Origin of the sequence: Curtobacterium sp. AG1037, assembly GCF_003349855.1 — a bacterium.
GTDB classification, from domain to species: Bacteria; Actinomycetota; Actinomycetes; order Actinomycetales; family Microbacteriaceae; genus Curtobacterium; species Curtobacterium citreum.
Genome location: NZ_QQAO01000004.1, coordinates 57,672 through 115,342 on the forward strand (window position 1 = coordinate 57,672; position 57,671 = coordinate 115,342).

Genomic DNA, 57,671 nt, shown 5'->3' on the forward strand with positions numbered 1-57,671 from the left:
CCAGGCTCTGCAGCACGAGCAGCAGCTTCCGGACGTCCTCAAAGTGGAGACCCGTGGTCGGCTCGTCGAGCACGTAGACCGTGCGGCCGTTCGAACGGCGCTGCAGCTCGGTCGCGAGCTTGACGCGCTGCGCCTCGCCCCCGGACAGGGTCGTGGCGCTCTGGCCGAGCCGGACGTAGCCCAGGCCGACGTCGACGAGGGTCGCCATGTACCGGTGGATCGCCGAGATCGGCTCGAAGAACTCGGCCGCCTCGCTGATGGGCATGTCGAGCACCTCGGAGATGTCCTTGCCCTTGTAGTGCACCTGCAGCGTCTCGCGGTTGTACCGGGCACCACCGCAGACCTCGCACGCGACGTAGACGTCGGGGAGGAAGTTCATCTCGATCTTGATCGTGCCGTCGCCGGAGCAGTTCTCGCAGCGGCCGCCCTTGACGTTGAAGCTGAAGCGCCCGGGCTGGTACCCGCGGGCCTTCGCCTCGGGCGTCTCGGCGAAGAGCTGCCGGATCCGGTCGAACACGCCGGTGTACGTCGCCGGGTTCGACCGCGGGGTGCGGCCGATCGGCGCCTGGTCGACGTGCACGACCTTGTCCAGCTGGTCGAGCCCCTTGACGCGGGTGTGCTTGCCGGCGATGTGCCGGGCGCCGTTGAGCTGGTTGGCGAGCACCTTGTACAGGATGTCGTTGACGAGCGTCGACTTGCCCGAACCGCTGACGCCGGTGACCGCGGTGAACACGCCGAGCGGGAAGTCGACGTCCACCTGCTTGAGGTTGTTCGCCCGCGCCCCCTGCACGCTGATCACGCGCTTCGGGTTGACCTTCCGGCGCTCGGCCGGGACCTCGATGGCACGACGGCCGGCGAGGTAGTCGCCCGTGATCGAGTCGCGGTTCTCGATGATGCCCTCGTAGGACCCGGAGTGCACGACGACGCCGCCGTTCACGCCCGCACCCGGTCCGATGTCGACGACCCAGTCGGCGGTGCGGATGGTGTCCTCGTCGTGCTCGACGACGATGAGCGTGTTGCCGAGGTCCTTGAGCTTGACGAGGGTGTCGATCAGCCGCCGGTTGTCGCGCTGGTGCAGCCCGATGCTCGGCTCGTCGAGCACGTAGAGCACGCCCGTCAGGCCCGAGCCGATCTGCGTCGCGAGACGGATGCGCTGCGCTTCGCCACCGGACAGCCCGCCGGCACCGCGGGCCAGCGTCAGGTAGTTCAGGCCGACCTCGAGCAGGAACTCGAGGCGCGCCCGGATCTCGCGCAGGACCGCGGCGGCGATGTGGGCCTCGCGCTCGGTGAGCGTCAGGGTCTCCATGAAGGCGTACGCGTCGTCGAGCGACATGTCGGTGACGTCCGCGATGCTCCGGCCGTCGACCGTGACCGCCAGGACCTCGGGCTTGAGCCGCGTGCCGTCGCACACCGGGCACGGGACCTCGCGCAGGTAGCCCTGGAAGCGCTGCCGCTGCGAGTCCGACTCGGCCTCGGCGAACTTGCGCTCGATGTAGGGCATGACGCCCTCGAACCCACTCGTGTACCGCATCTCGCGCCCGAAGCGGTTCTTCCACGACACCGAGACCTGGAAGTCCTTGCCGGTCAGGATCGCCGCCTGCACCGACGGGTCGAGCTGGCTCCACGGGGTGTCGAGCGAGAACCCGAGGTCCTTGCCGAGACCGGCGAGGAGCTTCTCGAAGTACGAGTACAGCCCGCTCGTCCCGGTCCACGGCAGCAGCACGCCGTCGCGGAGGGACGCCTCGGGGTCACCGAGGACGAGGTCCGGGTCGACCGACATGCGCGTGCCGAGGCCGGAGCACTCCGGGCAGGCCCCGAACGGGGCGTTGAACGAGAACGTGCGGGGCTCGATCTCGGTCAGCGCGAGCGGGTGGTTGTTCGGGCAGGAGAGGTTCTCGGAGTAGGTCCGGACCGCGCCGGGGCCCTCGTGGTCGACGAGGTCGATCGCCACCGTGCCGCTCGTCAGCCGCAGGGCGGTCTCGAGCGAGTCGGTGAGCCGACCGAGGATGTCGTCGCTCGCCACGAGCCGGTCGATGATCACCGAGATGTCGTGCTTGACCTGCTTCTTGAGCTTCGGCGGGTCGCTCAGCTGGATCCGCTCGCCGTCGACGATCGCACGGGCGTAGCCGGAGGCCGCGAGCTCCTGGAAGAGGTCGACGAACTCGCCCTTCTTCTTCGAGATGACCGGCGCGAGCACCTGGAAGCGGGTCCCCGACTCGAACTCCATGAGCTGGTCGGCGATCTGCTGCACGCTCTGCTTGCTGATCACCTCGCCGCAGACGGGGCAGTGCGGGACGCCGATGCGCGCCCAGAGCAGACGCATGTAGTCGTAGACCTCGGTGATGGTGCCGACCGTCGACCGGGGGTTGCGGTTCGTCGACTTCTGGTCGATCGACACCGCGGGCGACAGCCCCTCGATGAAGTCAACGTCGGGTCGGTCCACCTGCCCGAGGAACTGCCGCGCGTACGCGGAGAGCGACTCGACGTAGCGGCGCTGTCCCTCGGCGAAGATCGTGTCGAACGCGAGCGAGGACTTGCCCGATCCGGAGAGCCCGGTGAAGACGACGAGGGAGTCGCGCGGGATCTCGAGGTCGACGTCGCGGAGGTTGTGCACGCGAGCACCCCGGACGCTGAGCGTCGAGGTGCTGTGCGGTGCCGTGCCGCCGGGGAGGTGGAGGTCTGCGGGCTCGCCGAAGGCGTTCCGGCCCGAGGTCGAGGTACCGCGGTCAGAGGTGATGGTCATCGCAGACGATTGTACGAAGCCGCACCGACATCCGTCCGGGCGTGGCGGTCCGGATCGGATCAGACGAGTGCGTCGAGAGCGAACGCGACACCCGTGGCCCGCTCGCTCGCGGTCCACAGCCGTGCTGCGGCGGTGCGGTCGTGCGCCCGGATCCGAGCGGGCACGACGGCCGGTGCGCCGGCGAACTGCAGCGGGCCGCCGGGGCCCCAGTACTCCCCCGAGCGGACCCCGTCGCCGACGGCGGCGTGCACGAGCGGCCACGCCCCGGCGTCCTTGCCCTGGGCGACCCAGCCGGAGCCCGCCCGCATCCAAGCCGGCTCCGAACGGGTCGGCGCAACGTCGGGCCGTGGCGGGGCGGCGGCGTCGAGCGCGAGCCCGGGGTGGGCCACCACGCTCGCCACGGAGGACCCGGCGTCGGCGAGCCGCTGGGCCAGCTCGAAACCGAACAGCATCACCGCGAGCTTGCTCCGGGCGTACTGCCGGTGTCCCTCGTACCGGCCGGTCGCGAGCGGGTTCCGGGGGTCGAGGGTCGCGAAACGGTGCGCGATCGACCCGAGGTGCACGACCCGACCGGCGTGCTGGTCGAGCAGCGGCAGGGTCAGGGCGGTCCAGGCGAAGTGCCCGAGGTGGTTCGTGCCGACCTGCAGCTCGAACCCCTGCGCGGTCTCCTGCCGCTCGGCCGACCCGACGACCCCCGCGTTGTTCAGCAGCGCGTGCACCGGCCCGAGGTCAGCGAGCCGCTCGGCCGCCGCACGGACGCTCGTCAGGTCGGCGAGGTCGAGGTGCAGGATCGCGAGGTCGGCGCCGTCGACGTGCCGTCGGATGCTCCGCTCGGCAGCAGCGCCGCGCTCCGGGTTCCGCACCGCCAGGACGACCCGGTGCCCCTTCGCCGCGAGCTGCTCCGCCGCGTGGTACCCGAGCCCGGCGCTGGCGCCCGTGACGACGACCGTGCGCCGGCTCGGAGCCCGGTCGGCCACGGCGTCAGCGGACACGACCTCAGCGGACATGGCCGGCGGACTCCATCTGCCGGAGCGCCTTCTTGAGGTCCTGGACCTCGTCGCGGAGCCGCGCGGCGAGCTCGAACTTCAGCTCGGCGGCGGCCTGCAGCATCTGATCGTTGAGGTCGGCGATCGTCGCCTCGAGCTGGGTCGCACCCTCGCCCGCGATGCCCTCGCGCTTGAGGTTCGGCGTCGGCGACTTCCGGCCGTCGGCCGCCGGACGTCCCTCGAGCAGCGCCTTGGTGTCGTCGTTCTCGCGCGCCAGGATCTCGGTGATGTCGGCGATCTTCTTGCGGAGCGGCTGCGGGTCGATGCCGTGCTCGAGGTTGTACGCAACCTGCTTCTCGCGGCGACGGTCGGTCTCCTCGATGGCCTGCTGCATGGAGTCGGTCATCTTGTCGGCGTACATGAGCACCTGGCCCGAGACGTTGCGTGCCGCGCGGCCGATGGTCTGGATGAGCGAGGTCGACGAGCGGAGGAAGCCTTCCTTGTCGGCGTCCAGGATCGCGACGAGCGAGACCTCGGGCAGGTCGAGGCCCTCACGCAGCAGGTTGATGCCGACGAGGACGTCGTACACGCCCTGGCGCAGCTCGGTGAGCAGCTCGACGCGCTTGAGGGTGTCGACGTCGGAGTGCAGGTACCGCACCCGGACGCCGGCGTTCCCGAGGAAGTCGGTGAGCTCCTCGGCCATGCGCTTGGTGAGCGTCGTGACGAGCACCCGCTCGTCCTTCTCGACGCGCTGCTTGATCTCCTCGAGCAGGTCGTCGATCTGCCCGTCGCTCGGCTTCACGACGATCTCCGGGTCGACGAGGCCGGTCGGGCGGATGATCTGCTCGACGACGCTGTCGGTGATGCCGAGCTCGTACTTGCCCGGGGTGGCCGACAGGTAGACCTTCTGCCCGACGCGGTCGAGGAACTCCTCGAACGTCAGCGGACGGTTGTCCAGCGCGCTCGGCAGGCGGAAGCCGTGCTCGACGAGCGTCCGCTTGCGCGAGGCGTCGCCCTCGTACATCGCGCCGATCTGCGGCACGGTGACGTGCGACTCGTCGATGACGATGAGGAAGTCGTCCGGGAAGTAGTCGAGCAGGCAGTGGGGGGCTTCGCCGGCGTCACGACCGTCCATGTGCCGCGAGTAGTTCTCGATGCCCGAGCAGAAGCCGATCTGCTCCATCATCTCGATGTCGAACGTCGTGCGCATCCGCAGACGCTGGGCCTCGAGCAGCTTGCCCTGTCCCTCGAGCTCGGCAAGCCGCTCGGCCAGTTCGTCCTTGATCCGCTCGATCGCGCGGTGCATGACGTCGGTGTCCGCGACGTAGTGGGACGCCGGGAAGATCGACACGGCGGGCAGGTCGTCGATCACGCTGCCGGTGAGCGGGTGCAGGGACGACAGCGCCTCGACCTCGTCCCCGAACATCTCGATGCGGATCGCGTGCTCTTCGTACATCGGGATGATCTCGATCGTGTCCCCGCGCACGCGGAAGGTGCCACGCGCGAAGTCCACGTCGTTCCGCTGGTACTGCATCCCGACGAACTTCCGGACGAGCTGGTCGCGCGAGATGGTCTGTCCCACGTGCAGCGCGACCGAGGCGTTCATGTACTGCTCCGGCGTGCCGAGGCCGTAGATGCACGAGACGGTGGAGACGACCACGACGTCACGGCGGCTGAGGAGCGAGTTCGTGGTGGAGTGCCGGAGCCGCTCGACCTCGGCGTTGACGGAGGAGTCCTTCTCGATGAAGGTGTCCGTCTGCGGGACGTAGGCCTCGGGCTGGTAGTAGTCGTAGTACGAGACGAAGTACTCGACGGCGTTGTTCGGCAGCAGCCCGCGGAACTCGTTCGCGAGCTGGGCGGCGAGGGTCTTGTTGTGCGCGAGCACGAGCGTCGGCCGCTGCACCTGCTCGATGAGCCAGGCGGTCGTCGCCGACTTGCCGGTACCCGTCGCGCCGAGCAGCACGACGTCGGTCTCACCGGCGTTGATGCGTCCGGCGAGCTCCGCGATCGCGGCGGGCTGGTCACCGCTCGGCGAGTACTCGCTGATGACCTCGAACGGACGGATCGCCCGGGTGGGCTCGATCGACACTGCCATGGCGTCTACGGTAGTAGGGACCGCTGACACCGACCGCGCTGCTCGCCACGGGCGGAACCGAGCGAGACCGGCGCGGACGCGAGCGGTCAGTGGGTGAGCTGCTCCCAGACCGCGTCGGCGGACCGGATCGTCGCCTCGAGCGTCCCCGTGGCGTCGACGACGTGGTCGGCCAGGGCCAGGCGCTCCGCATCGCTGGCCTGCGACGCCACCCGTCGCTCGGCCTCGTCCCTGGCCATCCCCCGGTGAGCCACGAGCCGCTCGATGCGCTGTGCAGCGGGCGCGTCCACGACGACCACGGCGTCGAACCGCAGCGGGCGCCTCCCCCGCGCCTCGGCGAGGAGCGGCACGTCGTACACCACCACTGTGTCCGGGTCCGCCGCCTCGGCCGCGTCGAACGCCCGCTGCGCGAGGCGCCAGACCTCCGGGTGGGTGATCGCCTCGAGGTCCCGCCGTGCCACCGGGTCGGCGAACACCACGGCCCCGAGTGCCGGGCGGTCGAGCGACCCGTCCGCGGCGATCACGCCGGGGCCGAACCGTTCGGCGACCTGCGCCAGCCCCGGGCTCCCCGGAGCCACCGCGTCCCGCGCCAGGCGGTCCGCATCGACCACGACGGCGCCGTGCTCCGCCCATCGACGGGAGACGGTGGACTTGCCCGCGGCGATGCCGCCCGTGAGACCGATGATGCGCACCCGACCAGGCTAGCGACGCGCGGCCCCGGAACGCCGGAAGCCCGGAACGCCGGAAGCCCGGCACCCCCGTGGGGGTGCCGGGCTTCCGGGACGGTGTGACCCGCTCGATCAGTTGCTCGAGCTGAGCTTCTCGCGGAGCGCCGCGAGCGAGGCGTCGTCGGCCAGGGTGCCCTGACCGTTCGACTCGCTCGTGAAGGACGACGAGGTCGACGCGCTGGCCGGCAGGTCGAAGTTGCCCTGCGCCTCGTCGGCGATGGTCTTCGCGACCTGCGCCTTGTGGGCCTCCCAGCGCGACTGGGCGGCCGCGTACTGGCCCTCCCACTCGGTGCGCTGGGCGTCGTAGCCCTCGAGCCACTCGTTCGTCTCCGGGTCGAAGCCGTCCGGGTACTTGTAGTTGCCCTGGTCGTCGTACTCGGTCGGCATGCCGTAGAGCGCCGGGTCGAACTCGGTGCCCTCCGGGTCCACGCCCTCGTTCGCCTGCTTGAGGCTGAGCGAGATGCGGCGACGGTCGAGGTCGATGTCGATGATCTTGACGAAGACCTCGTCACCGACGGAGACGACCTGCTCGGCGAGCTCGACGTGCTTGTTCGAGAGCTCCGAGATGTGGACGAGGCCCTCGATGCCGTCCGCGACACGGACGAAAGCACCGAACGGCACGAGCTTCGTGACCTTGCCCGGCGCGATCTGACCGATCGCGTGGGTGCGGGCGAAGACCTGCCACGGGTCCTCCTGCGTGGCCTTGAGCGAGAGCGACACGCGCTCGCGGTCCAGGTCCACCTCGAGGATCTCGACGGTGACTTCCTGACCGACCTCGACGACCTCGCTGGCGTGCTCGATGTGCTTCCAGGAGAGCTCGGAGACGTGGACGAGACCGTCGACGCCGCCCAGGTCGACGAACGCACCGAAGTTGACGATCGACGACACGATGCCCTTGCGGACCTGGCCCTTGTGGAGGTTGTTGAGGAACGTGGTGCGCGACTCGGACTGCGTCTGCTCGAGCAGGGCGCGGCGCGAGAGCACGACGTTGTTGCGGTTCTTGTCGAGCTCGAGGATCTTCGCCTCGAGCTCCTGGCCCAGGTACGGGGTCAGGTCGCGGACGCGACGCAGCTCGATGAGCGAGGCGGGGAGGAAGCCGCGGAGACCGATGTCGACGATCAGGCCGCCCTTGACGACCTCGATGACCGTGCCGGTCACGACGCCGTCGGACTCCTTGATCTTCTCGACGTCGCCCCACGCACGCTCGTACTGCGCACGCTTCTTCGACAGGATCAGGCGACCTTCCTTGTCCTCCTTCTGGAGGACCAGGGCCTCGACCTCGTCGCCGACCTCGACGACCTCGTTGGGGTCGACGTCGTGCTTGATCGAGAGTTCGCGCGAGGGGATGACACCCTCGGTCTTGTAGCCGACGTCGAGGAGGACCTCGTCGCGGTCGATCTTCACGACGGTTCCGGAGATCAGATCGCCGTCGTTGAAGAACTTGAGGGTCTTCTCGACCTCGGCCAGGAAGTCATCAGCCGAGCCGATGTCGTTGATGGCGACCTGCTTGGGAGCCTTGGTCGTGGTGGTTGTCATGTAGAGATTGCTCCGAACGGACATGAGTCGGGCCGTGACGGCGAGGGAGCGACCCCCTGGTCCGCACCGATCGTCGGTACGAGCCGTCATGGCAGTGATTGGTTGGCGCGGATTGCGCCGCCCAAGTCTAACCACTGGTCGCGGGGCCCCACAACCGGGCGTGTCGTCGCTCGGACCGGCCGAGGGGCGGACTGGAGGATCGTGGCGGCGCCGCCACGATCCTCCAGTCCGTCCGCCACCGGCGTCAGCCGAGCAGCGCGGTCCGCAGCGTGTCCAGGCCGACACCACCGAGCGCGAGCGCGCGGTGGTGGAAGGCCTTCAGGTCGAACGCGGCACCCTCGCGCGCCGCGAGCTCGTCGCGGATCGACTCCCAGACGCGCTGGCCCACCTTGTACGACGGGGCCTGCCCGGGCCAGCCGAAGTAGCGCGCGACCTCGAACTGCACGAACTCGGGCGCCATGTTGACGTTCTGCCCCATGAAGTCGAGCGCGTACTCCCAGGTCCAGCCCCCGCCGTCGGGGTTCGTCTTCTGCAGGTGCACGCCGATGTCGAGCACGACACGGGCCGCGCGCATCCGCTGGCCGTCGAGCATGCCGAGGCGGTCGCCGTCGTCGTCGAGGAAGCCGAGCTGCTCCATCAGGCGCTCGGCGTACAGCGCCCAGCCCTCGACGTGCCCGGACGGACCGGCGAGCTGCCGGCGCCAGGTGTTCAGCTCGCCGCGGTTGTAGACGGCCTGACTGATCTGCAGGTGGTGGCCGGGGACGCCCTCGTGGTAGACCGTGGTCTTCTCGCGCCAGGTCCCGAACTCGGTGACGCCCTGCGGGACGGACCACCACATGCGGCCGGCCCGCGAGAAGTCGTCGGAGGGGCCGGTGTAGTAGATGCCGCCCTCCTGCGTGGGGGCGATCCGGCACTCCAGGCGCTTGATCGGGTCGGCGATGTCGAAGTACTTCCCGTCCATCGCGGCGATCGACGCGTCGCTCGTCTCCTGCATCCAGCGCTGCAGGGCGTCCGTGCCGTGCAGGATCCGGGCCGGGTCGGCGTCGAGCACCTCGATGGCCCGCGCGACCGAGGCGCCGGACTCGATGCGGTCGGCGATGCGCTCCTGCTCGTCGCGCATGCGGGCGAGCTCCTCGATCCCCCACTCGTACGTCTCGTCGAGGTCCACGACCGCGCCGAGGAACCGACGGGAGTGCAGCGCGTAGTCCTCGCGTCCGACCGCGTCCACCGGGGTGGCGAGCGGCAGGAGCTCGTGCTCGAGGAACCCGCCGAGCGACCGGTAGGCGGCGGCCGCGACCTCGGCACCGCGGCTGAGCTCGGTGCGGAGCGCCTCGGGCAGGGGCTCCCCGCCCTCGAGCGCGGCCCCGTCGACGAGCTGCCGGAAGAAGCCGTCCTCGGCGCCGTTGCGCGCTGCCTGCTCGGCGATGAGGGCGACCTGGCGGCGTGCGGGCGTCACCTGCTCGCGGGTGCCCTGGAGCAGCGTCTCGCGGTAGCCCTCGAGGGCGTCGGGCAGCGCGTGCAGGCGCCCGGCGACGTCCTGCCAGTCGTCGGTGGTCGCGGTCGGCATGAGGTCGAGCACGTCCCGGAGCTCCTGCGCGGGGCTCGCGATGACGTTCAGGTCGCGTAGGTGGAGCTTCCGCTCGTGGGACTCGACGACGAGGTCGAGCTCGGCACCCAGGTCGGTCTTCGTCACCCGGTCGACGTCGTCGGTCGCGTCGGCGGCGTCGAGGGCACGGCGTGCGGCGCGGGCGGCGTCCGCGAGGGCGTCCGCGCCGGCGGGCGAGGTGTCGCCGTAGGCCCCGGTGCGTCCGGGGACGCCGATGTACGTGGCGACGGTGGGGTCGAGGTCGACGAGGGTGGTCACCCAGTCCTCGGCGACCCGGTCGACGGCGGAGGGCTGACGGACGGGACGGTCTTCGGTCATGCCCCGACCCTACTCAGGGCACGGTCACACGCCGGGCGCCGATCCGCGCAGGGGGTGCCGTTCCGCACGTGGCAGGTCGATCCGCGCGAGGGGTGCCGTTCCTTTCGGCCTCCTCCGCGCGGTTCACCATCCCAGGTCACGTGCGATGGGCAGGAACACTCACCACGGACGGCGCAGCACCACGGACGGACGGGAGGCACGGTGCCAGCCGGCACCGTGCCTCCCGTCCGCTCGTCGCCGCGGCAGACGGAGCAGGGCGGGCCCGACGGGCCGCGCCCGACCCGCGTCAGTGCGCCGCGGCCTCCCAGTTCGGGCCGACGCCGACGGAGACGTCCAGGGGGACGCTGAGCTCGGCTGCGCCGCCCATCCGGGTGCGCAGGATCTCCTCGACGCGCTCCTGCTCGCCGGGGGCGACCTCGAGGATGAGCTCGTCGTGCACCTGCAGCAGCAGATGCGACTCGAGCCCGCCGTCCCGCAGGTCGGCGTCGACCCCGAGCATCGCGATCTTCATGATGTCCGCCGCGGACCCCTGGATCGGCGCGTTCAGCGCGGCGCGCTCGGCGTTCTCGCGGAGGACCCGGTTCGGGCTCTTCAGGTCGGGGAACGGCCGGCGGCGGCCGAAGATCGTCTCGGTGTAGCCGTCCTCGCGGGCCTGCTCCACGACCCCGCGCAGGTAGTCGCGCACGGCGCCGAAGCGGGCGAAGTACTCGTTCATGAGCGTGCGCGCCTCGGACTGGTCGATGCGGAGCTGCTTCGACAGGCCGAACGGGCTCAGGCCGTACGCGAGGCCGTACGACATCGCCTTGACCTTCGTGCGCATCTCGGCGCTGACGTCGGCCGGCTCGACCCCGAAGACCCGCGCACCGACGAAGCGGTGCAGGTCCTCGCCTTCGTTGAAGGCCTGGATCAGTCCGGGGTCACCGGACAGGTGTGCCATGATCCGCATCTCGATCTGCGAGTAGTCGGCCGTGACCAGGGTCGTGTACGGCTCGGCGACCGCGAAGGCCGAGCGGACCCGGCGGCCGACCGCGGTCTTGACGGGGATGTTCTGCAGGTTCGGGTCGGTCGACGAGATCCGGCCGGTGCTGCTGCCGGTCTGCTCGTAGCTCGTGTGGATGCGGCCGTCGACGACCGCGGCGTCGAGCGTGTCCACGATCTGCCGGAGCTTCGTCGCGTCACGGTGCTGGAGCAGCAGCCCGAGGAACGGGTGCGGGTGCTGCTCCTGCAGGTCGGCGAGGCTCGCGGCGTCGGTCGAGAAGCCGGTCTTGGTCTTCCGCGTCTTCGGCATCGCGAGCTCGGTGAAGAGCACCTCCTGCAGCTGCTTCGGCGAGCCGAGGTTGACCTCGTGCCCGATCTCGGCGAACGCCTGCTGCGCGAGCTCCGCGGCGCGCTCCCCCAGGTCGTGCGACAGCCCGGTGAGGACGGGACGGTCGATCGCGACGCCGGTGGTCTCCATACCGGCGAGCACCGGCACGAGCGGCAGCTCGATGGTGTCGAGCACGCGGAGCGAGGACTCGTCGACGCGGGCGCGCAGAGCGGTGTCGACACGGAGGACGTACCAGGCGTGCACGCCGACGTTCACCGGGTCGGTCTCGGGGACGAGCTGGTTCGGGTCGGCGGTCGGCAGTTCCTCGCCGAGCTCCTGGTACACGAGGTCGGACAGCGGCTGGCCCTGCTTGCCCGGCTGGGCGAGCCACCCGGTCAAGCGCGCGTCGCCCGCGATCCCCCGCACCGTGAACCCGACCGTCGCGAGGGCCTTGATCGCGGCCTTGGCGTCGTGGAAGTGCTTGGGCGCGTCCGAGGCGAACCAGGCCGCGAGCTGCTCGTAGTCCTTCGTGCCGCTGCCGCCGGGGACGAGCACCGCGTCGTCGTGCGTCGCGATGCCGATGGCGCTCAGTCGGCCGTCGATGACCTCGACCGCGACGCCGAACCCGTTCTCGGCGTCGTTCGCGGCCTTGCGGTCGAGCCAGTACCCGAGTTCCTCGTCGATGACGGTCGTGACGGGCGGCGGGGTCGGTGCACCGCTGTCGACGGAGCCCGCCGACTCCGCGACGTCGGACGGCTCGCCCGTGCCGGCGACCTTGAACACCCGGTCGAGCAGCGTGCGGAACTGCAGCTTCGCGAAGAGGTCACGGACCGCCTGCTCGTCGAGCGGTCGGAGCGCCACGTCGCCGGGGCCGACCGGCAGCTCGACGTCGTTCACGAGCCGGTTCAGCTTGCGGTTCCGGATCGCCCGGTCCTTCTGCTCGCGCAGGTTGTTGCCGACGACGCCCTTGATCTCGTCCGCGTGCTCGAGCACGCCGTCGAGCGAGCCGTACGCGGTGATCCACTTGACGGCGGTCTTCTCGCCGACCTTGTCGATGCCGATCAGGTTGTCGCTGGTCTCGCCGACGAGTGCCGCGATGTCCGGGTACTGGTGCGGCTCGATGCCGTAGCGCTCGTACACTTTGTCGCGGTCGTAGCGGGTGAGTTCGGAGACCCCGCGGACGGACGGGTAGAGCAGCGTGACGTCGTCGTTCACGAGCTGGATCGAGTCGCGGTCACCGGACACGACGTAGACCTGGTACCCCTGCTCCGAGCCCTGGCGGGCGAGGGTGGCGAGGATGTCGTCGGCCTCGTAGTCCTCCTTCGTGACCGTCGTGATGCCCATCGCCTCGAGCGCCTGCTGCAGGAGCGGGATCTGGCCCTTGAACTCGGCCGGGGTCTCGGAGCGGGTGCCCTTGTAGTCCTCGTACTCGCGCGTGCGGAACGAGAAGCGGGAGATGTCGAACGCGACGGCGAGGTGCGTGGGCTTCTCGCGCTGGAGGAGCATGAGCAGCATCGAGATGAAGCCGTGGATGGCGTTCGTGTGCTGCCCCTCGCGGTTCACGAAGCTGTCGACCGGGAGCGCGTAGAAGGCCCGGAAGGCGAGCGAGTGGCCGTCGATGACCATGAGGGTAGGCTTTGCGGAGTCCGACACCCGGACAGCCTACCGACGCCATCCGACACGGGAGTCCTGCGCGCGTGACCGACGAAGCGACCACCACCGGAGCCCTCGCCGACACCGGGGTGGACCCCCGACTGGCCGACCGGGGCATGGGCGAACTCGCCGAGAAGATGGGCATGGTCATCACCGAGCTGACCGCCGAGCGTGCCGTCGGTTCCATCCCGGTCGAGGGCAACCGCCAGCCCGTCGGGCTCCTGCACGGGGGCGCGTACGTCGTCCTCGCCGAGAGCCTCGGTTCGATGGCCGCGAACGTGCACGCCGGCCCCGGCCGCTACGCCGTGGGGATCGAGCTGAGCGCGTCGCACTCACGGAGCGCCACGAGCGGCCGCGTCACCGGCACCTGCACGGCGATCCACCTCGGCGGCACGCTGACCACGCACGAGATCGTCCTGACCGACGACGAGGGCCGTCGGTGCTCGACCGTGCGCATCACGAACATGATCCGCGAGCGGCGCTAGTCCCGTCCGGCGCCGGCGGGTCAGTCCTCGGGCGGGCGCTGCAGCAGCAGCCGGGCGTCACCGAATCCGAGCCGCCGGTAGAGCGGCTCCCCCATCGCGCTCGAGTGGACCACGACCCGCTCGGCTCCGGCCTCGTCGGCGAGGTCGAGCAGCGCGGCGACGAGGGCGCCGGCGACGCCCGCACCGCGCAGGTCCGGGTGGACGTAGACGCTCTGCAGCTCCGCGGCGACTCGCCCGCGAGGCCGGTGCGGCACCGGCGGCCTGGTGTTCAGCGCCAGCCACGCCATCCCGAGCACGACGCCACCCCGTTCCGCCACGACGCACCGGTGCGACGCCGCGTGCTCGCGCGCGAACGTCGCGGTCGCCTCGCGGTACTCGCCGGGCGTCGCCGTCGGCGCCCGACCGGTCTCGTCCACGCTCCACCGCCACCGCAGGTCGGCCACCGCCGCCATGTCCTCCAGCCGGGAGGCACGGATCACCACGTCGTCCATGCCCCCACCTTGCCAGGTGGTCGGCCCGGCGGCGGGGCCGGGACGCGCCTCCGGTCCGGTGCAGTGCTGCGCTGTGCTGCGCGTCGGGTTGCGTCGTTGGAGCACTCCTCGTCGGGTCCTGCGCCTCGACTCGACCGGGACTGCTCCATCGACTGTGAGCCGGGCGTCCGCCCGGGAACGCAGGAGCGCCGCCGGACGATGTCCGGCGGCGCTCCCGCGTGAGCGAGCGGGTGCTCGTTACTTCTTGGCGCTGAGCTGCTCGATGATCGCCTTGGCGACGTCGTGCATGGTAAGGCGGCGGTCCATCGAGGCCTTCTGGATCCAGCGGAACGCCTCGGGCTCGGTGAGGCCCATCTTCTCGTTCAGCAGTCCCTTGGCGCGGTCGACGAGCTTGCGGGTCTCGAAGCGCTCGACCAGGTCGGCGACCTCGGCCTCGAGCGTGATGATCTGCTGGTGGCGTGAGAGGGCGATCTCGATCGCGGGCAGCAGGTCGTTCGGGGTGAAGGGCTTCACGACGTAGGCGAGGGCACCGGCCTCGGTCGCACGCTCGACGAGGTCCTTCTGGCTGAACGCCGTGAGGAGGACCACCGGAGCGATGTGGTTCTTGGAGAGCTTCTCGGCCGCGGAGATGCCGTCGAGCTGCGGCATCTTGACGTCCATGACGACGAGGTCCGGGCGGAGGTCGGTCGCGAGCTGGACGGCGGTCTCGCCGTCGCCGGCCTCGCCGACCACGTCGAACCCGTTGTCGCGGAGGATCTCGACGATGTCGAGACGGATGAGCGACTCGTCCTCGGCGACGACGACGCGACGCGGTGCTGCTGGGGTTGCTTCTGTGTCACTCACGTCGGAGAGCCTACTAGACGGAGCAAGACCGGTCCGTCAGGCCCTCCCGGCCCTTCGGGGCCGGGCTGTCCGTACGAGTGGCGGGACCCCCGGGTCGGCGCAGCCCGCGCGCCGTGAGCCGTCCTTGTACGAGTGGCGGGACCCCCGGGTCGGCGCAGCCCGCGCGCCGTGAGCCGTCCTTGTACGAGTGGCGGGACTCGAACCCGCACGCCGTGAGGCAGAGCATTTTGAGTGCCCCGTGTCTACCGTTCCACCACACTCGCGAGGACTTCAGGCTAGCAGCACGTGCCCCTCCGCCCGGTCCGTCGTCGGCCCGACGGCGACCGCCGGAAGGCGCAGCTCGAACACCGCGCCGCCGAGCGCTCCCGTCCCGGACGCGTGCGCGAGTGTCCCGCCGTGCGCGACGGCGATCCCGCGGGCGATCGGCAGCCCGAGTCCGGCGCCGCCGGAGCGGACGTCGCGTGCGGCCTCGAGCCGGACGAGCCGGTCGAACACCCGCTCGCGGTCGGCCTCGGGGACGCCCGGTCCGTCGTCCTCGACGCGGAGGACCGCGACGGCGTCGTCGCGGGCGAGGGTGACCGTGATCGTGCCGGATCCCCCGGTGGCACGGGCCGCGTTGTCGACCAGGTTGCCGAGCACCTGCGCGAGCCGGTCCGGGTCGACCTCGGCGTGCACCGGGTCGTCCGGCGCGCGGAGGTCCAGGGTGACGGCGGGCAGCCGGAGCCGGAGCCGCTCCACCTCTGCGCGGACCCACGGCACCAGGTCGGTGGTCCGGCGTTCGAGCGCGATGCCCCGGTCCAGCCGGGCCATCGTGAGCATGTCGTCGACGAGCCGCGCTGCCCGGTCGGCCTGGCGGACGACGTGCACGGCGAGGACCTCTCGGGTGGCGGCGTCGTCGTCCCCGCTGCGCACGAGGGTGTCGGCCGCCGCGCGCACCCCCGCGACCGGGGTCCGGAGCTCGTGCGCGGCGTCGGACAGGAACGAGCGGACCCGCTCCTCGGCTGCGAGGGCCTGTGTCTCCGCACCCTCGACGGCGTCGAGCATCTCGTCGAAGGCGACCGCGACCCGGCCGATCTCGGTGTCGGTCCGGGACGGTCGGAGTCGCCGCCCGCGGTCCCCACCGGCGATCGACCGCGCGGTGTCGGTCATCTCGTCGAGTGGTCGGAGCGATCGACGCACGACGAGCACGACGCCGACCACCGCGACGCCCAGGAACGCTGCCGAGGCGCCGCCCATCACCCAGCCGAGCTGCGTGAGGGTCTCCTGGACGTCGCGGGTGCCAGCGGTCAGCGTGATCCGGGTGCCGTCGTCCAGCGTCGACCGGAGGGTCAGCACGCCGTCGTCGTCGGACACCGAGGACGCGGTGATCCGGGCGCCCGACGTCGTGCTCGTACCGGTGCTGGTGGCCGAGCCCGAGGTCGTGCCTTCCGACCCTGCGGCCCGCTTGCCGGCGGGGCCGGGCAGCCCGGCCGGATCGGGCGGGCCGGAGCGGAGCTGCTCGGGCGTCGGTCCTGCCTCGACCGCCGCGCCGTCGGGCTGCACGATACGGACTGAGAGCCCCTGCGCGGAGAGCCGGTCGGCCAGGTCGTCGGCGTCGAGCACCCCGACGAGGGCCGCCGCCGCCGAGGCCCGGTCACGCAGGCGGTCCTCGACCTGGGCCCGGAGCCGGGCGCCGAGGACGGCCTCGACCGCGACGACGAGTCCGGTGAGCAGCACGGCCAGCAGGGCGATGATCGCGACGACGGTGCGCAGCCGCAGCGAGGTGGTCCGCAGCGGGGACGTGGGCAGCGGCCCGGTCACGCGGCGCCCCGGTCCACCGCGAGCCGGTACCCGAGTCCGCGGACCGTGTGCACCAGGCGCGGGCCGTGCGCCTCCATCTTCCGGCGGAGCGCGCTGAGGTGCACCTCGACCAGGTTCGCCGCGACCGCGTCGTAGCCCCAGACCTGGGTCGTGATCTGGCCCTTCGACACCGTCCGCCCGCGGCTCTCGGCCAGGAAGCAGAGCAACCGGAACTCGGTCGCGGTGAGGTCGAGCAGCACCCCGTCCCGTCGGACCGTGGCACCCTCGGGGTCGATCACCAGGTCGCCGACCTCGATCACCGTCGGCACACGACCACGGCGGCGGAGCACGGCCGTCACCCGGGCCACGAGCTCGGCCATCGCGAAGGGCTTCACCACGTAGTCGTCGGCACCCTCGGCGAACCCGCGGAGTCGGTCGTCGAGCTCGTCGCGCGCGGTCATCATCACGACGGCGGCGTCCGACCGGGCCCGGATGCGTGCGGCGAGGAGGATGCCGCTCGGCCCGGGCAGCATCCAGTCGAGCAGGACGAGGTCCGGGACGGCTCGGTCGAGGTCGTCGAGGATCGTCCGGCCGTCGGGGGCCGCGGCGACGAGGTGTCCCTCGGCGCGCAGGGTCGAGACGACGGCGGTGCGGAGGGCGTCGTCGTCCTCGACCACGAGGATGCGTGCGGGTGCGTTCACGGCGGACACCGTACGGTCCGTCGTTGAGCACGGAGCATGGAGCCAGCTGGAGAACCCCTGTGCTTCAGTCCTGCTTCAGATTCGAGCTCGACCGTCGTCCTCGTCGGCGGACCACCCCGGTCCGCCACGGAGAACCGGAGACACCATGAACGACGAACTGCACGACGAGACCACGACCGACCGGGCCCCGCGCCGCCACCGCCGGCTCCGCGCGATCGGCATCGGCACCGCCGCGGCCGCGGTGCTCGTCCTCGGTGGGGTGGGCGTCACCGCGGCGATGGCCGACGGTGCCGGCAGCGGCCCGACCGTCACCGCCCCCACCGGCGCACCCAGCGGGGCGCCGACCGGCGCCCCGTCCGGAGCGCCGAAGGACGGGCCCGAGGGAGCGCCGTCGCCCGGGAAGGACGCCGCCGGCAAGGACGGCAAGGACGCTCCGGCGGCCCCGGGTTGCGTCGCCCTGCCCGCGCCGGGCAAGGACGCCCCGACCCCGCCCGCGCCGGGCAAGGACGCGAAGGCACCGAAGGACGCGCCCACCCCGCCCGCGCCCGGCAAGGACGCACCCACCCCGCCCGCGCCCAGGAAGGACGGGAAGGCGCCGAAGGACGCCCCGACCGACGCACCGACCCCGCCCAGCGCCCCGGAGCAGGGCGACCAGGCGACGCCCGCACCGACCTCCGGGTCCTGACCCGGATCGCGCCCGCTGCGGGAGGCGCACCCCGTCGGCCGCGCGGTCGACGCGGGGCGCGCCTCCCGGCCGGTGTCCCGGTCCCCGTCAGCGACGGTCGAGCGCCTCGATCGCCGCGACGAGACCGGCCCGCCGCGGCGACCGCCGCGGCAGCACCCCGAGCAGGGCGCGGAGCACCTGCGGATCCGCGGCGCCGTCCGCGGTCCGCGACCACGCCTGCAACGCGTCGATCCCACCGTCGGTCAGCACCGACTCGCGGAACCGGGACCGGACCGCGTCCCGCAGGTCGTCGACCCCCGGCGACGCCGACCCCGGCAGGACCGGTCCGGCGTACCCGTCGACGGCCTGGAGGCGCGCCCCGCGGTCGAGCGCGGACAGCACTGTCTCGACGTCGGTGCGGATCCCGGTCAGGCGGTACGGCCGCGACGACAGGTGCGCGCCCGGCGCGTGGTCCGCGAGGACGCGGCGGAGGCGCACGACCTCAGCCCGGAGCGTGGGGACCGCACGGCGGTCGCCGTAGACCGCGACCGCGAGGTCGGCTGCGGCGAGACCGCCGGGCGTGGACGCCAGGACGGCGAGCACCTCGGAGTGCCGCTCGGACAGCCGGACGGCGCGGTCGCCGGTCCGGAGGGTGGCGGTGTCGGAACCGAGCAGCGTCAGTTCGGCCGAGGCGGCACCGCGGCGGCCTCGGTCTGCTCGGTCTGCTCGGTCTGCGCGCGGGACGGTCGTCGAGGTCGCCCGCGTGGCGTTCCGGAGGGCGGTGAGGGCGATCTCCGCCTCGGCCGCGGCGGCTGTCGCCGTGAGGAGCGGCAGCGTGTGGCGTTCGACCGCACGGTCGTCGCCCGTGATGTCGAGGGCGCCGACGACCGAGCCGTCCGCCGCGTGCAGCGGGACGGCCGTGCAGGAGAACGCCTTCACGGCGGTGGCGTAGTGCTCCTCGGAGCGGATCTGCACGCCGCGGCCGAGGCGGAGCGCCGTCCCGGGGGCGCTGGTGCCGGCGTGCTCCTCGGCCCAGTCGGCACCGGCCGTGAAGCCCATGTCCTCGGCGGCGCGCCGGGCCGCGCGTGCGCCGTCCACCCACACGATGCACCCGGTGGCGTCGGTCAGCGCGACGACGCACTCGGCGGCACGGACGTCGTCGAGCAGGAGCCGACGGACCACGGGGAGCGCGGTGCCGATCGGTCCCTGGCCGCGGATGGCGTCGAGCTGGGCGTCGTCGAGCGCGAGCGTCGGCAGGCCGTCCGGGTCCACCCGGGCCGAGCGACGCCAGGACTCGGCGACGAGCGGGCGGAGCCCTGCGGGAGCGGGCACGGTGCCTCCCCTCGCAGGTCTCCGCCGCGCCGTCGCGGTCGGTGCCGTCAGCCTACGTCGGCCGCACCGCCGGGACCAGGCCCAGGTCCTCGAGCTCGGCGTCGGTCAGCATCCGTGAGCGGGTGAGGAACCGCTTGCCCTCGGGGACCTCGACCGAGAACCCGCTACCCCGCCCGTCGACGACGTCGATCGTGAGGTGGGTGTACTTCCAGTACTCGAACTGCGCTCGGGACATGTACACCTCGATGGGCGCTGTGACCTCCACGGGGTCGAGCTCGGGGACGTCGAGCGTGCCGAGCAGGACGTCGCCGGGACCGGTGCGGAACATCCCGACGGGGTAGCACATCGGGCTCGAGCCGTCGCAGCAGCCGCCGGACTGGTGGAACATCAGCGGGCCGTGCCGGGCCGTGAGCGCGCGGAGGAGCTCGGCCGCCTCCGGCGTGACGGCGACGCGGGCGGTGGTCCCGGGGTGCGTCATCAGGAGGATCCCCCTCCCGGCGCTGCTCCCTCGCCGTGAAGATGCGTCATCAGAAGAACCCCATCGGTCCCTCGGCGTACGAGACGAGCAGGTTTTTCGTCTGCTGGTAGTGGTCGAGCATCATCTTGTGGTTCTCGCGGCCGACACCAGACTGCTTGTAGCCGCCGAACGCCGCACCGGCCGGGTACTGGTGGTAGGTGTTCGACCAGACACGTCCGGCCTGGATGTCGCGGCCCGCCCGGTAGAGCGTCGTCGCCTCGCGGCTCCAGACACCCGCGCCGAGTCCGTACAGGGTGTCGTTGGCGATCCGGATCGCGTCGTCGTACCCGCTGAAGCGCGTGAGGGAGAGGACCGGTCCGAAGATCTCCTCCTGGAAGATGCGCATGCTGTTGTCGCCCTCGAACACCGTCGGGGTGACGTAGTACCCGCCGCTCAGCTCACCACCGAGATCCGCGCGCTCACCGCCCGTGAGGAGCTTCGCGCCTTCCTGCTTGCCGATGTCGATGTAGCTCAGGATCTTCTCGAGCTGGTCGTTCGACGCCTGGGCACCGATCATCGTCGACACGTCCAGCGGGTGGCCCTGCTTGACCGCGCGCACCCGGTCCAGACCGTCGGCCACGAACCCGTCGTAGATCTCCTTCGCGACCAAGGCACGCGACGGGCACGTGCAGACCTCGCCCTGGTTGAGGTTGAAGAAGGCGAAGCCCTCGAGCGCCTTGTCGTAGAAGGCGTCCTTCTCCTGGGCGACGTCGGCGAAGAACACGTTCGGGCTCTTGCCGCCGAGCTCGAGCGTCACCGGGATCAGGTTCTGCGACGCGTACTGCATGATCAGGCGCCCGGTCGTGGTCTCGCCCGTGAAGGCGACCTTGCGGACGTCCGGATGCTGCGCGAGTGGAGCCCCGACCTCGAACCCGAAGCCGTTCACGACGTTGACCACCCCGGCGGGCAGCAGGTCCTCGATCAGACCGAGGAGCACGTGGATCGACGCGGGCGTCTGCTCGGCGGGCTTCAGCACGACGCAGTTGCCGGCGGCGAGTGCCGGTGCGAGCTTCCACACCGCCATCAGGATCGGGAAGTTCCACGGGATGATCTGCGCGACCACCCCGAGCGGCTCGTGGAAGTGGTACGCGACGGTGTCGTGGTCGATCTCCCCCGTCGAGCCCTCCTGCGCGCGGATCGCGCCGGCGAAGTAGCGGAAGTGGTCGATCGCGAGCGGGATGTCCGCGCCGAGCGTCTCGCGGATCGGCTTGCCGTTCTCCCACGTCTCGGCGACGGCGAGCATCTCGAGGTTCTGCTCCATCCGGTCCGCGATGCGGTTCAGGATGTTCGCGCGCTCGGTGACGCTCGTCCTGCCCCAGGCGGGGAAGGCCTTCCACGCGGCGGCGACGGCCTTGTCGACGTCCGTGGAGTCGCCCCGCGCGACCTCGGTGAAGGTCTTCCCGGTGACCGGGGTCGGGTTCTCGAAGTACTGCCCACCCGTCGGCGGGACGTACTCGCCACCGATGTAGTGGTCGTACCGGGAGCGGAAGGCGACGAGCGCTCCGTCCTCGCCCGGTGCGGCGTAGGTGGTCGGCGATGCTGCGATGGTCATGGTGGTGCCCTCTCGACGACGGTGTCGACGGCGCACGGTCTGCGCGCCTCGGGCGGGACGCTACGGCGGCGGGGGTTGCAGCGGGTTGCGAGGCGGCCCCGCCCCGGCGCTGCGCGCCGCCGTCCCGGTATGGTCGGTTGCATGGGGATCGAGCACCCGCTGGTGGACGGGACCGGCGACGGCTACGTCGTCAGCGAGACCGTCGGGCGGCTCGTGGCGCTCACCCCGATGCGCGCGGACCTCGTCGTCCAGGCCTCGGCTGCCGGACTCCGGGTGGTGTTCCTGACCCCGGAGACCTCCCGCCTGACCGAACCGTTCCGGCAGGTCCTCGACGCGGCCGACGGACGCTGGGTCGTCCGGTCCGGTAACGGCGCGCTGCGCGACGGGTCGACCGGCACGTCGCTGCTCGGACTCGCCGACGCCTTCCGCGCCCCGGGGACCACCGACGCCGTCGACCCGCGGTACCTCGAGGTCCCGCGACCGGAGCAGGTGCAGTTCGTGGTGTCGGCGTCGATCCGCCACCGCCCCGACGCCGGCACACGTCTGGGTCGGGCGTGGGAGACGTTCGCCGCGCTCGGGCCCGGCACGACCCCGAGTGGTTGGGGCTCGCACGAACCGGTCGAGGCCGACTGGGACAAGGACACCCTCACCGCTGCCGCACGCGCACGGATGCCGCAGGACGCCCGGTTGGTGGTCGTCGGCGACGAGCGGGCGCCGCTGGCCGGGTCGCTCACCGCGCGGCGTACCGAGCACGGCGTGGAGGAGGTCGTCTCCGGCCTGGTCGGCGTCGGGGTCCCCGGCAGCGATGCGGTCCAGCGCGCGCACGACGCCGCGACCGTGCTGCTCGGCGACCTGTGCCGCACTGCGCTCCCGCTGGTCGCGATGGTGTTCGCCCGCGTCGGCTCGGCCGACCTGACCGTGCGCCCGACGCTGGAGCAGGACCCCGAACCCGTGGCGATGCTGCTCGGCGCCCCCGCCGTCAAGGGCCTCGGACTCGACGTCGACGAGATGCGCGACCGGTTCGGAGCCGAACGGGTCGGCCGTCCGCGGGTGCCGTCGCTCGTGCTGCGGTTCCGCGACGGCCCCTCGCGCCCGGACGCCACCGGGTGGGAACGCCTGCGCCCGGTGGTCGACCACCTGGGCCGCGACGCCCTCGAACGCCTGACCGGCCGCGACCTCGGCGCCGGACGGACCCCGCAGGAGGAGCAGCACCGTGCCCCGTGAACTCACGATCCTCGGTCCGACGCTCGTCGGTGACGCCGAGTTCCGCCCCGCCGCCGCCGCGGTGGACGCCGGGATCGGCCTGCGACTCGTCCGCGGCGGACTGGTCGGACGCTTCACGGACGCGGACGGACGGGTCGTCGCCACCGTGCAGCACCCCCGCCGCGTCCGCTCGGACACCGAGGTCCGTCGCCTGCTGCCCGACCTCACCGAGCTCCCGCCCGAGGCGGAGGGTGGCGGCTGGTGGTGGACCGACGTCTTCGTCCCCCTGCACGACGACGCCGGGTCCGTCGGCACCGCACTGGCCGAGGCGATCGCGGACCACGCGCACGCCGCGCTCTCGACACAGGACGGTGGCCCGCGATGACCGACGACCCGCTCTTCGCCAGCCTCTTCGCCGCTGTGCAGGCAGCGCCCGACGACGTCGCCCTGCGCGGCCAGGTCGCGCAGCTGCTCCTGCAACGCGGCCGGGCGGCCGAGGCACTCCAGCACGCCGCCGTGGTGCTGCAGCTGGACCCCGGCAACGCGCTCGCCCTGCACGTGCTCGCGGACGCGAGCGCCGCGCTCCGGACGCACGGACCCACCGACGTCGGCGACGCGGCCACCGGCACCGAGCCTCCCGGCCGTCCCGAGGAGGCGTTCGACTGGCGACGTGCCGAGGCGGAGCTGGGACGCAGCGTCCCGCCGCCCTTCGTCGAGTCCGCCGGCCGCCCGCAGGACGGGCCGACACCGCCGAACGAGCCGTCGGACGGGCCGTCGGCCGTGCCGTCGGACGTGCCGGAGAAGATCCGGCTCGACGGCGAGGGCGAGCACGTCGTCGACGTCGAGGTCGAGCGGCCTGACGTCACCCTCGACGACGTCGGCGGACTCGCGGACGTCAAGCAGCGCATCCGCGAGTCCTTCCTGGAACCGATGCGGCACCCGGAGATCGCCGCGGCCTTCGGGCAGACGCTGCGCGGTGGGCTCCTGCTCTACGGACCACCCGGGTGCGGCAAGACCTTCATGGCGCGGGCCATCGCCGGCGAACTCGGCGCGCACTTCGTGACCGCGCGGATCGACCAGGTGCTCGACCCGTACCTCGGCAACACGGAGAAGAACCTGCACGCGGTCTTCGAAGCGGCTCGGGCGCAGACGCCGGCGGTGCTCTTCTTCGACGAGATCGACGCGCTCGGCGCCCGACGGTCGAGCATCGGCAGCGGCTGGAGCGGACTGCGGCAGATGGTGAACCAGCTGCTGCTCGAACTCGACTCCGTCGGGTCCGAGAACGACGGGTTGTTCGTGCTCGCCGCGACGAACAGCCCGTGGGACGTGGACCCGGCGTTCCTGCGCCCCGGACGACTCGACCGGATGACGCTCGTGCTGCCGCCGGACGCCCCCGCGCGCGAGGCGATCCTGCGCCACCACTTCGCACGACGCCCCATCGCCGGCATCGACCTCGGACAGGTCGTCGCGGCGACGCAGGACTTCTCCGGGGCCGACCTGGCGCACCTCGTGACCTCGGCAGCAGAACAGGCGATGGCCCGCTCCGTCGCCGCGGGTGAGATCCAGCCGCTCGTGATGGCGGACGTGCAGCACGCCCTCGGCCAGGTCCGACCGTCGACGGGCTCGTGGCTCGTGACCGCGAAGAACGTCGCCGCGTTCGCGAACGCCGACGGCCGGTACGACGACCTGGTGGTGTACCTGAAGCAGAAGCGTGTCCTCTGACGCCACCGAGTCGGTCGTCGCGCGGGCCGGGTCGCTGCGGGCCCTCGGGCAACTCGACGCCGCCGAGCGACTGCTGCAGGACGCGCTCGGTACGGCTCCGGGCGACGCTGCGCTGCTGACGGAGTGGGCCGCGCTGCTGCAGGCGCGTGGCGACCTGCTGCAGGCCGAGCAGGCCGCGCGGTCCGCGCTGCAGGCCGCTCCCGACACGCTGCCCCCGTACCTGCGGCTGGTGGCCGTGCTCATCGTGGCCGGCCGGGCCCCGGAGGCGCTGACCATCACCTCGCAGCTGGTCGGCATGGCACCCGACGTCGCCGGCGTGTGGGCACAGCACGCGCTGGCGAGCATCGACGGGCGTGGCCGCCGCATCGAGCAGGTCCGGCACGCGTACCACCGGGCGCTCGAGCTGGAGCCGGGGTCTCCGGACTGGCACACGGTCGCTGCCGTCTGCGAACGGGTGCACGGCAACACCGGACTCGCGCGGGGGTTCGTCGCTGCGGGGCTCGAGCGGGCGCCGCAGCACCCGGCACTCCTGGCGCTCCGAGCCGAGTACGCACCCGTGGCCGAGCAGCCCGGGTTGTTGCTCGACCTGCTCGTCACCAACCCGGGTGACGAGGAGTCGCGGGAACTACTCGACGCGGCTGTCACCTGGGAGCGTCGAGCAGCGTCCGCTGTCGCGCTCGTCCCGGTGGTCGTCGCGGCCGTCGCGCTGGCAGGACCCGGTCTCCCCGGAGCCGTAGCGGCGACCATCGCCGCGGCCGGGGGCGCCGCCGCGGTCTGGGCGGCGCTGCGGCGGTACCGACGGCGTCGTGATCGGCTGCCGGCGAGCTACCTCGCCACGCTGAGCCGGCGCGGATCCGTCGTCGCCCGATGGGCCGCGATGGTCGCGACCGGGTCGGTCGTGTTCGGTGTCGCCGTGCGCTGGGTGGCGGTCGGCGTCGACGGTCCCGCCTGGGAGCTGGCCAGCGCGTGGGTGCTCGGCACCGCGGTCGTCGCGGGGCTGCTGTCCGTCGCGGCGCCGCTGCCCGGGGACGACCGGGTGCTCCGTGCCGCACGGGCCCGGACCGGGCGGGTGCTGTGGGGCGTCGGGTGGCGTTTCGGCAGCCTGCGCCAGGAACTCGCGCTCTGGACCGGGCTCGGGGCCGGGGTGCTCGGGCTGGTGGTCGCCGCGACCGGATCGTCCGACGGCGCACCAGCGGGACTCGTCACCGCGTCGGCGTGGCCGATCGCCCTCGTCACGGCGACGGCGTTCGTCGAGGCCGTGCGCGCTGGACGGTTCGCGCCGCAGCGGTACCTGCGGAGTCTCGGCATCCGCTACCGGCTGCTGGCGCTCGCCGGGCTGACCATCGGGCTCGTCGCGATCGGCGCCGTGGGGCTGCAACCGCCGGGTGCGCGCGGGACGTCGGACCGCGAGCCCGCTCCGGTCAGCACGTTCACGGTCCCAGGAGCGCCAGCGCCGGGCTCCCCGGTGTCGGGAGCACCCGTGCCGGTGCCGTCGTTCTCGGTACCGAGTTTCGACTTCCCCACCATCCCACCGCTGACCGGAGGCACCTGACCATGGACGTGACCCCCCGCCCGGACGTTCCTGGACGGCGTCCGCATCCAGCACGAGCGTGGCTGGTCATCGCTCCGTGACCGCCCCGAGCAGTACGCCATCGGCACGTGGCGCTGTTGGCTCGTCGCCTCCGGGCATGGTTCCGCGGGGCGCCCACTGCGCGTCGGGCTGTACCTCGGTGCGGAGGACTGGACCATGCCGTTCCCGAACGACCCCGACCACGCGCTGACCCCGGAGCAGGTCGCCGACGGCCTCGCTCCGACGCTCGACGATCGGGCGCGCCAACTGGATCCGGACTACCCGGCGTGGTTCGCGGCGCTGCTCGAGCGCTGCGGACCCGGGACGGTGCCCGTATTCCAGGGCGAGGGACTCCTTCGAGGCGCGGAACCGGCGTGCGTCGGACCCGATGGTGCGGTGGAAGCGCTCGAACTCGGTCCGGAACCACCGGAGCCGACGCGCGATCGAGGTCAGTTCGACCTCGGGCCGTAGCCCGGCGCCCGCGTCAGCGAACGCGCGACGGCGTCGACCCCCGCAGACACCGGCGTCATCCTCCGGCGTGGCCGGGCTGGGGGCTCTGCAACGCAGGTACGCGGTCGCGGTCGCGGTCGGTCAGCGTGCCCACTCCGGGACGAACCGCGCGCCGCGCCCCTGCGCGGCGAACTCCGCGCGCCAGGCATCGAGTCCCGGCACCGGATCTGCGTCGATCCGGGGAACGCGGGGATCGGCAGCACCGAAGTCGAGCCGGTCGTCGTACACGAACGAGTACGAGAACGATCCGGCCGAGGTCAGGTGGAGCTCGGCGCCGATCCAGGTTCCCTTCTCCGGTTCGGCCGCGGAACGCCGGAGCACGCGGAACTCGTCGACCATCGGGTCCGGCACCTGCACCGGGGTGGTCTGTCCTGCGGAGACGACTGCGCCGCGCGCTGTGTGTTCGCTCCCGCAGAACCCCACGAAGAAGTCCGCCGAGTCGAAGGTGCCACCCTGTGCCAGCCACCGGTACGCGTTGCCGGCGAGCGTCGACTGAGCCTGCTGCGTGGCGACGATCGACCCTGCCGGTGCGGACTGCTCGGACTGTTCCGTGGGGGTCTTCCCTGGTGCCAGCAGTTCGGCCGGGATCTGCGGGTGCACGTGCGCCACGAGGGCGGCCGGCAGGTGCAGTTCCCGCGGACCCGGGTTGACCAGGATGCCGCTGTCGGGGACGGCGATCCCGATGACCCGTGCGCCCGTCAGGACCACCACGTCGTTGGCGGTCGGCAGGTCGATCTGCAGGCTGTGCTGCTCCCCGGTGAACACGGCCAGGGCAGGGCCGTCGTCCCGGTGCGTCACGATCGGGAAGGCCGTCTCGCCGTCGATGTGCATCGGCACCAGGAGCGGACTCGGGACGAAGCTGTCCACGAACTCACCGAGTGCTGACGGGTCGACCAGGGCACGACCGAGTCGGGCGTCGAGGTCCGGGTTCTCCATGCCGGTCACTGGTCGAACCGCCGTGCGATCTGCCAGTCCACGATGTCGGTGATCGCGTCGGTCACGTCGTCCTCGGCGCGGTCCGGGCCGTTCGGGGTGTCCAGCTCGGCTGCGAGGGCGGCACACGAAGCGGTGTCGTGGACGAACCGTCGGAGCAGCGGCCCGGTGGCAGCGGCTGCGACCTGCTCGAGTGCGCGGTCGTCGACCTCGCTGTGGAGGAGCTCCGTCGCGGGCGTGTCCGCACGGAGCGCCCGCACGATCTCCTCTGACACGGCGTCGAACACCTCGGACCAGCGTGCCGACGACGCCAGCGATGCGCGCGCCGGCGGCCAGGTGGGCGCCGCAGCGATCGCCCGCTCGACGGCAGCGCCGTCCCCGGGCTGACGCTCGGTGACCTCGCCTGCCACGAGCGCCCGCAGCCACGCAGGGACGTGCTCAGGCGACCGCGGGTGCCGGGCGAGTTCTTCCCCCCACGCCTCATCGAGTGGCAGCGCCAGGTCGACGTCCGAAGGGTCGAGGTCCGGGATCAGCCGGTCGAACCAGACGCGGCCATCCCAGTTGTACGAGAACGAAGAACTGCCGGACGCCCGGTCGACATCGAGGGAGGCGGAGAACCAAGCTCCCCGTTCAGGATCAGCCATCACCTCGCGGAGTTGTTCCCAGAGGTCCTGGAACTGCCCTCGGACGCGCATGGATCCGAGAGAACCGTCTGCCCGGGTGAATCGACTGACCATCGTGCCCATCGAGCCCACCTCGGCCACGATGAACCGAGCCGTCACCCAGTCGTCGTGGGGGCCGAGCAGCCGACCTGCTTCCGCCACGATCCGCGCTTCGAGGGTTTGTTGTTCCGCTGTCACATCTCTCCAGAGTGCAGAGCCGCAACACGGCGGCTCATGGGGTCGGGGCGTTCGAGAACCGGGCCGATCGAATCGGGCCGTCACCGATCTGGTATTCCACATCGTACCTCGACGGCCGGAATCCGTCCGGGTACGTCAGGTTCACTTCGACACGGACCGATCTGCCGGAGTCGATCGCCGCCGCCCACTGGTTCTCGAGGGCCTTGTAGGCTCCGAGGTTGACCTTGCTCCACTGTGCCGTGAGGTTGATGCCCTCACCCGGGCCACCGAAGAGCGTCGCGAAGATGTGGCCGCCGTGGTCGACGCGCAAACGGTCCGCCCCTCCCGCTGCGGTCTGCTGCCCACCGTGCCGAGACCGGTTCTCGAGCTCCTTGACCACTTGGTCGAGGTGACCCTCGGCGTGCACGACCCGTGCGTGCTCGTCGGTCTCGTAGACCCACTTGCCGCCGTCGATCTCGTAGCGCGTGTTCGCCTCGATCGCCTTGTGGTAGAGGTCGGTGTTCCACGCCCCCTTGCTGCCGGAGTCGTACTGGCGCACCGTCCGCTCGACGCCGTCGTCCCCCAGGTGCGTCGTCGGCGGTGTGTCGTGCGGGGCAGGAGCGTCCCCGTGCTGGGCTGGCGGGGTGTCGTCGCCGTGCGCGGGGCTCGGGGTGTCGTCGTGCGCGCCGGCCGGGGTGTCCCCGTGCGGTGCAACGGGCGAGTCACCGTGTGCACCGGCCGGAGTCTCGCTGTGCGCGGCAGTCGGCGTCTCGTCGTGCGCGGCAGTCGGCGTCTCGCCACGTTCGACGGACGGGTGGCCGGCGTTCGGAGGGTCGACGTGCGGAGCCGGCGCCTCAGGACGCGCCGCGGGAGTCGACGGGGCATCGGCGTGCGACGCGGAGGCGGAGGGCGCATCCGCCCGCGGAGCCTCGGCGTGCGGAGCGGGGGCGGACGGCGCGTCCGCGTGCGGCGTCGAGACGTCGACCTTGCCCGCGTCGCCGACCAGGTCGACGCCCGTCGTGGGCAGGTCTCCCTCGCGCGTCACCTTCGCGACGTCACCCGCATCGACTCCGCGGACGCCGTCGACCAGGTCACCCACAGTGAGACCGTGGCCCACGTTCACGAACTCGTCGGCCCCGCGCGCTGCCCGGGCCGCGTCGTCCACGAACCCACCGGCACGCGCGACGTCACCCGCCGCGTCGGCAGCCGCAGCGGTCGCGTGCGCGCCGGCACTGGCCTCGCCCGCGCCCGGGATGAAGAGCGTGCCGATGTTGAACGCGCTCGCGCCCGCGGTGCCGCCCGGGTCGTCGACCCACGACTGCGCGATGTTGTAGCCGTCCCACGAGGACGACTCCCACCACTGGTCGGGGAGCTTCAGCCCGACGAGTCCCCCGACGGTGTCCGCGAGGGCGGTGGTGTCGTCGTGCCCCCAGTCGGACAGGAACTGCTGGGTGTCCTTCGGCAGGAAGTCGCCGAGCGGGCTGTTGCCGAGTGTGTTGACGACGGTGCCGACCGGGGTCAGCGCCGAGGCGAGGTGCCCGAGCCCGAGCCAGGCGCCTCCGTACGTCTGGCCGGCGCGCCCGAAGGCGTCGTCGACCATGTCGGACCGTCCGGTGATGCCGCCGGCGATCGCCTCGGCGTACCAGGGGATGCCGGTGCCGTCCCAGCCGGTCAGGAGGGAGCTGAGACCCTTCGCCATGCCGCCGAGTCCGTCCACGACGACACCCTTCACCAGGTGTGCGGGGAACCCGGCGGCCTTCTCGCCGCAGGACTCCTTGCGGTCACCGGTCGACCCCCACGGGGTGTCGATGTCGCTCTCGCCCGCCCACGGCAGGGACGCCTCCGCCGCGGCCATGATCTGCGCGGGGGTGCCGGTGCTCGTGCCGGGGAGCGGTGCCAGGCAGGCGGCGGCCAGGATCGCGTTCGCGCAGGTCTGCTGCGCCGCGAGCCACTCCTCTGCCAGGTCGGCACCCCGGCGGATCAGCCGGTTGTTCTCGTCGACCATGTCCGGGTCCTGGTCCCACGACGTGATCTCGACCTTGGTGCCCGTGATCAGGCTGACACCCATCGTGCTGACCGCCTGGGACGCGATGACGTAGCCGTCGTCGGAGTCCTGCATCCGCGGCTGGAAGTTCTTCGCGCGGCGGACGAAGTCCTCGGCCTCGGTCTTCAGCGTGTCGAGTTCGGTCTTGATCGGCCCGACGGTCTCGGCGTAGGTCGACAGTGCGGACGCGACGGAACCGAGCCCGTCGCCGACACTCGTGGTCGCGGTGCCGACCGGCGTCATCACCGAGTACAGGTGCTCGGCACCGTCCGACTGGTACGACCCGGAGATCGCCTGCCAGGCCCGGACGGTGTCACCACCGCCGGTCGTGATGGTCGTGCCGAGGGTCGAGATCGTCGATGCGCCGGACGACACGGCAGCGGCGTCGATCTTGTCGCCGGGCAGCTTGCTCGGGTCGATGAGGCTCACTGCTGCACCCCCAGGATCGACAGGTCGCCGTTCGTGGCGGCGACGCCCGCGTTCGTCTCCATCGTGGCGGCGATCTCCTCGTCACCCGCGACGACCGCGTTCGTCGCGGCGACGGCACCGTCGATCGCCGCCGGCACGTGCCGCGTGATCGTGGTGACGTCGGCCGACATCGCGTCGAAGAACCGGGACAGCGCACCGTTGATCAACTCGGACTGCGCCCCCGTGGCGACGGTCTGGACCGCACCGTCGATCTTGCCGAGCGCGTCCATCACGGGCTGGCTCTTCGTCGCGACGTCCGTCAGGACGCTCTTCACCCCTGCGGGGTCCACCCTGTAGGTCATGGCTCACCTCGATCCACCCCGCCTGGACGGCGGGACGGCCCGGAATCAGGTCGTCAGCCGATGCTGTCGACGGCGCTCTTGGCCTTCTGGACGGTCTGCTGCGCGGTCTGGTCGGTCGACTGCAGCGAAGTGCGGAGGGTCGCGATGATGCTGCGGACCTCGGTCGCCGCGTTCTTCCAGCGCAGTTCCTTCGCCTGGTACTCGTCGGACACACCGTCGGCCTGGTAGTCGCTCATCGCAGCGCGGACGTCGCCGTCCCGCTGGTCGATGAGCGCCTCGAGCTGCGCGGCGAGCCGGTTGAAGTTGTCCTGCGCGCTCTGCGACGCGGCGACGTCGTAGTCGCGGCGGTCTGCCTGGTTGCCTGCCATGGTGGTCCCCCTCGTCTCAGTGACCGGCGCCGAAGCGCGCTGCGTCGAAGTTCACGGTGCCGGCAGCCTGTGTGGCGTCGTCCGCCATCTGCTGGTCGCCCTGGCCGAACGCGGTGTCCATCCCACCGATGCCGCTGAGGACCGCTGCGAGCGCGGCGTTCAGCTCGTTCGCGACCTGGTCGGACTGCGCCTTGAAGCGGTCGAACGCCGCTCGGCCGGCGCCGTTGAACTTGCCCTGGAGCGGTTCGGCCGCGGCGAGCAACGCCTTGACCTGGGCTCCGAGGTCCTGCGAGGCGCTCCCCGTCCTCTTGCCGAGCTGACCGAGCGTGTCGGCCCCCATCGCGAACTTCACGTCTTCTTCCCCTCGATCGGTCGTGCGTCCCTGCGTCAGCGAGCAATTGTCGTCGATCCGTACCCCCCGTGCAAGGGGCACGCCGGAAGCCTGGACGATGCCTCAGGAGCGCCCCGGCGTCCGACGTGGCTGCTAACCTCGGACGCCTGCGACCACGCGGATCCACGGGGAGGAACCGATGCCGAGCGCGCTCGTCGGCTCGTTGAGCTGTGCACGGTGTTCGCGCATCCTCGCGTCCGGTGAGCGGTTCTGCACGCGGTGCGGCGCACCGCAGGTCCGAGCAGCCACCGGTGCCGCGACGTCCACCGCCGCCGGCCTGCTCACGGGGGTCGTCCCCGCGAACGCGACCCGCCGCCGGACGGTGGTCGTCGTCGACCTGCTGGCCACGATCCTCCCGGCCGTCGCCGTCGCCGTCGCCGTCGCCGTCGCCACCGCGTCCACCGGCCCGACCACCTGGATCGTCGCGGCTGTCGGCGTGGCCGCCCTGGTGCTGGTGGTGCAGCTCGTCGCGACGGTCCGCTCGGGACGGACGGTCGGACTCGCGGTCTGTCGAGCGCGCCGCGTGGACGTCCTGACCGCGCTCCCCCCGTCGGTCCTGACCGCGGTCCGTGCCACCCTCGCACCTTGGTCGGGCCCCTCCACCATCACCGCCGACCTCCGGCGTGGCCGCGACCCGCTCACCCCGGCGCGTGCCCCGCTCGACCGCCAGGAGCTCGGACCCGCTGTGGTGCCGGCCGCGCCCGCGCCCACGGAGGGTCGGCGGGCCGCCCGGGCACGACCGCCCGCCGGGGGTCCCGAGATCTCGGCGCACGGCGCGACGACGACCCGACGAGGCGACCGGCGGGACGCAACCCGCCTGCTCGACGTGCGGCTCGTCCCCACCACCGGCGACACGATCGTCGTCCGCGGCACCCTCCTCGTCGGCCGGCGTCCCGAGTCCGACTCCCCCGACGTGACGGTGCTCGCGCTCCCGGACATCGCGCGCACGCTGTCCCGGAACCATGCGGTGCTCGAGTGGACGGACGAGCTCCTGTGGGTGACCGACCTGCACACCACGAACGGCACGACCATCACGTCACCCGAGGGGACGGTGCAGCCGCTCGTGCCCGGGCAGCGCACGGCGGCGGCACCGGGTTGGCGCGTCGAGCTCGGCGAGCGGAGCTACACCGTGACCGCGGGCACCCGTGCAGCGCCCCCAGCCCCACGACCGGACCACGAGGAGACGACAGCCCGTGCCTGACAACGACGACACGATCCTGCTCGAGTCCGTGCGGACCCACCGGGTCCGGCTCCGCGGTGCGTTCCTGATCGGTGGGCTGACCGAGCGACGCACCGTCAACGACAACGTCCGGCGACTGATCGGCAGCACGGTCCTGGCTGCCGTGGTGTGCGCCGGCTGCGTGGGGACGGCATTCGTCCTCGGTGCGATCCGTGACGGGCAGGTCGGGGGTTCGACCTCGACCGTGCCGTCGAGCCCCGCGACCCCCGCCGGAGGCGCCCGGTGACCGACTTCACGCGCCTCACCGTCGTGGGTGCCACGCGCCGCGCGACGCTCGTCATCCCGAGCGACGAGACCCTCGGATCACTCGTCCCCCGGCTGGTCGAGCTGCTCGACGAGCGCGTCGCCCCGGTGGCCCGGCCGCTGACGCTCCTGCGGTCGACCGGGGAACAGCTCGACCCGACCGCGACGGCAGCCGAACAAGGGGTCGCGGACGGCGAGGTGCTGCGGCTGCTCCGGCTCGACGAGGCGCCGCCGCCGCCCGAGGTGAGCGACGTCACGGACGCGGTGAGCGACGCACTCGGCTCACGCGCCGGTCTCTGGGACGCTCGCGCGCGGCTCGTCGTCGGCGCGGTCGGCGTCGGAGCGCTGACGCTCGCCGCCGGGACGACCGCGCTCGGGGCGCCCGGCCTCGCGGCGGTCCCGGCGGTGGCCTGGCTGGTCTGCGTGCTCGGCGGTCTCGGAATCGCGCTCGCCGGCGCCCGCGCGGTCGCGTGGACACTGCTCGGTGCGGCCGTCGGCCTCGCGGTGCCCACGGCTGCCGGCCTGGAGGCGCTGCTCACCTCGTCCGGTCCGTCCGGATCCGTGGACCCGGCCCTGGCGGCGCCGGTCGCGACGCTGGTCTGGCTCGCGCTGTTCCTGGTCGCCGGGCTCGGCCGCCGCTCCGCGCCGGCGTCGCTCGGCGCAGCAGTGGGGGTCGTCGGCGCCGGTGCAGCGACGCTCCTCGCCGCGACACCGATGACCGCCGCCGAGGGCGCAGGGGTCCTCGCCACGGCCGCGGTCGTCGTGGTCGGCCTCGTCCCCTGGTACGCCATGTCACTGTCCGGACTGACCGGCCTCGACGACCAGGTGATCGCGGGCAGGCTGGCGCAGCGCAGCACGGTTCTCACCACCGTCGACCGCGCCTACCGCACCCTCACGTGGTCGACCTTCTCGGTCGCGTCGACGCTCGGGATCGCACTCGTCGGCGTCGCGGCCGGCCCCGCCCCCTGGGCACCGTGGCTCGGCGTGGCCCTCGTCCTCGTCACGGCGCTGCGGACCAGGGCCTTCCCCCTCGCGACGCAGGTCGGAGCGCTCTGGGCCGCGGTCCTGCCCGGTGTCGTCGTGGGCGTCACCCGGCAGCTGCACGGATCGGACGGCGTGCTCGCCACGGCGGTGCTCGGCGGACTCGCCGTGGTCGTCGCCCTGCTCGTGCTCGTCGCACCCGCACGGCACCAGCGCGCCTCGCTCCGACGGCTCGGGAACGTGCTCGAGACACTCGCGGTCGTCTCGCTCGTCCCGCTCCTGCTCGGCGTGTTCGGGGTCTACGAGCAGCTCCTCGGGGCGTTCTGATGGGTGCGCTCGGCTCGCTCGTCCGCTCGGCGCCCGCCGCGCTGTTCGGGGCCACGGCGGCGCGGACCAGCGTGCTGCGGGATGCCGACCGCGCGGTCCGGGCACCCCTGGCGCTGAGTCGTCGGATCGGCTTCGTGCAGCTCGCCGGCGGCGTCGGTGCCTCCACGACCGCCGCCCTGGTCGCGAACCTGGTCGCGCACCGCCGCCAGGGCCCCGTGCTCGGGGTCGACGCGGCCGCCGGCGCACGGTCGATGCTGTGGCACGCCGGGCTGCCGGACGCGCCGCCAGCGGGCACGGCCGGACGTCGCCCGGACCCGGTCTCGGCCGCCGATGCGACCGCTGGCCTCGTCCGCACCGGGTCGGGGCTGTACACGCTCGACGTCCGTCCGGCGCCGGACGACGACGAGCAGGGTTCGCCACCGCGTCAGGCGACCGAGTCGACGTGGGCGGACGCCGTCGCCCCCGTGACCCGCTTCTTCGACGTCGTCTGCACCGACTGGGGTGTCCGGCTGCCGGGCGTCGACCTGACGGCGGTGGCGTACGCCAGTCACGCGGTGTGCCTGGTGGCCCGGAGCGACCGGGCGTCGCTCGAGCGTGCGGTCTCGGTCGTCGACGCCCTGCGGTCGCTCGAGCACGCCCCGGTCGTCGTGGTCGCGGCCGTCGACCTCGGTGCCGGCGGCGCGCGGGCCGTCGACGCCGTCCGGTGGCCACCCGGCACGGTGTCCACCGTCCCCACGGACCGTGCCCGCCGCAGCGACGTCCCGCGATCGAGTCGGGACCTGACCGTCGCCACACGCACCGCCCACGTCCGTCTCGCCGCCGCGCTGCTCACCCCGGGGAGGACCGCACGATGACCCGTCGACTCGTCCACCGCCCGACCCGGGTCAGCCGACCGCTCCGCGAGGAGCCGACGGAGCACCTCGCTCCCCCGCCGGCGCTCCCGGAGGGACCGGTCGGCGGCGTCCCGATCCAGACGCTGCTCCCCGTCGTCGGCTCGCTGTCCTCGATCGTGATGATCGTCGTGCTCCGGAACGCGAACCCGGTGTTCATGGTGATCGGTGCCGTCGTCCTCGTCGTCGCGCTCGTCGGCGGCATCGGCATGGCGCTGTCGCAACGCGGCAACCAGGCCAGGACGCGACGGTCCCAGCGCGAGCGCTACCTCGACTTCCTCGAACGGACCCGGACCGAGATGCGCGTGCGCGCCCGCGACGTCCGAGCGAAGGCGACCGTGCTCAACCCCGAACCCGACGCACTGGTCGAGGTCGTCCGTGACCCGGCGCGGCTCTGGGAGCGGCGCCGCGGTCACGACGACTTCCTGCGGGTCCGTGCGGGCGTCGGCGACGTGCGGTGGTTCGACCTGGTGCTGCCCGACGACGACAACCCCGTGCAGCCGTTCGACCCGATCATGCTCGACGAGGCGAAGACCGTGGTCCGGCACTACGCGAGCGTCGCGGGCATGCCGGTCACCGTCGACCTCGACCGGGCCGGGCACGTCGCCGTCATCGGCGACCGCGAACGGGTCCTCGAGACCGCCCGCGGCATGATCGCGCAGCTCGCCGCCTTCCACTCGCCCGAGGACCTGCACCTCGCGCTGGTGCACGCCGCCGGTGCCGCCGACGACTGGCGGGGCTTCGACCTGCTGCCGCACGCGGTCGACGACGAACTGCTCGACGGGGACGTCCCCGCGCGCCGCATCGCTCCGGACGTGCCGGCCCTGCTCGGTGTGGTCGGCGGCGAGCTGGCGGACCGGGCACAGTTCGCCGCGACCGCGAAGCGCAGTGCCGGTACGAGCGACCAGGCCGAGAACTCCCGGCTCGTCGTCTTCGTCGACGACCACGGCCACGTCGCCTCCGACCTGCCGGTACCCGACGCCGACCTCGGTCTCGCGGACCTGCAGGTCACGACGGTGCACCTGCTCTCCGACCGGCTGCACGAGCCGTCGGACGTCACGGTGCGGGTGCTCGTCGAGGACGACACCGCGACGGTGACCGATGCTCGACGCGAGGCCGACGGCGAGGTGGTCGAGACCCGCTTCCGGACCGACCGGGTGCCGGCGACGACGTTCGAGACGCTCGCACGCGAGCTGGCGCCGCTCCGGTTGAGCCTCACCGCGCAGGACGCCGCGGAGTCCACGGACGGCATCGGCATCGCCGAGCTGCTCGGGATCGGCGACGTCTCCGAGGTCTCCCCCGAGCAGGTCTGGCTGCCCCGGTCGCCGCGGGACTTCCTCCGCGTGCCGATCGGTCTGGACGACTTCGGCGCCCCGGTGCTGCTCGACCTGAAGGAGTCGGCGCAGCTCGGCATGGGTCCGCACGGCATCTGCATCGGCGCGACGGGCTCGGGCAAGTCCGAGATGCTCCGCACCCTCGTGCTGGGTCTGGCGATGTCGCACGCGCCGGAGGACCTCAGCATGGTGCTCGTCGACTACAAGGGTGGTGCCGCGTTCGCCCCCTTCGCCGGTCTGCCCCACGTCGCCGGCATCATCGACAACCTGGAGGACGACGCCGGCCTCATCGAACGCGCCCGGGCCTCGATCGCCGGGGAGGTCGTGCGACGACAACGCGTGCTCCGCGACGCCGACAACGCGCCGTCGATCACGCACTACCGGGAGCTCCGGACGCAGCGCCCGGACCTCCCGCCGCTCCCGCACCTGTTGCTGGTCATCGACGAGTTCGGCGAACTGCTCACGGCGGAACCCGACTTCATCGAGCTCCTCATGACCATCGGCCGGATCGGTCGATCGATCGGCGTGCACCTCCTGCTCTCGAGCCAGCGCATCGAGGCCGGTCGTCTGCGGGGGCTCGACACCTACCTGTCCTACCGGCTCGGTCTCCGCACGTTCTCGGAGGCCGAGAGCTCGACCATCCTCGACCGCCCGGACGCCTTCCACCTGCCCGCCGTGCCCGGCTACGGCTACCTGAAGGTCGACACGTCCGTCTACCGGCGGTTCCGCGCGGGTTACGTGTCCGGGCCGGTGGAGGCCACCACCGCACGCGCCGAGGCATCGACCCGACCAGAACCCGTGCTCCTGCCTGTCTTCAACACGCTCGCGGCCGAGCAGGACCCGTCCCGGTCGACCGCCGAGCCGGAGCTGCGTCGCCCGGAGACGGGTCGAGCGCTCGTCGACGAAGCCGTGGAACGCCTGCTCGACGCCGACCGGACGACGCGACCCATCTGGTTGCCGCCGTTGCCCCCGCGGTTGGCGCTGTCGCGGGTCGTGACCGAACGGGTCGACGGCGCCCACGCGCTCCGTGTCCCGCTGGGCCTGCTCGACGACCCGTCCGAGCAGTCGCAGCGCCCCTGGCACCTCGACCTGACCCGCGCGGGAGGTCACGCGGCGGTCATCGGTGCCCCGCAGTCGGGCCGGTCGACGATGCTCCGCGCCGTCGCCGCGGCGACCGCACTGACCGCGACCCCGCAGCAGGTGAGCATCTACGGACTCGACTTGACCGGCAGTGGCCTGGCACGCATCGAGGGGTTCCCGCACGTCGGCGGAGTGGCGACCCGCGCCGACCCGGTCACCATGCAGCGGTTACTCGAGGAGCTGCAGCTCATGCTCGCCGCTCGGGAGCGGGTGTTCCGCGTGCACGGTGTGGACTCGCTCGACGCGCTCCGCACCCGGCACGCGGCCGGTGAGCTGCCCGAGCTGCCGAGCGCGGAGGTCGTCCTGCTCGTCGACGGCTACGGCGCGGTCCGGGACGAGTACGAGCGGTTCGAGCCGATGCTCGCCGAGCTGCTGCAGCGAGGTTCGGGCCTCGGCGTCCACGTCGTGGTCACGCTGACGCGGTGGAACGAGCTCCGGATGGCCGTCCAGCCCCTCGTCGGCACCAGGGTGGAGCTCCGCCTGAACGACCCCGCCGACTCGGTCGTCGACCGGAAGCTCTCGCAGACGATCCGCGCCGACCAGCGCGGTCGTGCGATCACCGAGGAACGCCGGTTCGTGCAACTCGCCCTCCCGGTGATGGACGACGTGGACGACGACGACGTCGCCGACGCCCTCGAGGCGCTCGCCCGTCGCGCCGCCGCGAGCTGGACCGGGCCGGGCGCTGCGCCGATCCGGCTGCTCCCGTCGGACTACGAGCCGGCCGAGCTCCCCGACCCGTTCGCGGAGCCGGACCGCGTGCCGTTCGGCCTGCGCCAGGACACCATGCAACCGGCGTTCCTCGAGCTCGGGGACCGCGACCAGCACCTGCTCGTCTTCGGCGACTCACGCTCCGGCAAGTCGACCCTGCTGCGCGGCGTGGTCGAGGGCCTGGTGGACCGCCACGCCCCCGACGAGCTCGTGGTCGCGGTGATGGACAGTCGCGGCGGTCTCACCGACGTGTGCCCGGACGACTACCTCGGTGGTCAGGCGTCGAGCGCGCTCGAAGCCCGGTCCCTGGCCGCCGCCATCGCCGAGGAGCTCGCGAAACGTCAGGCGTCGAACGGCCGCGGCGCCGGTCCTCGGATCGTCGTCGTGGTCGACGACTTCGACATCCTCGCCAGCGGCGGCACGCAGCCGCTCGAACCGCTGCTGCCGTACCTCCCGTCCGCCCGGGACCTCCGGCTGCACGTGCTCCTGACCCGTCCGGTCGCCGGCCTGCAACGAGCACTGTTCGACCTCACGCTCCAGGCGCTCCGCGACACCGGCGGCAGCACGTTCCTCATGTCCGGTGAGCGGAGCGAGGGACAGATCGCTCCGCAGGTCTACGCCGAGCCGATGACCCCGGGGCGGGGACGCATGCTGCGGCGCGGCGAGCGGTCCTTCATCGCGCAGGTGGCACACTTCCGCCCCGACGGTGGGACGGGTGCGGACGGCCGAGCCGGCACCGACGGAGACGCACGATGACCACGACGCCGGTCCGGATCGTCGTCGCGGGCACCGCTGGGGGCGTCGGCACGACGACCGTCGCCGCGCTCCTGTTCGAGGCGCTCCGCCGGGCGTCGACCACGGGAGCGCCGGTCCTGTACGACCACTCCGGCGGCGACCTCGGTCTCCGACTCCCGAACGGTGATGACGTCTCCGCGCTCGACGACACCGTCGCGGTGCACGACGCCGGTGCCCATGCGTTGCGCGGCGGGATCGACGCCCTCGCCTCCCCCGTCGACGTCCTCGTCCTCGTCGTCCCGGCGACCCGCGGCGGGCTCGACGACGCCGACACGGTGCTCGCGACCGCCGAGCGTCGGTTCGGGACCACCGCCGTGACCCGCACGCTGGTCGTCGTGAACACCCCGTTCGACGCCGACGTCCCGCGGAGCGCGCTCGACGACCTCCGGGCACGGCACGGGCACAGCTCGGTGCTCCGTCTGCCCGGCGACGTCGCGCTCGCCGTCGGCGGCCGTGTCCCGACCGCCCGACTGTCGGCAGGGACCCGGCGGGCGCTCGCCGAGCTCGACCGACGCGTCGTCGGGGTGCTCGGGACGCAACGCCGCGGCTGAACGCCGGGTACCGTCGGAGGCCACCCGATCGATCAGGAGGTCCAGTGGATTCCCGTGCCGTCCGCACGTTCCGAGTGTTCGTCGTCGTGACGGCCGTGGTGGCCGTCGTCCTCGGGATCGTCGCGATCGTCTGGCCCCGCCCCTCGCTCGTGCTCGTCGCCCTCGTGTTCGGCGTGTACCTCGTGGTGGCCGGGGCGCTGCGGGTGTTCGCCGCCGTCCGGGGGCACGGCACCCCACCCGCGTGGCGCTGGACCTCGGGCGTCGTCGGGGTCCTCGTCGGGCTCGCCGGCCTCCTGACGCTCGTCGACCCGGCGATCCCGCTGCTCGTCTACGCCGTGCTCGCCGGGATCGCGTTCCTGGTCGAGGGCGTCGCTGCCCTCGTCGGCGCCGTGGTCGGGCACCCCGGTTCCTCGCGGGTCCCGACGGTCGTGAGCGGGGTGCTGTCGATCCTCGGCGGCGTCGTGGTCCTCGTCGCCCCCGGACTCGCCCTCACCGTCTTCACGGTCTTCTCGGGGATCGCCCTCGTCGTGGTCGGTGCCGCCGCGCTCCTGCTCCTGCCGCCCCGCGCGCCGATGCGACGCTGACCGCGCTGCGCCGCTGACCGCCACGCACCGAACCCGACCGGACGCCTCCGCGCGTACTACGCGCTCCCCGTCCCGAACAGCAGGCCGAGTCCGTACGTCACCGCGGCCGCACCGAACCCGATCGCGAGCTGCCGCAGGGCCCGACGCAGCGGCGACGCTCCGCTGAGCACCCCGACGACCGCGCCCGTCCCGAGCAGCGCGATCCCGACGAGCAGCGCCGCGAGCAGCACAGCCGCCCACCCCTCGAGCCCGAACAGGTACGGCAGCACCGGGATCACCGCACCCGACGCGAAGAACAGGAAGCTCGACACCGCCGCGCTCATGCCGTTGCCGACCGCCTCGTGTTCGTCCGGGCCGGTCGCCGACGGCACCGTCCGCCCGCCGAGGACCTCGTCCGCGTGCGCCTGCGCCTCGATCTCGGTCATCCCGCGTGCCCGGTAGACCAGCGCCAGCTCGTTCGCGTCGACGTCGAGGTCGGCGACGGCCTGCCCGGCCTCGGGGTGCGGCGCCGAGGCGTCGAGCAGCTCCCGCTGCGACCGCACGGAGACGTACTCCCCCGCGCCCATCGACAGCGCACCGGCGAGCAGACCCGCGACGCCGCTCAGCAGGACGAAGTGCCGGTCGGCGCCGGACGCACTGATGCCGATGATGAGCGCCAGGTTCGACACGAGACCGTCGTTCGCGCCGAACACCGCCGCCCGGAACGTCCCGGACAGGCGCATCCGCCCCCGGTTCGCCAGCCCGCGGACCACCTCGCCGTGGATCCGCTCGTCGGCGGCCATCCGCGCCGTGGCGTCGTCGTCGTCGGCGTACGGCGAGCGGTCCTCGGCACGCTGCATGAGCGCGAGCACGAACACCGAGCCGAACCGCTTCGCCAGCGCGGCGAGCACCCGGGTCCGCCAACTCCCCCGCAGCGGCCGCCCCGCCCGGTCGCCGAGCAGGTCGATCCAGTGCTGCTCGTGCCGGCCCTCCGCCTCGGCGAGGGCCGCGAGGATCTCGCGCTCCTCACCCGTCCGTCGCGCGGCGAGGTTCCGGTAGACGGCGGCCTCCGCCCGCTCGTCGGCCAGGTAGCGGCGCCAGCGACGCACGTCCGTCGCGGTGGGTGCGGAACGGTTCTCGTCCTGGAGGCTCACCCCACCGATCCTGCCCGCTCACGCCCGCGCGTGGACGGGTGGGTGCGCAGAGCGGGCGCGGCCGCGTCGTCGGGTGCGGCTCCGTTCCGGACGAGGGCGGGCGTGGGACGCGACAGGGCGCGGACCGGAGGCGGTGTGCGGAACCCGCACCGTGCCTCCCGTCCGCGCCCTGTGGCGTGGTGACCGGGTGTCAGTCGCGCACGTAGGCCGGGGCGGCCTCGGCGTGCGCGTCGCCGACGCGGTGCACGCGGAGGTCGTTCGTCGAGCCCTCGATGCCGGGAGGCGAACCGGCCGTCACGATGACGCGGTCGCCGGGGGCGGCCAGGCCGTTCTCGAGGAGGACGTCGTCCACCTGCGAGAAGAGCTCGTCGGTGTGGGTCTTCCGGTCGACCAGGAACGAACGGACGCCCCACGTGAGGGCCATGCGGCGACGCGTGGCCTCGTTCGGGGTGAACGCGATGATCGGCAGACCGTGGCGCAGACGCGACATGCGGCGGGCCGAGTCGCCGGACTCGGTGAAGACGCAGAGGTACGACGCCTCGGTGAACTCGGCGATCTCGACCGCGGCGAGGGTGATCGCACCACCGAGCGTGCGCGGCTTGGTGCCGAGCGGGGCGATGCGCTCGAGGCCGTGGTCCTCGGTGGACTCGACGATGCGGGCCATCGTGCGGACGGTCTGCACCGGGTACTCGCCGACGCTGGTCTCGCCCGAGAGCATGACCGCGTCCGCACCGTCGAGGACGGCGTTCGCGACGTCGGAGGTCTCGGCACGGGTGGGGATCGGCGACGAGATCATCGACTCGAGCATCTGCGTCGCGACGATGACCGGCTTCGCCATGCGGCGGCTCAGCTCGACGGCGCGCTTCTGCACGATCGGGACGGCCTCGAGCGGGAGCTCGACGCCGAGGTCACCGCGGGCGACCATGATGCTGTCGAACGCGTCGATGATCTCCTCGAGGGCGTCGACGGCCTGCGGCTTCTCGATCTTCGCGATGACGGGGAGGCGCTTGCCCTCCTCGTCCATGATCTCGTGCGCGCGGTCGACGTCGGCGGCGTTGCGCACGAACGACAGCGCGATGAGGTCGGCACCCTGGCGGATCGCCCAGCGGAGGTCGGCCTCGTCCTTCTCGCTCAGCGCCGGCACGTTGACCGCGACGCCGGGCAGGTTGATGCCCTTGTTGTTCGAGACGGTGCCGGCGACGACGACCTCGGTGCGCACGCGCACGCCGTCGGTGTCGAGCACGCGGAGCCGCACCCGGCCGTCGTCGATGAGCAGCGGGTCGCCGGGCTTCACGTCCTGGGGCAGGCCCTTGAACGTCGTGCCGCAGATCTCCTTCGAGCCGGGCACGTCCTCGGTCGTGATGGTGAAGACGTCACCGACGGCGAGCTCGTGGGGGCCGTCCGCGAACCGGGCGAGGCGGATCTTCGGGCCCTGCAGGTCGACGAGGATCGCGACCGGCTTGCCGAGCTCCTCGGCGGCGCGACGGACGTTCTCGTAGTTGGCCTCGTGGACGCTGTAGTCACCGTGGCTGAGGTTGAGGCGGGCGACGTCGACGCCCGCTTCGATGATCTCCTTGACGGTCTCGTACTCCGACGTGGCGGGTCCGAGCGTCGAAACGATCTTTGCGCGTCTCAATGGATTCCTTCGTGTGGTGGATGGTGCTGGGGTTTCCGCGCTGTGGGGCCGCGCGGAACGACAGCAGGCCACCAGCACCCTATCGAGTGCCGGTGGCCTGCTGCTCACTGGCGGTCGTGCGTTCCCGTGTCGTTCACGTCGCCCGCCCGGTCAGACCGAGATGGCACGGTCGGTGGCCTTCACCGGTGCCGGCAGGATCGTCGAGCCCTCGAGGTACTCGTCGACCTTGGCGGCCGCGGCACGGCCCTCGGCGATCGCCCAGACGATGAGCGACTGTCCGCGGCCGGCGTCCCCGGCGACGAACACGCCCGGCTCGTTGGTGGAGTAGTCGGCCTGGCGTGCCACCGCACCGGACGGCGTGGTCGGCAGACCGAGCTGCGGCTCGAGCGTCTCGGTCTCCGGGCCGGTGAAGCCCATCGCGATGAGGACGAGGTCGGCGGGGATCTCGCGCTCGGTGCCGCTCTTCGGGACGCGGCGGCCGTCGACGTACTCGGTCTCGGCGACCCGGAGCGCCCGGACCTCGCCCGCGGCGTTCCCGAGGAACTCGACGGTCGACGCCAGGTAGTGCCGCTCGCCGCCCTCCTCGTGGGCGCTGGAGACCTCGAACACGGTCGGGAACATCGGCCACGGCTGGTCGGACGGACGCTCGAGCGGCGGCTGCTTGCCGATGGCCAGGTTCGTCACGCTCAGCGCGCCCTGCCGGTGCGCCGTGCCGATGCAGTCCGCGCCGGTGTCGCCGCCGCCGATCACGACGACGTGCTTGCCCTCGGCGGTCACCTGGTTGTCGACCGTGGTGCCCGCGTTCGTCTTGTTCTGCTGGACGAGGTAGTCCATCGCGTACTGCACGCCGGCCAGGTCGCGGCCGGGGATCGGCAGGTCGCGCGGGACGGTCGCGCCGGTCGCGACGACCACCGCGTCGTACCGGGACTTCAGGTCGTCCCAGGTGATGTCGACGCCGATCTCGACGCCTGCGCGGAAGCGGGTGCCCTCGGCCTGCATCTGGGCGAGGCGCGCGTCGATCTGGCGCTTCTCCATCTTGAAGTCCGGGATGCCGTAGCGGAGCAGGCCGCCGATGCGGTCGTCGCGCTCGTACACGGCGACGGTGTGGCCGGCGCGCGTGAGCTGCTGCGCGGCGGCGAGGCCGGCGGGGCCGGACCCGACGACCGCCACGGTCTTGCCGGTCAGGCGCTCCGGCGGGTGCGGGGTGACCCAGCCCTTCTGGAACGCCTCGTCGATGATCGAGACCTCGACCTGCTTGATCGTGACCGGCGGCTGGTTGATGCCGAGCACGCAGGACGCCTCGCACGGCGCCGGGCAGAGTCGACCCGTGAACTCCGGGAAGTTGTTGGTCGCGTGCAGGCGCTCGATCGCCTGGCGGCCCTCGCCGCGCCACGTCAGGTCGTTCCACTCGGGGATGAGGTTCCCGAGCGGGCAGCCCTGGTGGCAGAACGGGACGCCGCAGTCCATGCAGCGGCCGGCCTGGCGCTTGAGCGCGCCCGACTCTTGCTGCTCGTAGACCTCTTTCCAGTCCATGAGGCGGACGGGGACGGGTCGTCGTGCGGGGAGCTCGCGCTCCTGGACCTTGAGGAAGCCCTTCGGGTCAGCCACCGGTCACCTCCGTGGTGTTGATGCACACTGCCGGTTCCGTGCCGAGGATTTCAGCCACCGGTCACCTCCGCGATGTCGATGTGAACTGCCGGTTCCGTGCCGAGGGTCTCAGCCACCGGTCACCTCCAAGATGCGGTTCCAAACGATGTCGCCGTCGGGGTCGAGCCCCTCGTCGACGGCCTGCTGGCGGGTCTCGAGCACGGCGGCGTAGTCCCGCGGCAGCACCTTCACGAAGGCGCTCAGGTCGCCGGACTCGAGCAGGTCGCCCGCCACGGTCGACCCGGTCTCGTCGTGGTGCTGCCGGAGCAGGTCCGTGACGATCTCGACGTCGGCGCTGTCGAGCTCCTCGAGCCGGAGCTCGCCGGTCGCCAGGGCGTCGGTGTTCACGTGCTCGCGACGGAGCCCGAGGACGTACGCCGTGCCACCGGACATGCCGGCGCCGAGGTTCCGGCCGGTCTCACCGAGGATGAGCGCCAGACCGCCGGTCATGTACTCGAGCGCGTGGTCGCCCACGCCCTCGACGACCGCGGTCGCCCCGGAGTTCCGGACCAGGAAGCGCTCGCCCACGACACCGCGGATGAACATGCTGCCCTGGGTCGCGCCGTACCCGATGACGTTGCCGGCGATGACGTTCTCGGACGCCTCGAACGCGGACTCCGAGTCCGGGCGCACGACGATCGAGCCGCCCGACAGCCCCTTGCCGACGTAGTCGTTGCTGTCGCCCACGAGCCGGAGCGTGATGCCGGCGGGCAGGAACGCACCGAGCGACTGCCCGGCGGACCCGCGGAGCGTGATGTCGATCGACCCGGCGGGCAGGCCGTGCTCGCCGTGGCGGAGCGTGACCTCGTGCCCGAGCATCGTGCCGACGGCGCGCTCCGTGTTGCGGATCGGCAGGTCCAGCGCGATCGACCCCCCGTGCTCGAGCACGTCGGCGGTCTCGTGGATCAGCCGGACGTCGAAGTGCTCGTCGAGCTCGTGGTCCTGGTCGCGCAGGTGGCGACGGGGCTCGTCGCGACCGAACTCCGGGCCGTGCAGCACCGGCGCGAGGTCGAGACCGGACGCCTTCCAGTGCTCGACGGCACGGTCGGTGTCGAGCGCGTCGACCTGGCCGATCGCCTCGTCCAGGCTGCGGAAGCCGAGCTCGGCGAGGAGCTCGCGGACTTCTTGAGCGATGAACTCGAAGAAGTTCACGACGAACTCGGGCTTGCCCGAGAAGCGCTTCCGGAGCTCCGGGTTCTGCGTCGCGACGCCCACCGGGCACGTGTCGAGGTGGCAGACCCGCATGAGGATGCAGCCCTCGACCACGAGCGGTGCGGTCGCGAAGCCGTACTCCTCTGCCCCGAGCAGCGCGGCCACGACCACGTCGCGCCCGGTCTTCATCTGCCCGTCGACCTGCACCACGACGCGGTCGCGCATGCCGTTGAGCATGAGCGTCTGCTGCGTCTCGGCGAGTCCGATCTCCCACGGCGTGCCGGCGTGCTTCAGCGAGTTGAGCGGCGAGGCACCCGTGCCGCCGTCGTGCCCCGAGACGAGCACGACGTCGGCCAGCGCCTTCGTGACGCCCGCGGCGACCGCGCCGATGCCGGACTGGCTCACGAGCTTGACGTGGACGCGCGCCGACGGGTTCGCCCGCTTCACGTCGAAGATCAGCTGCTTGAGGTCCTCGATCGAGTAGATGTCGTGGTGCGGCGGCGGCGAGATGAGCCCGACGCCCGCGGTGGCGTGCCGGGTCCGCGCGACCCAGGGGTAGACCTTGGTCGGCGGGAGCTGGCCGCCCTCACCCGGCTTCGCACCCTGCGCCATCTTCAGCTGGATGTCGGTGGCGTGCGTCAGGTACATGCTCGTGACGCCGAATCGGCCGGAGGCGACCTGCTTGATCGCGCTGCGACGCTCGGGGTCGAGCAGGCGCTCGACGTCCTCGCCGCCCTCGCCCGTGTTGGAGCGCGCGCCGAGACGGTTCATCGCGATCGCGAGGGTCTCGTGCGCCTCTTGCGAGATGGAGCCGTAGGACATCGCACCGGTGTTGAACCGCTTGACGATCGACTCGATCGGCTCGACCTCGTCCAGCGGGATCGGCTGCCGGACGCCGTGACGGAACCGGAAGAGCCCGCGGAGCGTCATGAGGTCCTCGGACTGGTCGTCGACCGCCCGCGAGTACTCGCGGAAGATGTCGTACCGGCGGGCGCGCGTCGCGTGCTGCAGGCGGAACACCGTGTCCGGGTTGAACAGGTGCGGCGGTCCCTCGCGGCGCCACTGGTACTCGCCACCGGTCTGCAGGCGCTCGTGGGAGAGCACCGCGCCGTCCTGCGGGTACGCCTGGGCGTGGCGCTCGGCGTTCTCCTTCGCGATGACCTCGATCCCCACACCGCCGAGGATCGACGAGGTGCCGGTGAAGTACTTGTCGACGAACTCCTGGCTGAGCCCGACGGCCTCGAACGCCTGGGCGCCCGCGTAGCTGGACACCGTCGAGATGCCCATCTTCGACATGATCTTCAGGACGCCCTTGCCGAGCGCCTTGATGACGTTCTTCACGGCCTGCTCGGGGGTGAGCCCGGTGATCATCCCGGAGCGCACGAGGTTCTCGCACGTCTCCATCGCCAGGTACGGGTTGATCGCGGACGCGCCGTAGCCGATCAGGGTCGCCACGTGGTGGACCTCGCGCACGTCGCCGGCCTCGACGATCAGCCCGACCTTCATGCGCTGCTCGGTCCGGATCAGGTGGTGGTGCACGGCGGCGAGCAGCAGGAGGCTCGGCACGGGGGCCTGCTCCGCGTTGCCGTCGCGGTCCGACAGCACGATGAACTGCTTGCCGGACTCGATCGCCGCGTCGACCTCGTCGCACACCGCGGCGATGCGCTTCTGCATCGCCTTCTTGCCGGCGTCCACGCGGTACAGGCCCTTGATCGTCACGGTGAGGTGCCGACCGGACGCCGTCTCGAAGTGCTGGATCTTCGCGAGCTCGTCGTTGTCGATCACCGGGAAGTCGAGCGTGATCTGCTTCGCGTGCTCGGGGCCGGCGTCGAGCAGGTTGCGCTCCGGGCCGAGACCCATGCCCATCGAGGTGATGACCTGCTCGCGGATCGAGTCGAGCGGCGGGTTCGTCACCTGCGCGAACTGCTGCGTGAAGTAGTCGAACAGCAGCCGGGGGCGCTCGGACAGCACCGCGATCGGCGTGTCCGAGCCCATCGCACCGAGCGGCTCCGCGCCGGTCTGCGCCATCGGGCGCAGCAGGATGCGGACTTCTTCCTCGGTGTAGCCGAAGGCGCGCTGGCGGCGGGTGACCGACGCGGGCGTGTGCACGATGTGCTCGCGGTCGGGCAGGTCGGACAGGTTGATCCGGCCCTCGTCGAGCCACTGGGCCCAGGGTCCGGACGCCGCGAGGTCGCGCTTGACCTCGTCGTCCTCGATGATCCGGCCGGCCTCGGTGTCCACGACGAACATCCGACCGGGGCGCAGGCGGCCCTTGCGGACGACCTTGCCCGGCGGCACGTCGAGCACGCCGGTCTCCGACCCCATCACGATCAGGCCGTCGTCGGTGACGAGGAACCGGCCGGGGCGCAGGCCGTTGCGGTCGAGCGTGGCGCCGACGATCGCACCGTCGGTGAACGTGATCGCGGCGGGGCCGTCCCACGGCTCCATGAGCATCGAGTGGTACTCGTAGAACGCCCGCAGGTCGGGGTCCATGCCGACCTGGTTCTCCCAGGCCTCCGGCACCATCATCGAGACCGCGTGCGGCAGGCTCCGCCCGGTCAGGGTGAGCAGCTCGAGCGTCTCGTCGAAGGACGCCGAGTCGCTCGCGCCGGGGCTGACGATCGGCAGCAGCGGTGCGAGGTCGCCGAGCAGCTCGCTCTCGAGCTGGGACTGGCGGGCGCGCATCCAGTTGCGGTTCCCGCGGACGGTGTTGATCTCGCCGTTGTGGGCGAGCGTGCGGAAGGGCTGCGCGAGCGGCCATGACGGGAACGTGTTCGTGGAGTAGCGCGAGTGCACGATCGCGAGCTTCGAGGCGAACCGCTCGTCGCTGAGGTCCGGGTAGAACGGCTCGAGCTGGAGCGTCGTGACCATGCCCTTGTAGACCATGGTCCGGCTCGACAGCGACATGAAGTAGACCTCGAGCCCGTGCTCCGCGCGCTTGCGGAGGCGGAAGGCCTGACGGTCGAGGGCGATCCCGCTCCACGCGGCACCGTGCACGTCGTGCCGGGTGGACGCCACGAAGAGCTGCTCGAACGCCGGCATCGCCGCGCGGGCGAGCGTGCCGAGGACCTCGGGTCGGACCGGCACCGGACGCCAGCCGAGCACCCGGAGGCCCTCTTCGCGCGCGATCCGCTCGACGGCACCCTGCACCGCGTGCCGCTCGTCGTCGTCGGTCGGCAGGTAGGCCGTCCCGACCGCGTACTCCCCTGCTGCCGGCAGCTCGAAGTCGACCTCGTCACGCAGGAACGCGTCCGGCACCTGGCACAGGATGCCCGCGCCGTCGCCGGTGCCCGCGTCCGAACCCACGGCACCGCGGTGCTCGAGGTTGCGCAGTGCTCCGAGTGCGGCGTCGACGATGTCGTGGCCGGCCGTCCCGCGCAGGGTCGCCACCATCGCGAGACCGCAGGCGTCCTTCTCGTTCGCCGGGTCGTACGCGCCGGTCGCGTCCGGCACGGCGGAGAAACGCCGGTGCGCGGGCAGGAGTGCGCCGGGTGCACGCTGACCGAGTGCACGCTGCGCGGCCTGGGCGGGGGTCGGGTGTGGCTGGAGCGCCATGGGGAACCGTCCTCACGAGGAAGTGGAACAGGGACGTCGGTGGCCCGGTGGTGCGTTCCGCCCGAGCGGGCGGGACTGGTGCCCGTGCACGTCGTCGAGGGTGTGCGCTCACGACGTGCGTGGTCGCGGCGTCGATGGTGACGACGCCGGCCGGTGCAGCGGGTCCGCGTGGTCGGCGGGTGTCGACCGTGCGGCGGGTTGGGTGGTGCTGTTGCTCGTGTCGGCTGGTGGGCGCCGCGTTACTTCGCGGACCCGCCAGCCGGCACCGGATCGGAGCCCGTGACGGCCGCCGGAGCGTCGTCGTCGTGTTCCGACCAGGTGTCGTCCGAGTCTACATCGGAGGTCCGACGCGGCTGGCGTCCCGGGGCGTACGGGCTCGGTTCCTTGCCGGTGTGTCGACGCGTCTGGACGATGAAGACGATGATGCCGATGAGGATCGCCGCGAAGGACGCCCACACGTTCGTGCGGATGCCGAAGAACGTCTCGCTCGTGTCGACGCGGATGGACTCGAGCACAGAGCGGCCGGTGCCGTACCAGATCAGGTAGAGCGCCATGACCTTGCCCCACTGCAGGCGGAAGCGCTTGTCGAGCAGCAGGATCACGACGACGCCACAGACGTTCCAGATGATCTCGTAGAGGAACGTCGGATGGAACAGCGTGCCCTCGGGCAGGCCCTTCGGGAACGCCGGGTTCGACGACTCGATCTGCAGGCCCCACGGCAGGTTCGTCGGCATGCCGAAGAGCTCGTGGTTGAAGTAGTTGCCGAGCCGCCCGAACGCCTGGGCGAGCAGCACCCCGGGCGCGATCGCGTCGATCAGGGTCGTGAAGCGCAGGCCGACCTGGCGGCAGCCGATCCACGCCCCGACCGAGCCGAGGATGATCGCGCCGAAGATCGCGAGGCCGCCCTCCCAGATGTAGAGGAAGGACAGCGGGTCGCGGCCCGGGCCGAAGTAGTCACTGACGTGGGTGAAGACGTGGAACAGGCGCCCGCCGATGATGCCGAACGGCACCGCCCAGATCGCGATGTCGATGATGATCCAGCGCTCGACGCCGCGGGCGTTGAGCCGGCGGTTCGCGAGCAACACGGCCGCGACGATCCCGAGCAGGATGCAGATCGCGTAGGCGTGGATGCGGAAGTCGAGGGGCAGCGAGAACCCGAACACGTCACGGAGCCCGGCCGTCAGGTCGAAGTACTGCCAGGCCGTGCTCGGGCTCGGGATGCTCAGGAGGGGCATGGAGGTGCTGTCGCCTTTCGGTGCTCTGCGTCCGCGGGACCGACACCGGGTCGGCCCCGATCACTGTAGCGCGGGAACCGCGCCGGTCAGGAACGCTGCGGCCCGTCCTGTGGGAACTGTGACGGACGGGAGGCACGGTGCGGGTGACCGACGTCGGTCCCCCGCACCGTGCCTCCCGACCGGGGCGGCGGAGCAGCGGCGCTGCGCGCCTGCGCGCTCAGCGACGCACGGCACCCGACGTCAGGTCGGCCGCACGGTCCGCGACGCCCTGGACGCCGAGGTCCGCGAGCGCACGCACGAACGCCGAACCGACGATGGCGCCGTCGGCGTACTCGAGCACCTCGGTGACCTGGTCGGCCGTCGAGATCCCGAGCCCGACACAGGTCCGGGCGACGCCCGCGTCGCGGAGCCGCGACACGACCGTCCGCGCTGCGGTGTCCACGCCGACGCGCGCGCCGGTGACACCCATCGTGGAGACGGCGTACACGAAGCCGCGGCTCGCCTGCACGGCCTGCTGCATGCGGGTGTCGGTGGAGGACGGCGCGGCGAGGAACACACGGTCGAGCCCCGTGCGCTCCGAGGCGTCGATCCAGGCGCGTCCCTCGTCGGGGATGAGGTCGGGCGTGATGAGGCCGGACGCTCCGGAGGCCACGAGGTCGTCCGCGAACCGGTCGACGCCGTAGCGCAGCACCGGGTTCCAGTACGTCATGACGAGCACCGGCACGTCCGCGCGGCTCGTGATCTGCGCGACGGCGTCGAAGACCTGCGCGACGCGGAAGCCGTTCGCCAGGCTCTCCTCCGCCGCACGCTGGATGACGGGTCCGTCCATCACGGGGTCGGAGTACGGCAGGCCGAGCTCGATGACGTCGACGCCGTTCTCGGCGAGGGCGACCGCCGCGTCGACGCTCGTCTGCAGGTCCGGGAACCCGGCGGGCAGGTACCCGACGACGGCGCCGGCGCGCTCGGTGTTGGCGGCGTCGATCGTCGCGGCGACCGACCGGGTGGTCTCAGGGTTCGTCACAGCTGCACCGCGTTCTCGTCGAGGATCCCGAAGTAGCGGCTGGCGGACGCCACGTCCTTGTCGCCGCGTCCGGACAGGTTGATCAGGATGACGCCGTCCGGGCCGAGCTCCTTGCCGAGCTTGATCGCACCGGCCAGGGCGTGCGACGACTCGATCGCCGGCAGGATGCCCTCGGTGCGGCTGAGGAGCCGGAAGGCCTCCATCGCCTCGGTGTCGGTGATCGGCTCGTACGTGGCGCGACCGATCGACGCGAGGTAGGCGTGCTCGGGCCCGACGCTCGGGTAGTCGAGACCGGCCGAGATGCTGTGGCTCTCGATGGTCTGGCCGTCCTCGTCCTGCATCAGGTAGGACATCGTGCCCTGCAGCACGCCGGTGCGGCCGAGCGAGATGCTCGCGGCGTGCCGCCCCGTCTCGATGCCCTCGCCGCCGGCCTCGTAGCCGTGGAGCTGCACGGACGCGTCATCGAGGAACGCCTCGAAGATGCCCATCGCGTTCGACCCGCCGCCCACGCACGCGGCGACGGCGTCCGGCAGGCGACCGACACGGTCGAGGACCTGCTGACGGGCCTCTTCGCCGATCACCTTGTGGAACTCGCGGACCATCTCCGGGAACGGGTGCGGACCCGCGACCGTGCCGAGCAGGTAGTGCGTCGACTCGACGTTGGCGACCCAGTCCCGCAGGGCGTCGTTGATCGCGTCCTTGAGCGTGCGCGATCCGGTCTCGACCGGGATCACCTCGGCGCCGAGCAGTCGCATCCGGGCGACGTTCAGCGCCTGGCGCTCGGTGTCCACCGCGCCCATGTAGACGACGCAGTCCATGCCGAAGAGCGCCGCAGCGGTGGCCGTCGCGACACCGTGCTGGCCGGCGCCGGTCTCGGCGATGAGGCGCGTCTTGCCGAGGCGCTTCGCGACGAGGGCCTGACCGAGCACGTTGTTGATCTTGTGCGAGCCGGTGTGGTTGAGGTCCTCGCGCTTGAGCAGGATCCGGGCACCGCCGGCGTGCTTCGCGAACCGGGGCGCCTCGGTGATGATCGACGGGCGCCCGGTGTACTCGCGCTGGAGCGTGTCGAGCTCCTCGCGGAACGCCGGGTCCGCCCAGGCCTCGCGGAAGGCCGTCTCGAGCTCGTCGAGAGCGAGGACCAGCGACTCGGGGACGAAGCGTCCGCCGAAGTCGCCGAAGTACGGTCCGTGCAGGTCACGCAGTGAGGTCACGATGGGTCTCCCGGATGGGGTCGGCGTGCGCCGTCGGGTGGACGGCTGCCGATGGGGACGGTGTCGGTCAGACCCGCGGGCGGCCGAGGCCGTCCGCGGCGTCGATGAACGACGCGAGGGTGGCGGCGGGGTCCGCGCCCGTGACGAGCGCCTCCCCCACCAGGACGACGTCGGCACCTGCGGCGCGGTAGTGCGCGACGTCGGCAGGACCGGCGACGGCGGACTCGGCGACGCGGACGACCCCGTCGGGGATCCGGTCGGCGAGCGACCCGAACAGGTCGCGGTCCAGCGAGAAGTCGGTCAGGTCGCGGGCGTTCACGCCGAGGATGCGCGCACCGGCGTCGAGGCCACGCGAGACCTCGTCCGCGGAGTGCGCCTCGACCAGGACGCGCATGCCGAGCTGCTCGGCCAGGTCGTGCAGCTCGACGAGCCGGGCCTGGTCGAGGGCGGCCACGATGAGCAGCACGAGGTCGGCGCCGGCGGCACGGGCCTCGACCACCTGGTACGGGTCCGCGATGAAGTCCTTGCGGAGCACCGGGACGCCGACGCGCGCCTTGACGGCCTCGAGGTCGGCGAGGCTGCCGAGGAACTTCCGTCCCTCGGTCAGGACGCTGATCGTCGAGGCGCCGCCGCGTTCGTAGTCGGCAGCCAGGGCCGCGGGGTCCTCGATGGTGGCCATCGAACCGCGGGACGGGCTCGCGCGCTTGACCTCGGCGAGGATCTTGACGCGGTCACCGGGGGCGAGGAAGTCGAGTGCGTCGAGGGGCGATCCCACCCGGTCGAGGTCGCGTTCGACGTCCGCGTACGGGCGGTCGAGGCGACGGGCGGCGGCGTCCTCGAGGGCACCCGCGACGAGGGTCTCGAGCACGTTCGGCACGACTACTCCGCGTGGTGCTTGGGGACGAACTTCGGGCCGTCGACGCCGTAGCCGGCGCGCTTCATGACGGCACCGACGATGAGCCCGACGACCACGACCGCCGCGGAGGCCCAGACACCCCACGCCAGGTCGAACCAGAAGAACAGCGTCCCGGCCGCGAACCCGATCAGCATGATCACGACGGCGGTCCAGGCGGCGGGCGAGTGGCCTTCGCCGAGTTCTGCGGGCTCAGTGTTGCTCACGGTGCTCCTCGTTCTGCTCCGGCGCCGTCGTCCGATCGGCGCCGCTCCGATCCTACCGTGTCGGTCGTGGACGCCTCGTCCAGGACGGTCGGGTCGTCGCCGGCGCTGAGGTCGTCCCAGTCGGTCACGGCGTCGCGGACGGTCGGTGCCGCCGCGCGGGCGTCGGCCGCCGCACCTGCGGTCGCCGCGCCGTACTTCCGGCTCGGCCCGGGCCACGAGCGCTGCAGCACGAGGACGGCAACGCCGAGGAGCACCGCGAGGACGCCCCCGGCGATCCCGACGAGCGGCCACGGCGTCACGTCGACGCTCGACACCGCCCGGCGGACCGCGTCGATGTCGCTCACGCCGGCAACCTCGCCCACGGCGCCCTTCGCCGCGGCGACCGGGTCGGCCAGCGCGCTCACACCGACCGCGACGACACCCGCGCCGAGCAGGACCTCGACCACGCCGAGCACGACGCGGAGCACCCGCCCCGCGATCGTCAGCGCGAGGAAGAGCGCCAGGCTCGCGATGGCGAGCGCGGTGTACTGCGGGACCGCGGCGGCCCCGTCGGCGACGACCCGGGACACGACGGCCGTCCCGGCGTGCAGGTGCACCGTGAACCAGGTCTGCGTCCACGACAGCATCACGATGCCCGCGACGGCGAGCCCGGCGACGACGGTGATCGGTCGGGAGCGCTTCACGACCGGACCTCGCGCATGCGGTTGGCGGTCGCGACGGCGCGCAGCGGGGCCGCGGCCTTGTTGACCGCCTCGACGTGCTCGGTGTGCGGGTCGGAGTCCGCCACGAGCCCGGCGCCGGCCTGCACCCGGGCGACCCCGTCCTTGATGAGCGCCGTTCGGATCGCGATGGCCAGGTCGGCGTCACCGGCGAAGTCGAAGTACCCGACGACGCCCGCGTAGGCGCCGCGCTTCGCCGGTTCGAGCTCGTCGATGATCTCGAGGGCGCGCGGCTTCGGTGCCCCGGAGAGCGTGCCGGCCGGGAAGGTCGCACGGAAGACGTCGATCGCGGACGCTCCGGGACGCACGGCCCCCTCGACGCTCGACACCAGGTGCATGATGTGGCTGAAGCGCTCGACGGTCATGAACTCCGTGACCGCGACGGACCCCGGCTCGCACACCTTCTGCAGGTCGTTGCGGGCGAGGTCGACGAGCATCAGGTGCTCGGCGCGCTCCTTCGGGTCGGCGAGCAGTTCGTCGCCGAGCCGGACGTCCTCGACCGGGGTCGCCCCGCGGGGCCGCGACCCGGCGATCGGGTGGGTGATCGCCCGACCGTCCTGGACCTTCACGAGAGCCTCGGGCGAGGCCCCGACGATCCAGAACCGCTCGTCGGCCGTGTCCGCGAGGGACAGGAAGTACATGTACGGGCTCGGGTTGAGCGTGCGGAGCACCCGGTAGACGTCGAGCGGGTCGGCCGTCACGTCGTGGTCGAACCGCTGCGAGATCACCACCTGGAACACGTCGCCGTCGCGGATGAAGTCCTTCGACCGCACCACCGCGGCCATGTACTCGTCCGGGGTCGAGCGGTGCCGCGGCGTCGGCTCGGCGATCTCGAACGCCTCGGCCACGGTGGCGACGCTCGGCGTGACCAGGTCGGCCTGCATCCGGTCGAGCCGGGACTGCGCGTCCTGCCACATCGTGTCGGCGTCGTCGGTGCCGTCGTTCAAGGCACTGGCGACGAGCAGCACGAGGCCGGTGCGGTGGTCGAGCGCGGCCAGCTCGGACACGAACGCGAGTGCCTGACCGGGCACGTCGAAGTCGGCGTCCGGCACGTTCGGCAGGTGCTCGAGCTGCCGCACGGCCTCCCAGCCGATGAACCCGACGGTCCCGCCGACGAGCGGCGGCGTCCCGGGGACGCGCGGGGTCGCCCAGCGCTCGTGCAGCCGCGCGAGCACCTCGAGCGGGGCGCCGTCGAGCGACCCGACGGCGCGCGACGCCGGGATGCCGGTGTCGATCCACGCGGCCCGGTCACCCTCCTGCGTGAGCACGCCGAAGCTCCGCACGCCGACGAACGACCACCGCGACCAGAGGCCGCCCTGCCCCGCCGACTCGAGCAGGAAGGAGCCGGGGCGGCCGTCCGCGAGCTTGCGGTAGACCCCGACCGGGGTCTCACTGTCGGCGTACAGCGCGCGGACGACGGGCACGACCCGGTGGCCGTCGAGCAGGGCGTCGAAGTCCGAGCGCGTGGTGCTGGTCGAGGTGCTCATCGCGTGGCCTCCGGTGCGGTCGCGGTCACGGGGTCGAGGGGGTCCACGTCGAAGCACCGGTGCGCACCGGTGTGGCACGCGGCGCCGACCTGGTTCACGGTCACGAGCAGCGTGTCGTCGTCGCAGTCCAGGGCCGCGGCGCGCACGTACTGGGCGTGCCCGGAGGTGTCGCCCTTCCGCCAGTACTCGCGGCGCGAGCGGGACCAGAAGGTCACCCGCCCCTCGGTCAGGGTGCGGCGCAGGGCTTCGCGGTCCATCCAGCCGAGCATGAGGACGTCCTTCGTGGACTCCTCCTGCACGACGGCGGGGAGCAACCCGTCCGCACCGAACCGCGCGCGGTCGAGGACCGCTTCCGTGCTGGTGTCGGTGCTGTCGGTCATGAGGCTCCTAGCCTACGGCGTGGGACCGGGCCGGTCCGTGGTGGGACCGCGCCGGTCGGTGGTGGGGACGGACGGACGGACGGACGGACGGGAGGATCGTGGCGGGCCCGCCACGCGCCTCCCGTCCGGTCGTGGGGCGGCAGACCGCGGGACCGGGGCCTCAGCGGACGAGGTGACCCGCGGCGCGCAGCGCCGACTTGACGTCGCCGATCGTCATCTCACCCCGGTGGAAGACGCTCGCCGCGAGGACCGCGTCGGCCCCGGCGTCGACCGCCGGTGCGAAGTGGTCGAGGTGACCGGCGCCGCCCGAGGCGATGACGGGGACCGCGGAGACCGCGCGGACGGCGGCGACGAGTTCGAGGTCGAAGCCGTTCTTCGTGCCGTCGGCGTCGATCGAGTTCACGAGGAGCTCGCCCGCGCCACGCTCGACGCCCTCGCGCGCCCAGGCGATCGCGTCGAGGTCGGACTCGGTCCGTCCGCCGTGCGTCGTGACGACGAACCCGGACGGCATCCGGTCGCTCCGCTTGACGTCGAGCGACAGCACGACCGCCTGTGCGCCGAAGCGGTCCGCGATCTCGCCGACCAGGGCCGGGCGGGCGATCGCGGCGCTGTTCACGCCGATCTTGTCCGCGCCGCACTGCTGCAGGCGGGAGACGTCGTCGACGCTCCGGACCCCGCCGCCGACGGTGAGCGGGATGAAGACCTGCTCGGCGGTGCGGGTGACCGTCTCGTACATCGTCGCGCGGTTCTCGACCGTGGCGCCGACGTCCAGGAAGGTCAGCTCGTCCGCGCCCTGCTCGTAGTAGCGGGCGGCTAGCTCGACGGGGTCGCCGGCGTCCTGCAGGTCGAGGAAGTTGACGCCCTTGACGACTCGGCCGCCGGAGACGTCGAGGCACGGGAT

The 57,671-nt window shown here is 72.2% G+C and carries 47 protein-coding genes and 1 tRNA gene (2 of these 48 cut by a window edge); 14 read left to right on the plus strand and 34 right to left on the minus strand.

Annotated features, from left to right (window positions below; all coding sequences use genetic code 11):
• The 7 genes from uvrA to polA all read right to left on the minus strand — a co-directional run.
• Nucleotides 1-2,743 carry the 5' portion of an excinuclease ABC subunit UvrA gene (uvrA, locus tag DEU32_RS07115; protein WP_217507640.1) on the minus strand. The gene continues 263 nt to the left of window position 1, outside the view, so 2,743 of the gene's 3,006 nt are visible here — the first part of the coding sequence; its start codon is at nt 2,741-2,743; its stop codon lies beyond the left edge, outside the window.
• A 59-nt stretch (nt 2,744-2,802) separates the two neighbouring features.
• The gene (locus tag DEU32_RS07120) at nt 2,803-3,750 is read right to left on the minus strand and encodes an SDR family NAD(P)-dependent oxidoreductase (RefSeq protein WP_114849936.1); all 948 of its coding nucleotides are present in this window, start codon (nt 3,748-3,750) and stop codon (nt 2,803-2,805) included.
• Entirely contained in the window at nt 3,740-5,824 is a 2,085-nt protein-coding gene (uvrB, locus tag DEU32_RS07125; protein ID WP_180225335.1) for an excinuclease ABC subunit UvrB, read from the minus strand. Before uvrB ends, DEU32_RS07120 begins: the two co-directional genes overlap by 11 nt.
• Before the next feature lie 86 nt (nt 5,825-5,910).
• Entirely contained in the window at nt 5,911-6,513 is a 603-nt protein-coding gene (gene coaE / locus DEU32_RS07130; RefSeq protein ID WP_114849937.1) for a dephospho-CoA kinase, read from the minus strand.
• 108 nt (nt 6,514-6,621) lie between these two features.
• The gene (gene rpsA, locus DEU32_RS07135) at nt 6,622-8,085 is read right to left on the minus strand and encodes a 30S ribosomal protein S1 (protein ID WP_058742916.1); all 1,464 of its coding nucleotides are present in this window, start codon (nt 8,083-8,085) and stop codon (nt 6,622-6,624) included.
• 244 nt (nt 8,086-8,329) lie between these two features.
• Nucleotides 8,330-10,009, minus strand: coding sequence for a DUF885 domain-containing protein (locus DEU32_RS07140; RefSeq protein ID WP_114849938.1), 1,680 nt, complete (start codon nt 10,007-10,009; stop codon nt 8,330-8,332).
• 286 nt (nt 10,010-10,295) lie between these two features.
• Nucleotides 10,296-12,968, minus strand: a complete 2,673-nt coding sequence (polA, locus tag DEU32_RS07145) for a DNA polymerase I (protein ID WP_114849939.1) — start codon at nt 12,966-12,968, stop codon at nt 10,296-10,298.
• Nucleotides 12,969-13,084: 116 nt separating this feature from the next.
• Here polA and DEU32_RS07150 point away from each other — a divergent pair, with 116 nt between their 5' ends.
• On the plus strand, nt 13,085-13,453 hold the full coding sequence (locus tag DEU32_RS07150; protein WP_058743365.1) for a PaaI family thioesterase: 369 nt from the start codon (nt 13,085-13,087) through the stop codon (nt 13,451-13,453).
• 20 nt (nt 13,454-13,473) lie between these two features.
• On the opposite strand, the gene DEU32_RS07155 is transcribed toward DEU32_RS07150, so the two are convergent.
• The 5 genes from DEU32_RS07155 to DEU32_RS07175 all read right to left on the minus strand — a co-directional run bounded on the left by DEU32_RS07155 (nt 13,474) and on the right by DEU32_RS07175 (nt 17,267).
• Nucleotides 13,474-13,944, minus strand: coding sequence for a GNAT family N-acetyltransferase (locus DEU32_RS07155; RefSeq protein ID WP_114849940.1), 471 nt, complete (start codon nt 13,942-13,944; stop codon nt 13,474-13,476).
• 237 nt (nt 13,945-14,181) lie between these two features.
• Nucleotides 14,182-14,787 (minus strand): ANTAR domain-containing response regulator, encoded by a 606-nt coding sequence (locus DEU32_RS07160; protein ID WP_022903868.1) that lies wholly within the window; start codon nt 14,785-14,787, stop codon nt 14,182-14,184.
• Nucleotides 14,788-14,969: 182 nt separating this feature from the next.
• Nucleotides 14,970-15,050: transfer RNA gene (locus DEU32_RS07165), tRNA-Leu, on the minus strand.
• Nucleotides 15,051-15,057: 7 nt separating this feature from the next.
• Nucleotides 15,058-16,587, minus strand: coding sequence for a HAMP domain-containing sensor histidine kinase (locus DEU32_RS07170; RefSeq protein ID WP_258554805.1), 1,530 nt, complete (start codon nt 16,585-16,587; stop codon nt 15,058-15,060).
• The gene (locus DEU32_RS07175; RefSeq protein WP_175325191.1) at nt 16,584-17,267 is read right to left on the minus strand and encodes a response regulator transcription factor; all 684 of its coding nucleotides are present in this window, start codon (nt 17,265-17,267) and stop codon (nt 16,584-16,586) included. The genes DEU32_RS07170 and DEU32_RS07175 overlap by 4 nt, the downstream gene beginning before the upstream one ends.
• 145 nt (nt 17,268-17,412) lie before the next feature.
• Between DEU32_RS07175 and DEU32_RS07180 the strand changes: the two genes are divergently transcribed.
• Nucleotides 17,413-17,952, plus strand: a complete 540-nt coding sequence (locus DEU32_RS07180) for a hypothetical protein (RefSeq protein WP_114849942.1) — start codon at nt 17,413-17,415, stop codon at nt 17,950-17,952.
• 87 nt (nt 17,953-18,039) lie between these two features.
• Here the strand turns inward: DEU32_RS07180 and DEU32_RS07185 are convergent, their stop codons facing one another.
• The 3 genes from DEU32_RS07185 to DEU32_RS07195 are packed head-to-tail and all read right to left on the minus strand — an operon-like array spanning nt 18,040 to nt 21,332.
• The gene (locus DEU32_RS07185; RefSeq protein ID WP_114849943.1) at nt 18,040-19,263 is read right to left on the minus strand and encodes a GAF domain-containing protein; all 1,224 of its coding nucleotides are present in this window, start codon (nt 19,261-19,263) and stop codon (nt 18,040-18,042) included.
• A gap of 52 nt (nt 19,264-19,315) precedes the next feature.
• Complete coding sequence (locus DEU32_RS07190; protein WP_114849944.1) at nt 19,316-19,741, minus strand: DUF779 domain-containing protein; 426 nt, start codon at nt 19,739-19,741, stop codon at nt 19,316-19,318.
• A 49-nt stretch (nt 19,742-19,790) separates the two neighbouring features.
• On the minus strand, nt 19,791-21,332 hold the full coding sequence (locus DEU32_RS07195) for an aldehyde dehydrogenase family protein (protein WP_114849945.1): 1,542 nt from the start codon (nt 21,330-21,332) through the stop codon (nt 19,791-19,793).
• Between the two features lie 141 nt (nt 21,333-21,473).
• Here DEU32_RS07195 and DEU32_RS07200 point away from each other — a divergent pair, with 141 nt between their 5' ends.
• From DEU32_RS07200 to DEU32_RS07220, 5 genes are all read left to right on the plus strand, one after another.
• Nucleotides 21,474-22,556, plus strand: coding sequence for a DUF6177 family protein (locus DEU32_RS07200; protein WP_114849946.1), 1,083 nt, complete (start codon nt 21,474-21,476; stop codon nt 22,554-22,556).
• A complete protein-coding gene (locus tag DEU32_RS07205) occupies nt 22,546-22,920 on the plus strand; it encodes a hypothetical protein (RefSeq protein ID WP_114849947.1) in 375 nt (124 codons plus the stop codon). The genes DEU32_RS07200 and DEU32_RS07205 overlap by 11 nt, the downstream gene beginning before the upstream one ends.
• Nucleotides 22,917-24,257: an AAA family ATPase gene (locus tag DEU32_RS07210; RefSeq protein ID WP_114849948.1), complete on the plus strand. Its 1,341-nt coding sequence runs from the start codon at nt 22,917-22,919 to the stop codon at nt 24,255-24,257. The genes DEU32_RS07205 and DEU32_RS07210 overlap by 4 nt, the downstream gene beginning before the upstream one ends.
• Nucleotides 24,247-25,809 carry a tetratricopeptide repeat protein gene (locus DEU32_RS07215; protein ID WP_114849949.1) on the plus strand — a complete coding sequence of 521 codons (1,563 nt, stop codon included), beginning with the start codon at nt 24,247-24,249 and terminating at the stop codon, nt 25,807-25,809. Before DEU32_RS07210 ends, DEU32_RS07215 begins: the two co-directional genes overlap by 11 nt.
• 195 nt (nt 25,810-26,004) lie before the next feature.
• The gene (locus tag DEU32_RS07220) at nt 26,005-26,298 is read left to right on the plus strand and encodes a hypothetical protein (protein WP_114849950.1); all 294 of its coding nucleotides are present in this window, start codon (nt 26,005-26,007) and stop codon (nt 26,296-26,298) included.
• Between the two features lie 120 nt (nt 26,299-26,418).
• On the opposite strand, the gene DEU32_RS07225 is transcribed toward DEU32_RS07220, so the two are convergent.
• The 6 genes from DEU32_RS07225 to DEU32_RS07250 all read right to left on the minus strand — a co-directional run bounded on the left by DEU32_RS07225 (nt 26,419) and on the right by DEU32_RS07250 (nt 31,643).
• Nucleotides 26,419-27,273: an SseB family protein gene (locus tag DEU32_RS07225; protein ID WP_147281420.1), complete on the minus strand. Its 855-nt coding sequence runs from the start codon at nt 27,271-27,273 to the stop codon at nt 26,419-26,421.
• Between the two features lie 5 nt (nt 27,274-27,278).
• Nucleotides 27,279-28,094 carry a hypothetical protein gene (locus DEU32_RS07230; protein ID WP_114849952.1) on the minus strand — a complete coding sequence of 272 codons (816 nt, stop codon included), beginning with the start codon at nt 28,092-28,094 and terminating at the stop codon, nt 27,279-27,281.
• 70 nt (nt 28,095-28,164) lie between these two features.
• Complete coding sequence (locus DEU32_RS07235; RefSeq protein WP_114849953.1) at nt 28,165-30,582, minus strand: DNA/RNA non-specific endonuclease; 2,418 nt, start codon at nt 30,580-30,582, stop codon at nt 28,165-28,167.
• The gene (locus DEU32_RS07240; RefSeq protein WP_144801075.1) at nt 30,579-30,923 is read right to left on the minus strand and encodes a DUF6507 family protein; all 345 of its coding nucleotides are present in this window, start codon (nt 30,921-30,923) and stop codon (nt 30,579-30,581) included. The genes DEU32_RS07235 and DEU32_RS07240 overlap by 4 nt, the downstream gene beginning before the upstream one ends.
• A gap of 53 nt (nt 30,924-30,976) precedes the next feature.
• Nucleotides 30,977-31,291: a pore-forming ESAT-6 family protein gene (locus tag DEU32_RS07245; RefSeq protein WP_058742545.1), complete on the minus strand. Its 315-nt coding sequence runs from the start codon at nt 31,289-31,291 to the stop codon at nt 30,977-30,979.
• A gap of 16 nt (nt 31,292-31,307) precedes the next feature.
• Complete coding sequence (locus DEU32_RS07250) at nt 31,308-31,643, minus strand: WXG100 family type VII secretion target (protein WP_058742546.1); 336 nt, start codon at nt 31,641-31,643, stop codon at nt 31,308-31,310.
• Between the two features lie 178 nt (nt 31,644-31,821).
• Between DEU32_RS07250 and DEU32_RS07255 the strand changes: the two genes are divergently transcribed.
• From DEU32_RS07255 to DEU32_RS07285, 7 genes are read left to right on the plus strand one after another with little or no spacing between them, the layout of a single operon-like run.
• Nucleotides 31,822-32,883 (plus strand): FHA domain-containing protein, encoded by a 1,062-nt coding sequence (locus DEU32_RS07255; RefSeq protein WP_058742547.1) that lies wholly within the window; start codon nt 31,822-31,824, stop codon nt 32,881-32,883.
• On the plus strand, nt 32,876-33,148 hold the full coding sequence (locus DEU32_RS07260) for a hypothetical protein (protein WP_058742548.1): 273 nt from the start codon (nt 32,876-32,878) through the stop codon (nt 33,146-33,148). Before DEU32_RS07255 ends, DEU32_RS07260 begins: the two co-directional genes overlap by 8 nt.
• Entirely contained in the window at nt 33,145-34,473 is a 1,329-nt protein-coding gene (locus tag DEU32_RS07265) for an EsaB/YukD family protein (RefSeq protein ID WP_114849954.1), read from the plus strand. The genes DEU32_RS07260 and DEU32_RS07265 overlap by 4 nt, the downstream gene beginning before the upstream one ends.
• Nucleotides 34,473-35,327 (plus strand): hypothetical protein, encoded by an 855-nt coding sequence (locus DEU32_RS07270; protein ID WP_058742550.1) that lies wholly within the window; start codon nt 34,473-34,475, stop codon nt 35,325-35,327. The genes DEU32_RS07265 and DEU32_RS07270 overlap by 1 nt, the downstream gene beginning before the upstream one ends.
• A complete protein-coding gene (eccCa, locus tag DEU32_RS07275; RefSeq protein WP_114849955.1) occupies nt 35,324-39,301 on the plus strand; it encodes a type VII secretion protein EccCa in 3,978 nt (1,325 codons plus the stop codon). Before DEU32_RS07270 ends, eccCa begins: the two co-directional genes overlap by 4 nt.
• A complete protein-coding gene (locus DEU32_RS07280; protein WP_058742551.1) occupies nt 39,298-39,891 on the plus strand; it encodes a hypothetical protein in 594 nt (197 codons plus the stop codon). Before eccCa ends, DEU32_RS07280 begins: the two co-directional genes overlap by 4 nt.
• A gap of 44 nt (nt 39,892-39,935) precedes the next feature.
• Entirely contained in the window at nt 39,936-40,475 is a 540-nt protein-coding gene (locus tag DEU32_RS07285; protein ID WP_181819221.1) for an HdeD family acid-resistance protein, read from the plus strand.
• 56 nt (nt 40,476-40,531) lie between these two features.
• On the opposite strand, the gene DEU32_RS07290 is transcribed toward DEU32_RS07285, so the two are convergent.
• The 13 genes from DEU32_RS07290 to hisF all read right to left on the minus strand — a co-directional run.
• The gene (locus tag DEU32_RS07290; RefSeq protein ID WP_373286845.1) at nt 40,532-41,617 is read right to left on the minus strand and encodes a VIT1/CCC1 transporter family protein; all 1,086 of its coding nucleotides are present in this window, start codon (nt 41,615-41,617) and stop codon (nt 40,532-40,534) included.
• Between the two features lie 181 nt (nt 41,618-41,798).
• Nucleotides 41,799-43,244 (minus strand): pyruvate kinase, encoded by a 1,446-nt coding sequence (pyk, locus tag DEU32_RS07295; RefSeq protein WP_058742554.1) that lies wholly within the window; start codon nt 43,242-43,244, stop codon nt 41,799-41,801.
• Between the two features lie 150 nt (nt 43,245-43,394).
• Entirely contained in the window at nt 43,395-44,852 is a 1,458-nt protein-coding gene (locus tag DEU32_RS07300) for a glutamate synthase subunit beta (RefSeq protein ID WP_114849958.1), read from the minus strand.
• A gap of 108 nt (nt 44,853-44,960) precedes the next feature.
• A complete protein-coding gene (gene gltB, locus DEU32_RS07305) occupies nt 44,961-49,598 on the minus strand; it encodes a glutamate synthase large subunit (RefSeq protein WP_258554806.1) in 4,638 nt (1,545 codons plus the stop codon).
• A gap of 239 nt (nt 49,599-49,837) precedes the next feature.
• Nucleotides 49,838-50,833 (minus strand): prolipoprotein diacylglyceryl transferase, encoded by a 996-nt coding sequence (lgt, locus tag DEU32_RS07310; protein WP_114849959.1) that lies wholly within the window; start codon nt 50,831-50,833, stop codon nt 49,838-49,840.
• 217 nt (nt 50,834-51,050) lie between these two features.
• Nucleotides 51,051-51,854: a tryptophan synthase subunit alpha gene (gene trpA, locus DEU32_RS07315; protein WP_114849960.1), complete on the minus strand. Its 804-nt coding sequence runs from the start codon at nt 51,852-51,854 to the stop codon at nt 51,051-51,053.
• A complete protein-coding gene (gene trpB / locus DEU32_RS07320) occupies nt 51,851-53,065 on the minus strand; it encodes a tryptophan synthase subunit beta (protein ID WP_114849961.1) in 1,215 nt (404 codons plus the stop codon). Before trpB ends, trpA begins: the two co-directional genes overlap by 4 nt.
• A gap of 67 nt (nt 53,066-53,132) precedes the next feature.
• Complete coding sequence (trpC, locus tag DEU32_RS07325; protein WP_114850123.1) at nt 53,133-53,933, minus strand: indole-3-glycerol phosphate synthase TrpC; 801 nt, start codon at nt 53,931-53,933, stop codon at nt 53,133-53,135.
• Between the two features lie 11 nt (nt 53,934-53,944).
• Nucleotides 53,945-54,184: a DUF6704 family protein gene (locus tag DEU32_RS17115; RefSeq protein ID WP_058741461.1), complete on the minus strand. Its 240-nt coding sequence runs from the start codon at nt 54,182-54,184 to the stop codon at nt 53,945-53,947.
• A complete protein-coding gene (locus tag DEU32_RS07335; RefSeq protein ID WP_114849963.1) occupies nt 54,181-54,867 on the minus strand; it encodes a Trp biosynthesis-associated membrane protein in 687 nt (228 codons plus the stop codon). The genes DEU32_RS17115 and DEU32_RS07335 overlap by 4 nt, the downstream gene beginning before the upstream one ends.
• Nucleotides 54,864-56,390, minus strand: coding sequence for an anthranilate synthase component I (locus DEU32_RS07340; RefSeq protein ID WP_114849964.1), 1,527 nt, complete (start codon nt 56,388-56,390; stop codon nt 54,864-54,866). Before DEU32_RS07340 ends, DEU32_RS07335 begins: the two co-directional genes overlap by 4 nt.
• Nucleotides 56,387-56,770: a phosphoribosyl-AMP cyclohydrolase gene (hisI, locus tag DEU32_RS07345; RefSeq protein ID WP_114849965.1), complete on the minus strand. Its 384-nt coding sequence runs from the start codon at nt 56,768-56,770 to the stop codon at nt 56,387-56,389. Before hisI ends, DEU32_RS07340 begins: the two co-directional genes overlap by 4 nt.
• Before the next feature lie 160 nt (nt 56,771-56,930).
• A protein-coding gene (gene hisF, locus DEU32_RS07350) for an imidazole glycerol phosphate synthase subunit HisF (RefSeq protein ID WP_114849966.1) crosses the window boundary here: on the minus strand, nt 56,931-57,671 show its 3' portion. Its footprint extends 63 nt past the window's final position; 741 of the gene's 804 nt are visible here — the last part of the coding sequence; its start codon lies beyond the right edge, outside the window; the stop codon is at nt 56,931-56,933.

What these genes read in the sequence shown, in the direction of transcription:
- DEU32_RS07280 (WP_058742551.1), top strand. Translation starts at nt 39,298, where the DNA reads ATGACCACGACGCCGGTCCGGATCGTCGTCGCGGGCACCGCTGGGGGC.
- DEU32_RS07340 (WP_114849964.1), bottom strand. Translation starts at nt 56,390, where the DNA reads ATGAGCACCTCGACCAGCACCACGCGCTCGGACTTCGACGCCCTGCTC.
- DEU32_RS07140 (WP_114849938.1), bottom strand. Translation starts at nt 10,009, where the DNA reads ATGACCGAAGACCGTCCCGTCCGTCAGCCCTCCGCCGTCGACCGGGTC.
- rpsA (WP_058742916.1), bottom strand. Translation starts at nt 8,085, where the DNA reads ATGACAACCACCACGACCAAGGCTCCCAAGCAGGTCGCCATCAACGAC.
- hisI (WP_114849965.1), bottom strand. Translation starts at nt 56,770, where the DNA reads ATGACCGACAGCACCGACACCAGCACGGAAGCGGTCCTCGACCGCGCG.
- DEU32_RS07195 (WP_114849945.1), bottom strand. Translation starts at nt 21,332, where the DNA reads ATGACCATCGCAGCATCGCCGACCACCTACGCCGCACCGGGCGAGGAC.
- DEU32_RS07245 (WP_058742545.1), bottom strand. Translation starts at nt 31,291, where the DNA reads ATGGCAGGCAACCAGGCAGACCGCCGCGACTACGACGTCGCCGCGTCG.
- DEU32_RS07270 (WP_058742550.1), top strand. Translation starts at nt 34,473, where the DNA reads ATGGGTGCGCTCGGCTCGCTCGTCCGCTCGGCGCCCGCCGCGCTGTTC.
- uvrB (WP_180225335.1), bottom strand. Translation starts at nt 5,824, where the DNA reads ATGGCAGTGTCGATCGAGCCCACCCGGGCGATCCGTCCGTTCGAGGTC.
- DEU32_RS07240 (WP_144801075.1), bottom strand. Translation starts at nt 30,923, where the DNA reads ATGACCTACAGGGTGGACCCCGCAGGGGTGAAGAGCGTCCTGACGGAC.
- lgt (WP_114849959.1), bottom strand. Translation starts at nt 50,833, where the DNA reads ATGCCCCTCCTGAGCATCCCGAGCCCGAGCACGGCCTGGCAGTACTTC.
- DEU32_RS07155 (WP_114849940.1), bottom strand. Translation starts at nt 13,944, where the DNA reads ATGGACGACGTGGTGATCCGTGCCTCCCGGCTGGAGGACATGGCGGCG.
- DEU32_RS07210 (WP_114849948.1), top strand. Translation starts at nt 22,917, where the DNA reads ATGACCGACGACCCGCTCTTCGCCAGCCTCTTCGCCGCTGTGCAGGCA.
- DEU32_RS07120 (WP_114849936.1), bottom strand. Translation starts at nt 3,750, where the DNA reads ATGTCCGCTGAGGTCGTGTCCGCTGACGCCGTGGCCGACCGGGCTCCG.
- DEU32_RS07200 (WP_114849946.1), top strand. Translation starts at nt 21,474, where the DNA reads ATGGGGATCGAGCACCCGCTGGTGGACGGGACCGGCGACGGCTACGTC.
- DEU32_RS07225 (WP_147281420.1), bottom strand. Translation starts at nt 27,273, where the DNA reads ATGGAGAACCCGGACCTCGACGCCCGACTCGGTCGTGCCCTGGTCGAC.
- DEU32_RS07180 (WP_114849942.1), top strand. Translation starts at nt 17,413, where the DNA reads ATGAACGACGAACTGCACGACGAGACCACGACCGACCGGGCCCCGCGC.
- eccCa (WP_114849955.1), top strand. Translation starts at nt 35,324, where the DNA reads ATGACCCGTCGACTCGTCCACCGCCCGACCCGGGTCAGCCGACCGCTC.
- DEU32_RS07255 (WP_058742547.1), top strand. Translation starts at nt 31,822, where the DNA reads ATGCCGAGCGCGCTCGTCGGCTCGTTGAGCTGTGCACGGTGTTCGCGC.
- DEU32_RS07150 (WP_058743365.1), top strand. Translation starts at nt 13,085, where the DNA reads ATGGGCGAACTCGCCGAGAAGATGGGCATGGTCATCACCGAGCTGACC.
- gltB (WP_258554806.1), bottom strand. Translation starts at nt 49,598, where the DNA reads ATGGCGCTCCAGCCACACCCGACCCCCGCCCAGGCCGCGCAGCGTGCA.
- DEU32_RS07190 (WP_114849944.1), bottom strand. Translation starts at nt 19,741, where the DNA reads ATGACGCACCCCGGGACCACCGCCCGCGTCGCCGTCACGCCGGAGGCG.
- DEU32_RS07220 (WP_114849950.1), top strand. Translation starts at nt 26,005, where the DNA reads ATGCCGTTCCCGAACGACCCCGACCACGCGCTGACCCCGGAGCAGGTC.